The sequence below is a fragment of the Campylobacter sp. LMG 7929 genome, assembly GCF_024723595.1.
In the GTDB taxonomy this organism is placed as follows: Bacteria; Campylobacterota; Campylobacteria; order Campylobacterales; family Campylobacteraceae; genus Campylobacter_D.
The window spans coordinates 1-57,671 of record NZ_JANQCY010000010.1 but is presented as its reverse complement, the minus strand read 5'-3'; the positions used below and the strand labels follow the sequence as shown (position 1 = coordinate 57,671).

The window sequence follows — 57,671 nt, the reverse complement described above, 5'->3', positions numbered from 1 at the left end:
TAAGAACGCTCTATGCCACTACGCCCTACATAGCTAGTCAATCTTGCAATTTCATTTTCATTCATATCATTTAAATTTGCTTTTCCAACATAACCTATAACATGGCTAGCTAAAGCATCATAAGGATAAAATCTTTGAGTAGTAGATTTAACTTGCATGTTTTCGCGCAAATTAAGCTTAGTAAAATGCTTAATCATCGCATCATATTCTACAAATGGAACTACTTCTATATAATCTTGATTATAATAAGAATCTGCTTTTATATAATTTCGTTTTAATTTAGTTATGTTTAAATCAGGAAAAGCATCTACTATAACCTGCAATTCCTGCTCTAAAAGATTTCTGTTTTTCTTTTTTATATGCAAATATGGCTTTATAGAGATCGAAAAACCTAATTTATTTACCGCTAAGGGTCTACCCTTTATATCTAAAATTTGCCCTCTAACAGGTGCTAAAAATTGCGTTTTAATGGCATTTTGTTTAGCTATTTCTTCATAATAAACATTAGATTTAATACTTATATAATACACCCTAGCAAGCAAAAGCAAGAAAAAACAAGCTATAAATCCCATCACCAAACGCATACGCATATTAGATTTTCCCTTTAAAAATAACAAAAGAAATCAAAGCCTCAACAGCAAAAAACCATAGATATTCAATACCAAATTTTAAAATTTCATTATTATCTAAATATGCTAAAAACACATCAAAAAGATAGATAAAAATATAAGCACACAAAGTAAATATAACGAGTAAATAATGACCTAGTTTTAACTTGCTTTTAAACCAATCGACAAAAAGATGATAAAAAACAAAAAAAGCTATCCATGAGCTAAAAAGATAAAATCCATGGATAATATCAACTAGCAAAAGATAAAACAAAGAAAAATACCATCTAAAATCAAGCTTATTAAGAGTTCTTTCTTTTTCTTTTAAAAGCACTATCATATAACAAAAAAACACCCCAAATAAAGGAGGCATCCAATAATACACAGAGCTTAGCACTTGATAAAAAATCAAAGATAAATAAAAAAATAAATAAGAAAAATCAAATCTATTTTTTACTAAATTTCTACTCCTCATTCAAACCCAAGCTCTCTAAAATGATTTTTTGTTCTAATTTATCAATACCACTTTTTTTCAAATTTGACACTAAGATAGCATTTTTATTTGTATTTAAAATTTTTGCTTTTTGACTTTGATTGAGCTTGTCTGCTTTTGTAAAAACTGTTATTTTTTTTTGATCAGCTCTAATAAAAGAATCCAAATATAAATCCAAATTTGCATCAATATCTAAATTTTCATGTCTTGAATCTATTAGATGGATAAAAAGCTTGATAGAACTGCGCTCTTTTAAAAACTCATCTAAATTTTTATTCCAAATAGCCTTAGTTTTTTTGCTCACCTTAGCATAACCAAAACCAGGTAAATCAATAAATATTAGTTTAAATTTATCCTCATCTTTTTTGCAATCAACTTCAAAAAAATTAATAAGTTGTGTTTTACCTGGAGTTGAAGAACTTTTCGCTAAATTTTTATTTTTGCATAGTGTATTAATCAAAGAACTTTTACCCACATTAGAACGTCCCAAAAAGGCGATTTCAGTGTATATAGGTTGTGGTGCTTCGTCTATTTTGGAAGCAGAAATTAAAAATTTAGCATTTAATATCATTCTTTTACTTCAAATACAAATTTGGCAGGTTTTTTATCTTTACTCACTACTCTATAAGTCATATTTTTTCTATCTACTATGATTTTATCCCCTATGAGTTCTTTTTTTGTTTGCATTTCTGTAATTTTTGCATTACCATTAATCTCATATGTATCCTTAGCCACATTATAAATAAACTCATCACCGCTTCCATGATAAGTTTTATCTTTCATCATGATTTTAAATTTAGCATCTTTAGTAGCTATATACTTGGTGGGTTGTTTGTTTTTCATATAAATAACTAATTTTTGCGAATTTAAAACATCATTACCTTTTTTAACTTCTACATCACCGGTTAATACACTTGTTTCATTTTTTTCATCTAAGTAAAAATCCTTAGCGTAAACTTCTATTTTTTGTGCACTAAATGCGAACAAATTTAACAAACACAAAAAAATTACTGCTCTAAAAACCATGCTTTTATTCCTTGAATTTTTAATTCTTTTTGATTTACATCATATAAAAAATTATCCCCAAAAACTTCATTTAAACCTATATATGCTTTAAAATTATCATTAGAAAATAAAATTTTATTTTTCATATCATAAGTTGCTTTTTGGGTAAAAATAGAAGTTTGGTTATGATCAAAATAACTTACATTGCCTTCTAAAATGGATTTTTCTTCATTTCTTACTAATAAATCCGAACTTAAATTATAATCAAGCGCTTGAACTTTAAAATCATCAAAAATATCTTTGTCTTGATATTTTACCCAACGACTTGCCTGATATGTAGCCTTAATTACACTAGCATTTAACTCATAATCAAGTACATTAAAAGCTTGCATATTTGCCACATCTACCTTTTGTGGTTTTATGGCAAATAAATAAGGATCTTGGGTACTTAAAATCACCATAACAAAGGCAAATAAACTCATTAATATAGCAAAAATTTTTATCGCCAAAGTTTATCCCATTGAGCTTGCATATTATTATGTTCAATTAAAATTTCAATCATCTCACTCACTGCTCCATTGCCACCTTTTCTATTTAAAACTTTATCAGTTTTCAAAGCCTTATGTGCATCTTTTGGCTTGAAGCTATATCCAACTGCTTCAAGCAAGCTCATATCATTATAATAATCCCCAATAGCAGCACATTGAGAAAAATCTAAATTTAATTTTTCTAAAATTTCTTTAGCGCAAGCTAGTTTATCACTAATACCTTGATAGACTAAATCAATTTTTAAATCCCTAGCTCTAAAATACACACACTCGCTAGTCCTACCTGTAATGATAGCAACTTTTTTACCAAGCTTTTGCCAAGCTTCAATCGCCGCACCATCTTTTACATTAAATTCTTTAATCTCACCATAGTTTTGTGTATAGATGATTTTACCATCTGTTAGACAACCATCTACATCTAAAAAAATAAGTTCTATCATAATCTTACTCTCTTACTATAAACGCACCTGGGAAAGATCCACTATCAACAAAATCTCTTGCTTCTTGCTCACTTCTAAAACCTTTTAAAAATACTCTATGCAAGCCATCTTTAGCACTTGTTTGTATAGTTGAAGTATAAGAATTATAATTTTTGTATCTACCTGCTATTAGCTCTGCACCACTTTTATTTCTAAATGCTCCAATTTGCACCATAAAAGATCCACCTTGGAAAATATGACCACTATCAGCAATCTCTCCACTGCTGCCTAAATTAGAATTAGTATGAACTGAACCCGAACTTGCACTTGTTCCAAAGCCAATCACTTCAAGTCTTACAGGAGCTGTTCCAGATTGAATCATATCTATATCTCTTGCAGCCATATTAGATAAATCTATAATCCTACCTGCTACAAAAGGCCCTCTATCATTAATCCTAACAGTAGTTTGACGGTGATTTTTTAAATTAGTTACTTTTACTATGGTATTCATAGGTAAAGTTTTATGAGCTGCAGTATAAGCGTGTTGATCATAAGTTTCACCATTGGAGGTTTTTTTACCATGAAAACCTGGTCCATACCAACTAGCTATACCATCAGCAGTCTCACCTACTTCTACTACAGTTGGATAATAAGTTTTACCATTAATAGTGTAAGGCTTCATAGTACCTTTTAAACTAGTGTTATTGTGCTTTACACTTTTAAAATCTCTCTCTGGATAATACACAGTAGGTGTGCTAATAGGCACCATACTACAAGCACTAAACAAAACTCCCACACAACTAACGACTAACGACTTTTGTATGAGAGTTTTTTGATATTTTTTGAGTTGTTTTAATTTTTGCATTATTATTCTCCTTAATTTTTAACACAAGTTTTTGATTGATATTGATTAAATTTCCTTTTATTTTATTGTATTCTTTAATACTTTCAACGCTTATTTTATGTTTTCTTGCAATAGTATAAAGACTATCACCTTCTTTTACTACATAAATTTTTGTATGTGGAATGGTTGTATCCACCTTAGCTAATTTTACATTCTCCAATGCCTTTTCTACTGCCACACTTTTGCTTAAAGGAATGTACATATAATAATCTTTTTTATCAGGTGGAGTAAAGTCATAATTAAAATGCGGATTATAACGCTTAAATTCTTTATAAGACATTTTAGCTACTTTAGCAAGCTCTCTCAAAGAAACACTTGGTGGAACTGAGATTTTTTTAACTTCACTTGATAGGGCATAATTAAGCAAAGCGCTATCTTGAGAAATTAAAAAATCATTATTATTTGCTAAAAATGCCATAGTAAGAATTTTTCTAATAAAAATTCTAGTTTCTAATGGCAAGTATTTTTTATCAGGATCAAGCAAAACCCTTAAATCATCACTTTTTGCTTTTTTTATAGCTTGACGTAATTTACCATCACCGCAATTATAAGCTAAAATAGCCAAATACCATTTTCCAAACTGCTCTTTTAGTTGTTTTAAATAAGTAATAGCTGCATAAGTTGATTTTACTAAATCTTTTCTCTCATCTACATAAGGATCTATTCTTAAACCCAAAGTTTGTGCTGTTGATTTCATAAATTGCCAAACACCCACAGCTTTAGTTCTTGAAATAGAATGAATTTTTAAACCAGATTCTACAATTGCTAAGTATAAAAATTCTTGAGGGATATTTTCTTTTTCTAGGATTTTGCGGATAATCGGGGTGATTTTGTAAAATTCCCTCATCGTATCTACTAAAGTTTTAGAATGCATATCCATGGAAGATTCTTTAAATTCTAAAAAAATCATATCACTAAGATAGCTTGCTTCTATATCTAAATTTCTTAAAATTTGCGCTTGTTGAGTATAGTGCTCTGGAGTAAATTGCAAGGCTTTAGCATTTAAACATAATAATACTAAAATAAAAAATAAAAAGCTTTTTTTCATCATAAACCTTGGAAAAACAAACGATTAGCGTTAGAATTAGTAAGTTTTATTATTTCATTTTTAGATAAATTTAAAAGCTCAGCCATTTTTTGAGCTACAAAATGGGTCAAAATAGGATCATTTACCTTGCCACGATATGGCTCTGGAGTTAAATAAGGTCCATCTGTTTCTAAGACTAGTTTATCTTTTGGAATTTTAGGTAAAACTTCTACTAGTTTTTTTGCATTTTTAAAAGTTAAAACCCCACCTATACCAAAATAAAAACCATCATCTGCTAGCTGAAGTAAAAGCTCACTAGCATTAAAACAATGCAAAACACCACCTTGTAAATCTTTTGCATATGTTTTTAAAATATTAAAACTATCTTCATTAGCTTCACGCACATGAACAATCAAAGGCTTTTTATATTCAATAGCTAGCTGAATTTGAGCTATAAAAACTTCTTTTTGCTTTGCTTTTATTTCATCCTCATCAGCCCTTAAACGATAATAATCAAGCCCGCACTCACCCACTGCAATGCATTTTTTATCATTTATAAATTCTTTTAAAACATCCAAATCAAAATCATCTATATCATAAGGATGTACCCCACAAGAAAAATACACATTTTCATAATCATGTGCAATTTCTCTTGCTCTTGGCAAATCTTTTATATCTGCTCCAGGTATGATGATTTTATCTACTCCATTAGCAAAGGCATGATTTAACATCTCATCCAAATATCCAAAATAAGCTTGATTATCTAGATGACAATGTGTATCTATGATTTTTTCGCTAAAGTCACAATCTAAAAACATACCTCTACCCTATTTTTACCATTAGCCTTAGCTAAATCTAGTGCCTTTTGAGCATTATTAAGCAAATCTTGTATTTGGCTTGTTTTACCTCCAAAAGCAACTCCTACAGAAATACTATAATCAACCTCATCTAAAGCTATTAAAACACTTTCTTTAGCAATATTTACTCTTATATTTGAAAAAGCTTTCAATGCTTCTTTATTATCTGTATTTTTTAAAAGTACGTAAAATTTACCATCTTCAATTCTAGTTGCTAAATCCATGCCGCGAATTTGATCTTTGATTTTTTTAGCTGTGTGTTTAATCACTCCATCACCACAATCATAACTTAGTTCATAGTTAATTGTTGCAAGATTGTCTATATCAATTAATGCTAAAGCTAATTCTTCACTTTCTTGCATATCTTCTAAATAATCTAAAAATCTTTTTTCAAAATTTGCATAATCATCAAGTCCTGTTAGCAAATCTTTACCCAAACTATACTCATCAAGTAAAACACATTTTTGCATATAATCTAAGCAATTATTCACTCTACAATTAAGTGATTCTTTTTGGAAAGGTCTAATCACATAGTCATTTACGCCCTTTCTAAAAGCTCTTGCCTCTAGCGCATCATCTTTATCTCCAACCATGATCACACCAAGTTCTATCTTAGAGTATTTTGAGCGAATTTCTACAAGCAAATCTTCTCCATTAATTACAGGCATAGTTGCATCACAAATTACCAATTTTGTATCAGGATTATCACTAAGATAACTTAGCGCTTCTTCTCCATGTGCTGCTGCTAAAACATTAAAAAGTTGATTATTAAGATTTTTTTTCATTTCTGCGCGTAAAGTTACATTAGCGATTGCTAAAATTATCTTAGTTTTATTGTTTTTTTGAAGCATTCTAATGGAACTTAGCATTTCATCAATACAGCTTTCGCTTTCTTTTTGAATATAACCTATAATATCTTTTTCCATAAATTTCTTACGCGTTTGCCCATCACTACTTCCTGTAAGTACTATAGCAGGAATATTTTTTTCTAAAACCACATCCACCACTTCTCCATTGGGAGCATCTGGCAAACAAAGATCTACAAAAGCCATAAAATAATCATTTTTCACTAATTCTTTAGCACTATTCATATCAAAAGCAACATCTACTTTTAAACCCAAAGTGTTTTCTACTTTTTTTGCTAAAAGCTTTGTAAGCATTTTGTTATCATCAATAATTAAAATTTTTTCTTCCATAGCCAACTCTCTTTATAATTTAAAAGTATAATTATAACATATAGAAATTTACTTTTTGTTTTTAAAGTAAAGTTCTAGTAAATTCTAAAGCCTCTTGTGTGATATTTTCCCCACTTACCATTCTAGCAAGTTCTCTTACTCTTTCTTCTTTTTCTATTTTTCTTACCCTACTTTCATTTCCTATTTTTTCTACTAAAAAATGATTGCTTGCTTTTGATGAAAGCTGTGGTAAATGTGAAATTGCAAAAATTTGATAAAACTTAGCAAGCTCTTTTAATACTTCAGCTATACTCATAGCTTCTTTGCCACTTAAATTTGCATCAATTTCATCTAAAAATATTATCCCACTAGCTTTATTAGTAACATTGCATTCTGTTGCAATAAAAGAAAGTCTTAGACGGTTTATCTCGCCTGAACTTAAATTTTTTAAACTAGCCTCATTGATATTTAAACTCACTTCATCTTTACCTAAAATACTTAAAGCACAATCTTTAAGTTCTAATTTAACTTCTTTCATATAAAGTTTTTCAAGATAAAAATTAAGTAATTTTTCAAGCTCTTTTAATCTTTTTTTACGCAAAGTACTTAATCTTTGACTTTTCTCATCTAAAAGCATTTTGGCATTTTGTACTTTTTCTTCTAATTCCTTTTTTTCAAAACTTAAATTTTCATAATGAGCTAATTCTGCCTTTTTCTTCTCCAAAGCTTCTAAAGCTTCTTCTATGCTTCCATATTTTGAAATCAAAGAAGAAAGTTTTTCTATCCTATCAAGTACTTCTTCTATATCAAAATCAAAATCATCAAAACTTTGATTTTCCCACACTGCCCTTAGTTCATTTAAACACTCTGAAAAAAATGAACTATCAACATCACTAATTTGCAAAGCTTCAATCACTGCTGATTCTAACTCAAAAATTCTACTTGCTCTATTCCAAGCAGCGTCGATTTTATCTTTTTTCGAAAGTCTTTTTTTTAAACTCATCAACTCATCAAATTCACCTATTTTTGGGTTAATACTTTGAATTTTTTGTATTTCAAAACTCGTAAATTCTTTTAATTCTTCTACTTTTTTTTCTTCTTCTTGAATTTTTTCTAATTTAGTTTTATTTTCCATATATTCTTTATAAATATTTTTATATTCATTTAAAAAATCTTGAAATTTCTTATCCTCTTTTGATTGCATAAAATCAAGTAAGTCTAAAAACCTTTCATTTGAGAACTCATTATTTTCCTTAGCTGAAAGATATTTTACAAATTTCTTAGAAAGCAAGGCTAAATTCTTTTTTGAAATAAGTTGATTATTAATAAAATAACGCGAACTTTTATCTTTTAAAAGTTTAAATACATTTAATTCTTCATTTTCAATACCAAACTCATCTAATTCAAGCCCATCATTTAACAAAATTTCTACCATTTTAGCTTCACTCTCACTTAGAGCAAATGCTGCCAAAATAGCCTTAAAAAGTACAGACTTTCCAGCACCACTTAAACCAGTAAAGACAGTAAGTCCAGCTTCTAATTCTAATTTTGCCTGTTTAAAACCTAAATTTTCTTTGATTAAAATACTCTCTATCATCACTTACCCCAATTTAACTTTTCTTTTAAAACTTGGAAATAATCTCTATCTTTTTTATGTATAAAACTAAGTTCTTTTTTACTAAGTCCTATAAGAATTCTATCATATTCTTTAGGATCAATCACTTCTTGTCCATCTAAATACAACAAACAATGCTCAACTTTCAATTCAAGCTCAAAGCCATAAGGTAAAACTATGGGCCTTTGAGTTAAAGAATGAGAACAAACTGGAGTTAGAACAAAAATTTCACTCCAAGGATGCACTATAGGCCCACCTGCACTAATATTATAAGCAGTTGAGCCACTTGAACTAGCTATAATCAAACCATCTCCATAATAAGCATTAAAAAGTTTATTTTCAAAAAAAACTTCCACATTTGCCATTAAAGCATTATCACGAGAAAAAACCGCATCATTAAAAGCAAATTTTTTAATGATTTTGTTTTTTTTACAAAGCGTTATTTGAAGCATTTTGGCTTTTTCTATTTTAAAATCACTTTTAAAAAAATCTTTAAAAAAACTTTCTACCTCATTAAAAGAAAAAGCTGTTAAAAAACCTAAATTTCCTGCATTTATACCCAAAATAGGCTTTTTAGCTTGATAAACTTGTCTACATAAAGACAAAAGCGTACCATCTCCACCTAGAGAAATCAAAAAATCTAATTTTTTTAAATCTTTTAGATTAATTTTTTCTTGCTCTAGCAACACAAGCTCTATATTTTTTTGCAAAAAAATTGCTCTTAAAAAATCAATTTGCTTGTTTAAATTTGTATTTAACCTACAAAATAAGCCTATTTTTTGAATTTTTTCTATATTTATACATTTTTTCATAAAAAAATTATAACAAAACTTAGCTAAGCAAAAGAATAAAATACTATAATAACAAAATTGAACAAAATTAAGCTAAGGAAAAATTTTGAGAACTCATTATAATACAGAGCTTAACATACAAAATGTTGGCGAGGAAGTAACATTATGTGGTTGGGTAAATTCTTACCGTGATCATGGAGGTGTAATTTTTATCGATCTTAGAGATCGTAGCGGACTTATACAGTTAGTATGTGATCCTGCAGATAATCAAGAAGCACATAATATAGCTTCATCAGTAAGAAATGAATATGTTTTAATAGCACAAGGTAAAATTCGCCCACGCGGTGAAGGACTTGTAAATCCAAAATTAAAAACTGGAGAAATAGAAGTTGTTATAAGCAAACTTACTATTGAAAATGAAAGCGCTGTAGTGCCTTTTGCTATAGGTGATGAAAGCGTAAATGAAGAATTAAGATTAAAATATAGATTTTTAGATTTAAGAAGTAAAAAGCTTTATGATAATTTTGCCCTAAGATCAACTGCTTGTATAGCAGCAAGAAATTCTTTATCAAAAATGGGATTTTTAGAAGTTGAAACCCCTATTTTAACTAAAGCCACTCCAGAAGGTGCAAGGGATTATTTAGTACCATCACGCGTACATCAAGGCGAATTTTATGCCTTACCTCAAAGTCCTCAACTTTTCAAACAACTTTTAATGTGTTCAGGATTTGATAGATATTTTCAAATTGCAAAATGTTTTAGAGATGAGGATTTAAGAGCAGATCGCCAACCTGAATTTACTCAAATAGATATAGAAATGAGTTTTTGTGAGCAAAAAGATATCATAGCTATGGCAGAAAATTTACTTAAAGATATTTTCAAAGCTTGCGGAAAAGAAATTAGCATACCTTTTAGACAAATGAGTTATAAAGAAGCTATGGAAAATTATGGTTCTGATAAGCCTGATTTAAGATTTGATATGAAATTTATTGATGTGATTGATATTTTTGCAAAATCAAATAACGAAATTTTTGCAAATATTGCAAAAGATACAAAGAAAAATCGCATTAAAGCTTTAAGAGTTCCAAAAGGCGATACGATTTTTTCTAAACGCCAAATGCAAAGATTTGAAGAATTTGTACGCAAATTTGGAGCGGCAGGACTTGCGTTCATACAAATGAAAGAAGATGGTCCTAAGGGTCCACTTTGTAAATTCTTTAGCAAAGAGGATTTAAATGCTTTAATCCAAAGATGTGAATTAGAAGTTGGAGATGTAGTATTTTTTGGTGCAGGAGTTAAGAAAACCGTGCTTGATTATATGGGTAGATTTAGATTATTCCTCGCTGATGAAATGAAAATTATTGATGAGGATAAATTAGAATTCTTATGGGTTATTGATTTTCCTATGTTTGAACAAAATGATGATGGAAGCTATTCTGCAATGCACCATCCATTTACTATGCCAAAAAATATTGACGAGCAAGATTTAGAAGAAATTAATTCTATTGCACATGATGTGGTGTTAAATGGTGTAGAATTAGGTGGTGGTAGCATAAGAATTCATAAAAGCCCTATCCAACAAAAAGTCTTTAAGCTTTTAAATATTAATGAAGAAGAGCAAAGAAAGAAATTTGGTTTCTTACTTGATGCATTAAGCTTTGGAGCACCGCCACATGGTGGTATAGCAATAGGCCTTGATAGACTTATCATGCTTTTAACAAAATCTTCAAGCATTAGAGAAGTCATAGCTTTTCCTAAAACACAAAGAGCACAATGTCTTATGACTCAAGCTCCAAGCGAAGTAAGCAATGAACAAATGAGAGAATTAGGTATAAGATTAAGGGAGAATACTAAATGAAACAATTATTTTTAATTATAGGTGCACCAGGTAGTGGTAAAACAACCGATGCAAGCATCATAGCTAAAGATGATGCAAGCGTTACTCACTATTCTACAGGTGATTTACTAAGAGCAGAAGTGGCTAGTGGAAGCGAACTTGGAAAGACTATTGATAGCTTTATTTCTAAGGGAAATTTAGTTCCACTAGATGTAGTTGTAAATACTATCATCACTGCTTTAAAAAATGCACCAACTAATACTATATTAATAGATGGTTATCCAAGAAGTGTTGAACAAATGCTTGAGTTTGATAAGGTATTAAAAAACCAAAGTGAAGTAATTTTAAAAGGTGTTATAGAAGTTAAAGTTAGCGAAGAAGTTGCTAGAGAAAGAGTTTTAGGACGTGCTAGAGGTGCTGATGATAACGAAGAAGTTTTCAATAATAGAATGAAAGTTTATTTAGAACCTTTAGAAGAAATAACAAATTTTTATACTAAAGAAAATATCCACCATGTAATCAATGGTGAAAGAAGTATTGAAGCTATCGTAGCTGATATGAAAAATTTAATCAATGATTTATTAAAATAAAGGATAAAAAATGGATATTAGCAAAATCAAAGTTGGAGAAGTGCCAAACAAACTTAATGCAGTTATTGAAATTCCTTATGGATCAAACATTAAATACGAGCTTGATAAAGAAAGTGGAGCCATCATGGTTGATCGTGTGATGTATTCAGCTATGTTTTATCCGGCAAACTATGGGTTTATACCAAATACTCTTGCAGATGATGGCGATCCTATTGATGTTTTGGTTTTAAATGAATACCCTATCCAGGCAGGAGCTGTGATTCCTTGTCGTTTAATAGGAGTATTATTGATGGAAGATGAAAGTGGTATGGATGAAAAATTACTTGCTGTTCCTGTAAGTAAAATTGATCCAAGATATGATAATATTAAAAGTTTAGATGATTTACCAAAAGCAAGCTTAGATAAAATCAAAAATTTCTTTGAAACATATAAAATGCTTGAACCAAACAAATGGGTAAAAGTAAAAGAATTTGCAGGTATTGAAAAAGCAAGTGAAATTTTAGAAAATTCTATTAAAAATTATAAATAATCAAAGTCCTTTTAAGGACTTCACAAAGGATAAAAAATGAAAAGTATTATTGCTTTTAGTATAGCTTTTGTGGTGCTAATAGGCGCTAGTATTGGTTTTTATATGTGGTATTTTGAAGATGATTCAAATACTTATGTATATGATTATAAAAAAAGTAGTTCTTATCAAAGCTACACTCCACCAAGTACTCAATACAATCAAGAAAGAAATAATATAAGTAATAATACTTACTACCAACCACAGCAAACAAACCAAGAGCCTTTAAAAGAAGAAACTCCGGTACAAAATAATCCCATCATAGATGAAAATACAAGCGCTCAAGAAGTCGCACCAACAACCCAAACAAATATGGCTGAAGTTTCTAAAAATGAAACTACTACACCTAAAGTAGTCCAAAAAGAAGAAAAAACTCCAGTTGAAAACAACAAACAAACAAGCGTAAAAAAAGAAAAAACAACAAAATATAAAAATACCATGCAAGAATACATTGCAAAAGGCAAAACTAGCAGATATGAGCCAAGTTTGAGTGATGATTTTGTTAAAGTTTATGTATTAGATGGAAAAAGCTTAAGCGATTATAGAATTGATATGTTAAAAGAAATGATTAATCCTATTAAAGTTAATTCCCAAGATTATAATTTAACTATTTTTATCGATATGCTATCAAATGATAATATGAAATTAAGCATATATAACAAAGATATTGTTTTTGCTAAAAATAAGAAAAAATATAATTATGTAGATGTTAAAATTTCTGATTTAAAATTTTTATTTGAAAGAAATGGATATAGCGAATATAGCAATGAAAATTTACTTGAAAAAATCAATCAAAATCTAGCAAGAGAAGATATAATTAAAAAAATCAAAATTCAAGGTTATGCAGACGATAGAGGTAGTACTTTTGCAAACTACATGATAGGATTAAATAGAGCAATGAATGTGGCTAAACATTTCTTTAGCTTTACTGAGGTTATAGAAATAGAATCTTTAGGAAAAGACACCTATCCTACTAAAGATAAATCTGATTCTCAAAGACAAAATAATCGTAAAGTAGAAATTAGTTTTTTATAACTAATTTCTAAATTTCAAAACTTCTTTAACAATTTTAAGCTAACATAACAATTTATTTTCATTCTCAAGGTAGCAATTATGTATGATAAATCACTAGAAAAAGAATATTATAAAATTTGTGAAGAACGCGGATATTTTGAAATCAATGGTAATGAAAAAATTCAAGAAAAAGGTAAAAACTTTTGTATTATGATGCCTCCACCTAATGTAACAGGCGTTTTACACATAGGCCATGCCCTAACTTGTACTTTACAAGATATCACAACGCGTTATAAAAGAATGGATGGTTATAAGACTCTTTATCAACCAGGGCTTGATCATGCAGGCATTGCAACACAAAATGTTGTGGAAAAACAACTTTTAGCTCAAGGTATTAAAAAAGAAGAACTCGGTAGAGAAGAATTTATAAAAAAAGTATGGGAATGGAAAGAACAAAGCGGTGGCACTATAGTTAAGCAAATGCGAATTTTAGGTATCACTCCTGCTTGGAGTCGCTTGCGCTTTACCATGGATGAGGGTTTGGTAAATGCAGTAAAAAAAGCCTTTGTAGATCTTTATGATAAAAAGCTTATTGTGCGTGGAAATTACATGGTAAATTGGTGCACTCATGATGGAGCATTAAGCGATATAGAAGTAGAACATAAAGAAAATAAAGGAAAATTATATTATTTAAAATATTTCTTAGAAAATTCTCAAGAATTCATCGTAGTAGCCACTACAAGACCAGAAACTTATTTTGGCGATAGTGCTGTGATGGTTAATCCAAGCGATGAAAGATTTAAACACTTAATAGGCAAAAATGTCATTTTACCTTTAATAGATAGAAAAATTCCTATTATTGCTGATGAGCATGTAGATATGGAATTTGGCACAGGCTTTGTGAAAGTAACCCCAGCACATGATCATAATGACTATGAAGTAGGCTTAAGACATAAACTTGAATTTATTACTATCTTTGATGAAAAAGGTATTTTAAATGAACATTGCTTGCATTTTAAAGGCTTAGAAAGATTAGAAGCAAGAGATGTTATTATAAAAGAATTACAAGAAAAAGGTTTTGTTGAAAAAATAGAAGATTATACTAATCAAGTAGGATATTGTTATCGTTGTAAAAATGTAGTAGAACCTTACATTTCTAAACAATGGTTTGTAAAAAATGAAATCGCAAAAGAAAGCATAGAAAAAGTTAATCTTGGTGGAAGCAAATTCTACCCTGCACATTGGATTAATAGCTTTAATGCTTGGATGAGAGATTTAAAAGATTGGTGTATTTCAAGACAACTTTGGTGGGGTCATCAAATTCCTGTGTATTATTGTGAATGCTCTCATGAATGGGCAAGCGAAGAAACTCCAAGTCAATGTCCAAAATGCCAAAGCACTAATTTCAAACAAGACCCTGATGTTTTAGACACTTGGTTTTCTTCTGGTCTTTGGGCTATGAGTACTTTAGGTTGGGGTAATAAAGACTGGGGCAAAAACACACTTTGGCGTGAAGATGACTTAAAAGATTTTTATCCAAATTCTTTATTAATCACCGGCTTTGATATTTTATTTTTCTGGGTTGCAAGAATGATGTTTCAAAGTACTAATGCCTTAGGTGAGCTTCCTTTTAAAGATATATATTTACATGCTTTGGTTAAAGATGAGCAAGGTAGAAAAATGAGTAAGTCTTTAGGCAATGTCATTGATCCTGTGCAAAGTGTGGATGAATACAGTGCTGATATCTTGCGTTTTACTCTTGCTCTTTTAGCTATCCAAGGTAGAGATATAAAATTAAGCAATGACAAACTCATACAAGTTAGAAATTTTACCAACAAGCTTTATAATGCAAGCAAATTTTTACTTTTAAATGAAGAAAAATTTGAAGATTTAGATAAAAGCAAAATTCAAACTAACTTGGCAAAATACATGCTGTCTCGTTTTGAAGTATGCGTAAAAGAAACAAGAGAAAATTTAGATAATTACCGCTTTAATGATGCAGCAAATACTTTGTATAGATTTTTCTGGGATGAATTTTGTGATTGGGGGATCGAGCTTAGTAAGGCTGAAAAATCAAGTATAAAAGAACTTGGAAGCATTTTTAAAGAAGCATTAAAGCTTTTAAATCCTTTTATGCCATTTATTAGTGAGTATTTATACCATGAGTTAAGTAAAACTTCTATCCAAACTCATGAGTCTATAATGATTTCAAGATATCCTAAATTTAATTCTAGCAATGAAAAAATAGAAAAATTATTTAATATCATTATAGAAAGCATAGTGAGTTTACGCCGTGCAAAAACCCTAGTAGAGCTTGCAAATGCAAAAATTCAAAAAGCTTGCATAAAATTAAATGATGAGAGTTTAATAGCTGAGTTGAAAAATTACACTAATTTCATCTCGACACTTGCAAAATGTGAAAACATCGAGTTTATTAGTACAAATTTAGAAAAATCCATTAGAGATGTAAGTGAGAATTTAGAAGTATTTATACCAACTCAAGATCTTGATTTAAGCGGTGTTTTAAATAGGCTTAATAGTCAAAAGACAAAACTTGAAAAAGAATTTAACAAGCTAGATGCTATGATGAAAAATGAAAAATTTATCTCTAATGCACCGGCTGCGGTTGTTGAGCAAAATAAAACTCAACTTGAAAGCATTAAAACTCAACTTGAAAAAATCAATGATGAAATTTCTAATTTAGAAGGCTAATAAGTGATAAAAATACAAAATCTTAAAAAATATTATGGCAAAGAATTAGTTATAAATGATGTTTCTTTAGAAGTTAAAGAAGGAGAAATTTATGCTCTTGTTGGACACAGCGGGGCAGGAAAATCAACTTTGCTAAGATGTATTAATGGTTTGGAAAATTATCAAAGTGGTAGCGTAGAGGTTTTTGGTAAAGAAATAGCTACCTTAAAAGAAAAAGAGTTAAGAGTATTTAGAAAAGATATAGGGATGATTTTTCAACATTTTGCACTTATGAGTAGAAAAAATGTATTTGAAAATGTAGCTATGCCTTTAGAAATTCATAATTTTAACAAAAGCACAATTCAAAAAAGAGTTAATGAACTTTTAGATCTTGTGGGACTTTTAGCTAAAAGCAAAGCTTATCCAAATGAGCTGAGTGGTGGGCAAAAACAAAGAGTAGCCATAGCTAGAGCCCTTGCTTTAAATCCTAAAATTTTACTAAGCGATGAAGCTACTTCTGCACTTGATCCAAATACTACAAATAATATTTTAGAACTTATTGCTAAAATCAATCAAGAATTTAACATCAGCGTAGTATTAGTAACTCATGAAATGGAAGCAGTAAAACAAATAGCACAAAAGGCCGTATTGCTAGAGCATGGACAAATCATAGGTCAAGGAAAAATCGAAGATTTATTCTTAAAGCCAAGTGAAAAAATGCGTGAATTCCTAGGGGAAAGTGATTTTTTACCACAAAATGGAGTCAATGTGCGCTTATATTTTTGTAAAGAAAAAGCAAACCAAAGCATAATCACTCACATGGCTAGAAGTTTAAATATTGATTTTAATATAGTTTGGGGTAAGATAGAAAAACTAAACAACAATGCTTTAGGAAATTTGGTAATCAATATAGAAGCTAAAGATCAAGAAAGAGTTTTAAATTATTTACAAGAAAATGGCATTATTTGGGAGCTTGTATAATGAACTTAGAAACAATTTTAAGAAATTTTGAAAATATACTTTATCCAGCATTATTGGAAACTCTTTATATGAGTTTTACAGCCACTTTTTTAGCCTTTTTAATTGCACTTATCCCTGCAATTGTACTTACTGTTACTGATAAAGGCGGCTTATGGGAAAATAAAAGTATTTACAGTGTGCTTGATTTTATTATCAATATTTTAAGATCTTTTCCATTTTTAGTGCTCATTGTAGTTTTAAGTCCTTTTACAAAATATCTTATTGGTATTAGTATAGGTACAACTGCTACGATAGTGCCACTTACCATAGGAATTGCACCTTATTTAGCTAAAATGATTGAAAGTGCTTTTAAAGAAATTGATCCTGCTATCATTGAAGCAGCAAGATCTTATGGAGCTAGCAAAGCACAAATCATCTTTAAAGTTATGTTTAGTGAGGCTTTGCCAAGTATTATTAATGGTATTACTTTAATTTTAATTATTGTTATTGGATTTTCCGCTATGGCAGGAACTGTTGGTGGTGGTGGCTTGGGTGATGTGGCTATTCGCTATGGATATGAACGTTTTAGAACTGATATTATGATTCAAACTGTTGTGATTTTAATTATACTAGTGCAAATTATACAATTTATAGGAAATATTCTTTATAAAATCACCAAAAGATAAACAATGAAACATAAACTTGGTATTTTGCTAGCAGCAACTAAAAATTCAAGCTTTACCATAGGAACCTTGCTCATTAATATCATGGATGTTATGGATGAAAAGGTAGATGTATTTTACATTTTACATGATGGCTTTAGCTTGAATGATCAAAATATCATGCAAAAAATTGTTAAAAACAAAACAATTAAATTTATTCCTTTTACTCAAGAAGATTTTTTAACTACTCTTGGTAAAAATCAAAATGATATTAATCATTTATTTTTCTTAAAAAGATGGACGCATATGGCTTTTGCAAGATTTGAAGCTTTTAAGTTTTTAGATGAATGCGAAAGTATTATTTATCTTGATTTTGATGTTTTACTTTTAAAAAGTATAGATGAACTTAGTAAATTAAGAGCTAGAAAATATCATTTTGGTGCAAGATTAGGTAAAACTTTGCTTCAAACAGCTCTGCCTTTAGAAAAAAATCATAACAATAAACGAGTATATCAAACAGGGATTTTAGTATTTAACGATCTTATATCAAATCCTTTACAGTGTTATCAATTTATCTATAACTATCTTTCACAAAATACTAAAAACTGGCAGGATCAAGGAATTTTTTCCTTAATGGTTTATGAAAATCACTTTAAAGTCAAAGATTTAAAAGACAAATACACAGGAAGTACTCATTATCTTACAAATCTTACACAAAATGCCTCTATAGTTCATGCTTGTGGAACTAATAGTCGTTTTTGGAATAGTAAATTTTGCAATCAAACATGGCCTAAATGGCAAGAATATTATGAAAAATGGCTAGAGCTTGGAGGAAGTAAATATACAGGATCTTTTTATAAAGATAATAAACAATCTATTCAACGTACAAGATATCATTTATCATACAAACTAGGTTATGCTTTTATAGAATGTACTAAAAATAAGAAAAAATTCCTTTTTTACCTTTTACTCTACTAAAGATTTACTATAAACACACAAAACTTGCCAAGCAATATCAAAAAGATTTAAAAACAAAACCTTATCTTAAACTTCCACCTTTATCAAGCTATGATGATTATAAAAGCGAAGGTATTAAAAATCAAAATACTTATTCTTATAAAATCGGACAAGCTCTCATTAAGGCTCAAAAAAATTGGCACAAAGGTGGTTATATAAAATTTATAAAAGAACTTAAACATTTTGCCAAAGAATATAAAAACAAGCGAAAATAAAACTTTTCTTATCTTATTAATATTTTTATAATATAATCAAGCATTTTAAACTATAAAAAGGAGTTAAAATGAAATTGTTAAAATTGCTCACTGCAAGCACAATTTTAGGTGCAAGTTTATTTGCTAATGAAGTTATCACTGTAGGTGCAACACCTGTTCCTCATGCTGAAATTTTAGAACAAACTAAAGATTTGCTAAAAAAAGAAGGTTACACATTGGAAATTAAAGAATTTAATGACTATGTTTTGCCAAATCTTAGTACAGATAGTAAAGAACTTGATGCAAATTTTTTCCAACATCAGCCTTATTTAGATGAGTTTAATGCTAATAAAGGTACAAAATTAATTAGCGTTGCAAAAATTCACATCGAACCAATGGCAGTTTATTCTAAAAAATATAAAAACATCCAAGATCTTCCACAAAATGCTACCATAGCTGTACCAAATGATCCGACAAATGAAAGTAGAGCTTTGGATATTATCGCTAGCACCAAGCTCGTTAGTTTTGAAAATGCTGCATTAAAAACTCCACTTGATATTAAAGATAATCCAAAAAATATCAAATTTAAAGAGTTAAAAGCAGCACAACTTCCAAGAGCTTTAGATGATGTTGATTTTGCAGTGATTAATTCAAACTATGCCTTATCAGCAAACTTAAATCCTGTGAAAGATTCTATTTTAATAGAAAGCAAAGAAAGTCCTTACGCAAATATCTTAGTAACCACTCAAGATAATAAAGACAATCCTAAAATCAAGGCTTTAGTAAAGGCTTTGCAAAGTCAAAAAGTAAAAGATTTTATCAATGAAAAATACCAAGGTGCAGTAGTCCCTGCATTTTAAAACAAACCTTGAGTTTTAAAACTCAAGGTTATTTATTTTTAATAAGCTCTGTGGTAATTTTAGCTATTTCTAATTCTTCTTCTGTTGGAACAATTAAAATTTTAATTCTAGAGTCTTTTTTACTAATCTCACCATTTCTAAGCTGTGCATTTTTATCTAAATCTATATCAAATCCTAAATGCGCTAGTCTTTGACAAACTTTTGCTCTAACAATATCATCATTTTCACCTATACCAGCTGTAAAAATCAATGCATCAACTCTAGGCAAAATCGCAAAATAAGAACCGATATATTTACTCAAACGATAACAAAACATATCAAGAGCAAGTCTTGCTTTTTCGTTATTTTGTTCAATTTGAGCTTCAATATCTCTAAAGTCATTAAACCCACAAATTCCATAAACCCCACTTTTTTTATTCATTATAGTGTCTAAATCAGACGGGTTTAAATTTAATTCTTTTGCCAAAAATGGCAATACAGCAGGATCAATATCTCCACATCTAGTTCCCATGATCAAACCTTCTAGTGGTGTAAAGCCCATAGAAGTATCTACACATTTTCCATTTTCTATAGCACAAACACTCGCACCATTTCCAAGATGAGCGCTAATTGCATTAAATTCATTAATATCTTTACCAAGTATATGTGCAGCTTGCTTGCTTACATAAGAATGCGATGTACCGTGAAAGCCGTATTTTCTTACTTGGTGTTTTTCATAAAACTCATAAGGCAAAGCATACATATAAGCATAATCAGGCATACTTTGATGAAAAGCTGTGTCAAAAACTGTCACATTAGGAACTTTTGGAGCAGCTTTTATCATAGTTTTAATACCTATTAAATGCGCAGGGTTATGTAAAGGTGCTATGTGAGCAACTCTATCAATTTCTTTTAAAATTTCATCATCTACTAAACAATGCTTGGTTAAATTTGGACCTCCATGAACTATTCTATGTCCACATCCATCAAGCTCATTTAAATCATGCAAAATTCCACTTTGAGCAAATAATTCATTTACTAATTCAATACCTTGTTCATGATCTTTAATCGCTAATTCTTTTTTGTATTTTTGACCACTTTTTAGATCTTTTAACTCTATTTTAGAGCTTTGCTCGCCTATTTTTTCCACCAAACCAGATGCTAAAGCCTCATCTTTTTCAAAAAGCTTAAATTTAATTGAAGATGAACCTGAATTTAAAACTAATATTTTCATTTTTCTCCTTATTCTTGTGCTTGAATAGCACTTAAAATCACAGTATTAACAATATCTTCTACCAAACATCCTCTACTTAAATCATTAATAGGCTTTTTAAGACCTTGTAAAATCGGACCAATCGCTAAAGAATTTGCCGTTCTTTGAACTGCTTTATAGCAAATATTTGCCGCATTTAAATCAGGAAACACATATACATTTACTCTTCCTGCTACTTTAGAATTTGGCATTTTACTTTTTGCTGTTAGCATATCATATGCTGCATCAAATTGTATAGGACCTTCTAGCTCAAGTTGAGGATATTTTTCTTTAGCTATTTTAGTAGCTTCTTTAATTGCATCCACGCTAGCCCCGCTTCCACTATCTCCACTAGAATACGAAAGCAAAGCCACTTTAGGTTCAAGCCCAAAAGCTTTAGCGCTATTTGCGCTCACATAAGCAATTTCAGCAAGTTGCTCAGGAGTTGGATTTGGCATAACAGCACAATCAGCAAAAACCAAAACCTTATCTTCTAAAGACATAAAAAACATACCAGAAACTAAACTCACATCAGGTTTTGTTTTGATAATTTGCAAGGCAGGACGAATAGTTTCAGCAGTAGTTGTACTCGCACCACTTACCATAGCATGCGCTTTTTGAGTATGTACAAGCAAGGTCGCAAAATATGTTTTATCTTGCACTAATTTTTTAGCTTCTTCTTTACCCATACCTTTACTTTTTCTAGCTTCATACAAAAGCTCTTCAAATTCTTCATTATATTGAGAATTTTTAGGATTTATAATACGTACACCATCGATGTTAATATTTAAACTATTAGCTTTAGCACAAATTTCATTGCTATCGCCTAGCAAAATCAAATCAACAATCTCATTTTGCATTAAAAACTCACTAGCTTTTAATACTCTTTCATCAAAACTTTCAGGTAAAACCACTATTTTTTTATCTGCTTTTGCTTTTTCAAAAAGCTCATAAGAAAATCTTGCCTGAGTTTTATAGGTATATTCTTGTAATAAATCTTGAGTAAAATCTTCATTTTCTTTTAATAAAACAAAGTCGCTAAGCTTTTGGCTTAGTAAGAAATTTAACATAGTATGATTTTCATCTTGACTTTTTGCATATAATGGAGTGTTTAACTCTTTAGCTAAGGCTATATTTAAACTCAAATCACCCATCAAACCAAAATCATCTACTCCAACCACTATAACAAAATCATTTTCTTTTTTTAATTTTTCATAATCTTGAATTATTTTTTTAAAAAAATCATTTGAATTTTGAGTAAATTTGCTTTGATAATTATTTTTTTCAAAACTGCTAAAAAAATCTAGCTTGAAGTTGGTTTTTGAGCATATTAAAGCAATTTTTTCTTTATTTTTTTCACAAAAAACAGGAAAATAAAAAGCTATTTTACCTTGAACTTTTCCTAAAGACTGTGTTAAAAATTTCTCATCAACACAATTTAATAAAAACATGGATTTCATTTTTTCCTCTTTTTTAACAAAATAATTGTTTTTTTGTAATATAATAATTTTAAAATTCATCACAATAATATAAGGTTATAAAGCTATGAAATTTAAAAATGTTAATTTTTACTTGTTACCTTTTGTAATGTTTGGTTGTAGCGCCACAGTCGATCCACATATTAACATGAAACCTCCAACTTATGTAGAAGAATTAGCTCCAAAGCAAAATCATAACACCCAAAGCAATCCTGGATCGCTATTTGGCAAAGGAGATAATCCTTTATTTTCTGATAAAAAAGCAATGAATGTAAATGATTTAGTTACCGTAGTCATTAGAGAAAATGCTACACAAAACTCACAAGGCTCTAAAGCTACAAGTAAAAACAATAATGTTAATTTAGGCGGAGGACAAGTAACCACTGGTGCTGGACTTAGCAAAGCTAGAGATTTTATCAATGATTATACAAACATAGGTTATACTACAGCAAGTACTTCACAATATCAAGGCACAGGAAGCCAAACTAGAAGTGAAAATTTCCAAACCACCATTTCTGCTAGAGTGATTAAAGTTTTATCTAATGGAAATTATTTTATAGAAGGAAGTCGTGAGCTTTTAATTAACGGTGAAAAACAAATCATTCAGCTAAGTGGGGTTATAAGACCTTATGATATTTCTCAAGATAATATGATAGATAGTAAATATATAGCTGATGCAAAAATTCTTTATAAAACAGAAGGTGATATAGATAAATCTACACGCAAGCCTTGGGGGACAAAATTCATGGAAACCATTTGGCCTTTTTAAGCTAAATGGTTTTACATAAAACTTGGTGCATCATTAGAAAATAAAATCAAATCTCCATTTTGGGTTAATTTTGATAAAGCTTGCACAAGTTGAGATTTTTCTTTTAATACATAAAAATCTAATGTAATATGTTTTTGCAAAATTGCGCTATTAGCCTCTGAAGTAATAATTACAAAATCAAAACATTCATTGATTATCTTGCATAATTTTATATTTTCTTCTTCATTAACTTCAACTATACCAGGAGTTACCAAAACTTTTCTTCCTTGATAGCTTTTACAAAGCTCATAGCTTTGACTCATACCTTTAAAATTTCCATTAAAACCATCATCTATGATAAATTTAGGCTCTTTAGAAATCACTTGCAAACGATGTTCTACTGCTTTTAAATTTAATACACTTTTTATAATATTTTCTATTTTTATTCCTAAATAATGAGCAAGTAAAATACACACACTAATATTATAAGCATTAAAAGCGCCTAGTAAATTTGCATGAAAATCATAAATATTATTATCTAATCTTATTTTAAAATCTAAACCTTCTAAACTTGCCCTAACATCACTTAAACAATCATCATAAAATTCATTTTTATATAAGGTGCTTGAGTGTAAAAAGTATTTTTCTAAACGCTTGGATTTTAAAGCTTGCAACTTAGCACTGCGGATATTATCTTGAGTTTTAAAATACTCTAAATGCGCCAAACCAATCTCACCTACTATACAAATTTGAGGATTTAAAAACTCTGTAATTTCTAAAATATCATTTTGCTCTCTTGCGCCAGCTTCTACGATATAAATTTCAGTATTATTTTCTAAATTTTCATTGATATCTTTTACTATACCCATGAAAGTATTAACACTTCTTGGAGTTTTATAGCACTTAAACTCATCTTTTAAAAGTTCGTATAAAAAATTTTTTATACTTGTTTTTCCAAAACTTGCAGTAATTAGAATAATTTTTAAATTTGAATTATCACAAATCTTTTTATTTGCCTTTTTTATAAATGTATTTTGGTTTATTTTTTCTACTAAAAAGCTTAATAAAAATGCAGCTACTAAAGCTTCTAAACCTATCCAAAAAAATGGCATAAATACTAAAGTAAAAAGCGACAAAAATAAAAAATAACGCTTAATTCTAGCAGTAAAAACTAGCTTTTTATCTAAATTTTTATATAAGTATCCACCATATAACAAAGATAAAGCAAAAACTATAAAATATAAATAAAAATTTCCACTATACAAAGAAAACACAAAAGCAAAATAAGGAATTATTAAAAAATATAAATGCCACAAAGGCTTAGCAAAATGTAAAATTATGCGTGAGAATTTATAAGAGTACCATTGCAAAGCTAAAATCAGGTAAAATCCAAGTAAAAAATTCAAACTTAAAAAAGCTATCATACTAATCATTTTTTAAAAATTCCTCATGTATTTTTTCACTTATAAAATCAGCATGTTTTAAAAAGAAAAAATGATCCCCATCTAATGCAAAAAAATTTCCTTTTTGTGCCAAAGAGTGGATAATCGCTCCACTTTTTAAAGGCGTAGCTTTATCTTCATTACCCCAAAAAATCAAAATAGGGTTTTTAAGCTTTTGAAATTCATTTTCTAAATTTTCATTAACAACTTTCTTAAAGGTTTCATACATCACTTCACTCATACCTTGAGCGTCTTTGCTAATAAAAAATTTCCTCCAAAAATCCCCATAAGGAAGATTTTTTAAAATTTTAAACAAGGCTATTTTAAACCTCACTTTAAAGCTTTTTGGCAAAACCACACCTGCACTAGAAAGTAAAATCAAACCCTGAAAATTAGCATTATGACACATAATAGTCGCAACTTTTCCACCAAAAGAATGCCCCATTAAATAATCTGCCTTTTGCTCAATTGTAATTAAAAAGTCTTCTACAACCTTAGCATAAGCATAAGAATCCATAGGTGCATCTATGCTTGAATTTCCAAAACCAGGCAAATCTAAATAAATTTGTTTAAAATCATTCAAAGGCTTTTCAAAAGCTTGTTTCATAAGCTCTTTATTAGCACCCCAACCGTGTAAAATAAGAATTGTTTTTTCACATTTTGGATTGATGATTTCATAACTTAAATTATAAAAATATCCATTAGAATATACTCTAGTTTTTGCCATTTCTAGCCTTTTTTATCTTTATAAATCTTTTCTAAAAGCATTACAGCTTCATTTAAACGCTCATATTCTTCAAAACTTAAAAGCACGGCTTCAAATTTATTATTTTTTACTATCACCACTCTACTGTTTTCGCTCTTTTTTGTTTTTTCAAGCATAGTACTGAAATTTCTTACTACTTCAGTTGCAGTATAAATTTCATCTTTGCTAAAAGTAGCCATGATTATAACTTACCTTTTTGTCCATTAATGCTGTGAATAAAAGCATAATCGATCTTAATTTGCTTTTCTAGCTCTATATTTTTTGCTAAATTATCAACTATGTTAGTAAAATCTTCAAATAAATAATTTGCCAATGATCCTGGATTTGGATTGATCTCATTTAAATAAACCTCATCACCTATCACAAAAAAATCACAGCGAATCAAAGCTCCTTTAAATAAAGGATTATAAATTCTCGTAAAATTATCTCTTAGTTTTTGCTTTAATTCTTCACTAATACTTGCTTCACTAACTTTAGAACTTTCTGAAAAACCTAAATATTTTTGTTCAAAATCTAAAATTTCATTTTTTCTAGGCTCTTCAATGATAGAAAATTCCATTTTTTCACCTATCATACAACCTGCTAAGTTATATTCTTTAATATTGCTTACAAATTTTTCAACCACAACATCCTCATCAAATTCAAAAGCAACATCTTTAGCATATTTAAGCTCGCTTTCATCTTTAACTATACTTATACCTATGCTACTACCTAATCTTGCAGGCTTTAAAATACAAGGAAAGTCTAAAGAAACATTTTGCTCTTTATGCAAATTTAAAACTTTATAATCAAGTGTTTTTACCCCTACACTTTGTGCATAAAGTTTAGTTAAAACCTTATTAAAAGATAAAACACTAGCTTCTATGCGCGGTCCTATGTATTTTATACCATAAAAATCAAGCAAAGCAGCTATTTTGCCATCTTCGCCATCTTTTCCATGTACGATATTTACCGCTACATCAATGTCAAGTTTTTTCTCGCCTAACATAGTTTTTATAAAAAACCCACCCTGCTTTAGCACCAAGACTTTTTCTTTTTTATAAGCACCACTACTAAAAGTTTTTGCATTCATTTTTTCTTCATCTATAAGAAAAAATTCTTTATTTTTATCACAAAATATAAATTTTTTTTGCGCTTTGAGTACTTTTTTTAATACCACAGCACTCACAATGCTAATTTCATGCTCATAAGAATTTGCACCAAAAATTACACCATATATCATTATATTTTTCCTTTTATTATGCTAATTTTTTCAAAGCCTCTTTAATAAGCTCACTAGTATTTTTACTCTCACAAGTTCTTAAAACCTTTAAAATATTTTCTTGTTTAAAACCAAGTGAAAGTAAAGCTGCCAAAGCTTGCGCTTGGTCTTGATTGGAATTTTCTATATTGATTTTTGCATCACTTAACTCAGCTATAATTCTTTTTGCACTCTTTGGACCAATACCAGGAACCTTTTTAAATACACTCTCATCACCACTTTGCAAAGCTGCATAAAAAGTATTAGTATCTAAGCTTGAGCAAAGCGCCATAGCAGTAGTTGCTCCTATACCACTAATTTTAATTAATAATTCAAACATTCTTTGCTCATTAATATCTAAAAATCCATATAATTTATGAGAGTCTTCTTTGATAATTTGCGTGATTAAAAACTCAACCTTTTGATCTTTTTCAAAATTACTTGAGCAAAAAAGCGACACATAAACACCATAACTTACCCCACTTGAAGTTTTTAAAACAACAAAAGTAGGTTCTTTTTTACTCACTATTCCTTCAATTGCCACTATCATTTAGCTTATTCCTTGTAATTACTAATAGAGCGAATTTCATAAACACTCATCCCATTTTCAGTATCTATTTTTTCAAGCTCAAAACATTGAATTTTTTCTTCACTATGAGGATGATAGCTTAATTCTTTCCTAGGATTTAATAAAACAAATTTAACCTCGTTTAAATCCATCCATTTTCCACTTTTATTAATAATTTTTGATTTTAAAAGTTCATCTTGAATTTTTTTAAGTTTTTCTATATTTGCTTTTTCTTCTTCTTTTAAGGTTTCTATTTTATTAGCTAAAATATTTAAATTTTCAATCTTTTGATTAAAATCTTTAATAGTAATCTTATAAGCCTGTGGCACAGCTCTTTTTGCACTCATTAATTCTTTTGCCTTTTGCTGTAAAATTCTCACAGAATCTTTACTCACATGGATAGTATGCTTGGTTTCTTCAATTTCTTTGACTAAATTTTCTTGTTCTTTTTTTAACTCTTCAATATGCAAAAGTATCTCTTCTCCACTTTTTTCTTTATCAAAAGCTTTGAGATCTTGAATTGCAAGTTTATTGCCACTTCCTTGAACTTTTTCAACATGAATCAAGCTTTTTGCAATACACAAACAATTACCACCAAGCTCTTGTATGTAAATTTCATCCGCAATAATCTCTCCACCCACAGCCTTTTTAATATTTACTTTTTTAGCCTTGATAGAACCATTTTCTAAAGTTTCAGCAAAAACTTCCTCGGCCTCACAATATCCTCTTAAGATATTAACCTCAACCTTTTGCCCTATAATAGTGCTTTTATGATGCATATTACCTTTAAGAATTACTTTTTTACCTCTTAAAACAGAATCTTGAGCCATATTACCAGTAACTTCTAATTCTTGAGCCTCAACAGTAATCCTAGGACCTATTGCATCTTCTAAACTATTTGTATTTTTAATCACAATGATAACTTGTTTATCAAAACCCGCCCAAATAGAACCCGTACTTTTAAAATCAACCTTATTAAATTCTAAATAATTTTCTATCTCATAAATAGATTTTTTTTGGATAATAAAGCCATCTTTTTTGGCAATATATTTTATGCTTTCATCATCTTCTTTAACTTCAAAATTATCCGAACAAACAACTTTTTCTTTATTTGTTTTTGGCGGAAGTGCTTTTAAAATTTTAAATCTTAAATCCTTGCCATCGCTACCCTCTTTTGGTTTAATCCTCTCAATAGCCACCTCATCTTTTCCTATGGGTGCTACATAGTTTCTATTCATCACATCATTGTGCTTTTTTAGATTTTCTAGGTAGTGATATTGAATTTCTTCATTTGTAGGCTCTTGAGGATTAACTCCCTTGCATACTTCAAATTCAACTTCAAAATCAAATTTTTGCTTTTCTTTGACTTTGGTATTAAAATCAATAATTTGCTTTTTGAAATCAAAAATTCTAAATCCGAGCAAATATTTTTCTTTTATCATCGCTTTGTAAATAGCTTCTAAAAGTTCTAGTGCCAATTTATCATGAAAAGCAATAATTTCACTGGCTTTAACACTAGCTTTTAATAAAGTACAAATTTCGTTGGTATATAAACTAATCTCAAAAGCTGGTGAGTGTGCAAATTTTTTAAAATAAATTTCTATTTTATACTCTTGCTCTATACTTAAATCATGAATTAAAAATTTTTCATCTTCTTCAAAAATTTTTAATTCTTTTTCATTAACTTTTATCCATTCTTGATTATCATAAGTATAAGAAGTACTAAAACTTAATAATCTAAAATCAAGTTCATCAACTTCGCATTTATTTTCAGAAGCAAATATCAAAAGCTCTTTATAAGGGTCTTTAGTATATAAAATTTTCTTCTCTTCCATAGCTTAAGCTTCCTTATTGTGTATAAAATTTTGATTTTAGCAAAAATAAAATCAAAATTTAGTTAAAATTATTGCTACTAAAAAATTTTATAATACTCAAACTAATATTTGAAGAATGAAAATTAATGAGAAAAAATATTATTTTTAAAAATTTTATCATCAATGCCTTAGGAATTTTATTTTCTAGGATTATGGGTGTTTTAAGAGATATTGTTTTAGCCTTGTACTTAGGGGCTGGAATTTATAGTGATATTTTCTTTGTAGCTTTAAAAATGCCTGCTTTTTTTAGAAGAATTTTCGCTGAAGGAGCCTTTGGACAAGCCTTTTTACCAAGTTTTTTAAAAGCAAGTAAAAAAGGTGCTTTTTGTATAAATGTCTTATTACAATTTAGTATTATTGTTTTTTTAACCTGTGTTTTAGTGAGTTTTTTTGCTGAATTTTTTACAAAGATTTTTGCCTTTGGTTTTAACAAAGAAACGATCATTCTAGCCGCACCTTTAGTTTCTATTAATTTTTGGTATTTGTTTTTTATTTTTTTAGTAACTTTTTTAGGCTCTTTGTTAAATTATAAACAAAATTTTTTCATCACTTCTTTTTCTGCTTCATTTTTTAATCTTTTTGTTGTGATTGCTGGATTTTTTGTCACTCAAGATAAACCTTTAGAAGCTTTGTATTATTTTTCATATGCGACTGTTTTAAGTGGTCTAGCTCAACTTATATGGCATATTTTTGCTTTAAAAAACACTAGAATTTTAAAAAGTATGTATTTAAGTATAAAACTTAAAAAAACAAAGACTAGTTTAGATAAATTCCACTCTACATTTACTCATGGACTTTTAGGCTCTTCGGCAAATCAAATTAGTTCATTATTAGATACTACTATAGCTAGTTTTTTAATGACTGGAAGCATTTCGTATTTGTATTATTCTAATAGGGTTTTTCAGCTTCCTTTAGCTCTTTTTGCAATCGCTCTAAGTCAAGTAAGTTTTCCAAAAATACTAAGGCATTTAAAAGCAAATGAAGAACAAAAAGCCTTGGCTTTTATGCAAAAAGCTTTTGAGTATTTAAGTGTGCTTTTGATTTTAGCTAGTATAGTTGGGATTATTTTAGCTAAAGAAATTGTGGAATTTTTGTTTCAAAGAGGAAATTTTAATCAAGAAGATACAAAAATCACTGCATTTTTATTACAAGCTTATCTTTTGGGGCTTTTGCCTTTTGGCTTACAAAAACTTTTTTCTTTATGGCTTTATGCTAAATTTAAACAAAAAATAGCCGCTATAATAGCCTTTAAAACACTTTTTATATCAGCATTTTTTAGCATAGTGATTATTTTACTCATCAAAGAAGAAGCTTATAAGAGCTTAGGTATTGCACTAGCTTCATCTATTAGTGCTTTTTATTTATTATATGCTAATATAAAAGAATTTGGCTTTAAAAATCTTTGGGGTATTTTTAGGGTTAAATTTTGGCTTATTAGCATAGTATTTTTAAGTTTATTTGCTCTAGGCTTATTTGAAATTAAAGATATTTTAATACAATTTTTAATTGGAATTTATCGTTTTTTTAAAGGTTTGTTTTAATGGTTTTTTTTGATAGTGTTTTAAAGAAAAAATGCGAATTTATCCCACATGAGGCAAAAAAAGCAAATATTTATTTATGTGGGCCTACTGTATATGATGATGCGCATTTAGGACATGCAAGAAGTAGTGTGTGTTTTGATTTTTTAAGAAGAGTTTTACTAGCAAATGATTATGAAGTAGTTTTTGCTAGAAATTACACTGATATTGATGATAAAATCTTAAAAAAAATGCAAGAAAGTGGTAAAAGTTTAGAAGAAATTACAAATTTTTATATTAAAAGATATGAAGAGGATATGCAAGCACTTAATATCTTAGAACCTGATTTTAAACCAAAGGCTACAGCTTATATTGAGCAAATGATTACTTATATAGAAAAACTTTTAGAATTAAACCTAGCTTATAAACTTGAAGATGGGATTTATTTTGATACTAGTAAAGATGATAAATACTTTTATATCTCTAAAAGAAATTTAGAAGATAATCAATCACGCCTAGAAGAAAGCGTGGCTAAAAAAAATGATAGCGATTTTGTTTTATGGAAATTTGATGAAAAATTTTATCCTGCAAGTTTTGGCAAAGGAAGACCAGGTTGGCACACAGAATGCGTTGTGATGATAGAAAGTATTTTTAAAGATAAACTTGATATTCATGCAGGGGGTATAGACTTACTTTTTCCTCATCATGAAAATGAAGCTTGCCAGTGTCGTTGTAAAAACAATCATGAATTAGCTAATTTTTGGCTACACAATGGCTTTGTACAAATTAATGGTGAAAAAATGAGTAAAAGCTTAGGAAATAGCTTTTTTCTAAAAGATTCTTTAAAACTTTTTAGTGGAGAGGTTTTGAGATTTTATCTTTTAAGCGTGCATTATAGAGCGCATTTTAACTATGCTTTAGAAGACTTACAAGCTGCTAAAAAAAGACTTGATAAATTTTATCGCTTAAAAAAACGCTTAAATTTAAATGCTTTTATAGATGAAAGAACTACCATAGAAAGTGAAGTAGCTAAAAATATCTTAGAAGTTTTAAATGATGATTTAAATGCCTCTAAAGCCTTAGCTTTACTTGATGAGTTTATCAATGAAAGTAATATTTACTTAGATCAAAACCCAAAAGATAAAACTTATAAAATACAAGTAGAAAAAACCTTAAAAGAACTTGCTTTTATTTTTGGTATAGGCTTCATAGATACCATAAAATATTTTCAATTTGGTATTAGTGAAGAAAAATGTCAAGAAATAGAAGAAAAAATTGCTCTACGCAACAAAGCAAAACAAGAAAAAAACTATGCCTTAGCAGATCAAATTCGTGATGATTTAGCTAAAGAGAATATTCTTTTAATGGATACACCAAATGGTGTAATATGGGAGAAAAATGGATAAAAATTACAAAGAAATGAAGCTTAAAGAGGTTTTTACTCGCTTTAAGCCTTATTATAAAGATTATTGGTTTTATTTTGTTTTAGCTATTATTGGTATGCTTTTAACTAGTGGTGGAACAGCTGCTAGTGCATACATCATAGAGCCTATTTTAAATAAAATTTTTATAGAAAAAAATGCTCAATTGCTTTATTATATGCCTTTATTGGTGATTTTAATTTATGCTTTAAAAAATCTTGGTGCTTATATGCAAGTTTATTATATATCTTATGTTGGAACAGATATTTTAAGAAGATTAAGAGAATTAGTTCTTGACAATCTTTTGCGCTTAGATATGAGCTTTTTTTATAAATACAGAAGTGGGGAATTAATCAGCAGGTGTACTTCTGATATTGGAGCTTTGCAAAATATAGTTTCTACTATCATACCTGAAATTTTAAGAGAAAGTTTAACCGCGATTGGACTTTTAAGTGTGGTGATTTATCAAAGTCCAAAACTTGCTTTTTTTGCTTTAGTAATTTTACCTTTAGCAATTTACCCTCTTGTTATTTTTGCTAAAAAAATCAAAAAAATAGGACGCAATACCCAAGAAAAAAATTCTGATCTTACTTCAAGATTAAGTGAAATCTTTTCTAATATAGAACTTATTAAAGCTTCTAATGCAGGTAAAAATGAAATGCAAAAATTCAGCCAAACAAATAGCGAAGTTTGCAAACTTTCTTTAAAAGGCATTAGAATCGAAGCTTTGAGTAGCCCTTTAATGGAATCTATGGGTTCAATTGGCTTTGCAATAGTAATTATAATAGGTGGTAAAGAAGTAATCGATGGAAGTTTAAGCATAGGTTCTTTTTTTAGTTTTACTACAGCTTTATTTATGGCTTATACTCCTATTAAAAGACTTTCTTCACTTTATACAAGATTACAAAATGCTGTGGCAGCTAGTGAGAGAACTTTTTATCTAACTGATTTAGAACCACAAATTAAAGGTGGTGAAGAAAAACTTACAGAAAATATCCAAAATATCCATTTTAAAAATGTCTCTTTAAGCTATCAAAAAGATAAAATGGTATTAAAAGATGTAAATTTTTCTTTTAACAAAGGAGAAATTCTAGCCTTAGTTGGATCAAGCGGTGGAGGAAAATCTTCTATTATCAATCTTTTGATGTATTTTTTTGAAAAAGATAGCGGTGAAATTTTAATCAATCAAAAAGATATTAGTTCTTTTGATATTGTTAATTTAAGAGAAAATATCTCTTTGGTAACTCAAAATATTTATATATTTAATGACACTATAGCTCAAAATATAGCTTATGCTAAAGAATATAATGAAGCACGTGTAGTAGAGGTTTTAAAACAAGCTAATGCTTATGATTTTGTTCAAGAACTTGGTGGTATACATACTGAATTAAAAGAACATGGAAAAAATCTCTCAGGTGGACAAAAACAACGCATTGCTATAGCAAGGGCTTTATATAAAAATCCTCAAATTTTAATTTTTGATGAAGCAACCTCAGCACTTGATAATGAAAGCGAAAAAGCCATAGTAAGAACTATAGAAAGCTTAAAAAAAGATCGTTTGATACTCATCATCGCTCATAGACTTAGCACCATAGAAAATGCCGATAAAATCGCTGTGCTTGATAAAGGAAAAATAGCTTCTATAGGAAATGATGCTTATTTAATGCAACATTGTGAAATTTATCAAAAATTAAAACAAAAAGCACAAAAAACTGATAAAGTCAAAGAAAATGAAAACTAAAAATTATCATTTTTTTAGTACAATATGCTATTTTGCAAATAAAGGAAAAATATGACTTATGAAAGCTTAAAACCTTTAATATATAAATTAGATCCAGAAAATGCTCATGCTCTGGCTGAATTTAGTATGCGGACGCTAGATTGTATATTTCCTGGGGGGCTTAGTTTTTTTGCAAAAGACTGTGTAATAAATGATGAAATTTTAAATCAAGAAATTTTTAATCTGAATTTTTATAATCCTGTGGGCTTAGCAGGTGGTTTTGATAAAAATGCAACCATGATAAGACCGCTAAGTGCTTTAGGTTTTGGTTTTTTAGAGTATGGAACTTTTACTCCAAAACCTCAAAATGGTAATGAAAAACCTAGACTTTTTAGACTTGTTGAACAAGAAAGTATTCAAAATGCTATGGGTTTTAATAATAAAGGTAAAGACGCCATTGCAAAAGAAGTAAAAAAAGTCTATCCTTTTAGCATACCTTTAGTGGCAAATATAGGTAAAAACAAAATCACTCCAAATGAAGAAGCTATTAATGATTATATTATTTTATTAAAAGAATTTAAAGATTTATGTGATTTATTTGTAATTAATATATCCTCTCCAAATACCAAGAATTTAAGAGATTTACAAAGCGAGGAATTTGTAAGTACTTTATTTAACCAAGCAAAAGAAATCACAAATAAACCTGTGATTTTAAAAATTGCTCCAGATATGAATATAGACAGCGCAATTTCACTTTGTAAAAGCGCTATTAGTGCAAAAGCTGATGGCATTATCATGGCAAATACTAGTATAGATTATTCTTTGATTGACAATGTAAGAACTTTTGGCGGAATTAGTGGTAGATTAATCACCCAAAAAAGTGCGACATTTTTTAAAGAAGTAGCTAAAGAAATTTATCAAGATACTATTTTAATAGCAAGCGGTGGTATAGATAGTGCTGAACTTGCTTATGAACGCATTAAAAACGGGGCTAGTTTGGTTCAAATTTATACAGCTATGATTTTTAAAGGACCAAGCATTGTTAAAAATATCAATCAAGGTTTAATTGAGCTTTTAAAACAAGATGGTTTTAATCATATTAGTCAAGCTATAGGAGTTAATTTTAAATGATTAATTATAAAAAAATCACCCTCGAAAATGAACTTGAAGTCTATACTTTACCTGTAAATAAAAAAAGCGGGGTTATAAGTGTAGATATTTTTTATAAAGTTGGCTCAAGAAATGAAAAAATGGGAAAAAGTGGTATAGCCCATATGCTTGAACATTTAAATTTTAAAAGTACAAAAAATTTAAAAGCAGGTGAATTTGATGAAATAGTCAAGGGTTTTGGCGGAGTGGATAATGCAAGCACGGGCTTTGACTATACGCATTATTTTATAAAATGCTCTAGTGAAAATTTAGATAAGTCTTTATGGCTTTTTGCTGAATTAATGCGTAATTTAAATTTAAAAGATGATGAGTTTCAACCTGAAAGAAATGTAGTTTTAGAAGAAAGGCGTTGGAGAACTGATAATAATCCTTTGGGATATTTGTATTTTAGATTATACAATCATGCCTTTTTACACCATCCATATCACTGGACCCCGATAGGCTTTTTTAAAGATATACAAAATTGGAAAATAGAAGATATACAAGATTTTCATCAAACTTTTTATCAACCTAAAAATGCTATTTTGCTTGTAAGTGGCGATATTAACGAAGATGAAGTATTTACTTTAGCTAAAAAGCATTTTCAAGATATAAAAAATACCAAAGAAATCCCTATAGTTCATGAAAAAGAACCTGAGCAAGATGGTGCTAAACGTGTGATCTTGCATAAAGAAAGCGATACACAATTACTAGCACTTGCGTATAAAATTCCTGCATTTAATCATGAGGATATGCCAAAACTTTGTGCATTAAGCGAACTTTTGGGAAATGGAAAAAGTTCTTTAATAAGCGAAATTTTAATTGATAAATTAGAACTTATCAATGAATTTTATGCTTATGCAAGCGAAAATATAGATGAGAATTTATTTATATTTATTTGTGTTTGCAATGAAGGTATAAAAGCAGAAGATGTTGAAAAAGAGCTTTTAAAAATTCTTGAAGATGTAAAAAATGCTAAATTTGATGATACTATCATGGAAAAAATCAAAAATACTGTAAAAAGTGATTTTATTTTTTCACTAAGCAATGCAAGTAGCGTTGCAAATATTTATGGCTCTTATCTTGCCAAAGGTGATTTAAAACCTTTACTTGATTATGAAAAAAATATAGAAAATCTAAGCAAAGATGATTTAATTCATTGTGCTAGAAAATATTTCAATGAAAACAAATCTACTACAATAATCTTAAAAAGGGGTGAAAATGGACAATAAAATCATTATAGGAGCAATGACAGCTTTAATAACTCCATTTAAAAATGGAAAATTAGATGAACAAACTTACCACAAACTCATCAAAAGACAAATAGCAAATGGGATTGATGCAGTAGTGCCTGTTGGAACAACCGGAGAAAGTGCCACCTTAACCCATGAAGAACATAGAATTTGTATAGAAATAGCATTAGATGCTTGCAAGGGAAGTTCTTGTAAGGTTTTAGCAGGAGCAGGAAGCAATGCTACCCATGAAGCTGTAAGTTTGGCTAAATTTGCACAAGAGCATGGAGCTGATGGTATTTTAAGCGTTACTCCATACTATAACAAACCCACACAAGAAGGTTTGTATTTACATTATAAAGAAATAGCAAAAAGTATAGATATACCTGTACTTTTATACAACGTGCCAGGAAGAACAGGTTGTGAGCTTCAAACAGAAACCATTATAAGATTATTTAGAGATTGTGAAAATATTTATGGGGTAAAAGAAGCTAGCGGGAGCATTGATAAATGCGTTGATTTGCTAGCACATGAGCCTAGAATGATGCTTTTAAGCGGAGAAGATGCGATTAATTATCCTATACTTTCAAATGGTGGTAAAGGTGTGATTTCAGTTACTTCAAATTTACTTCCTGATATGATTTCAAAATTAACTCATCTAGCTTTAGAAGAAAAATACATCGAAGCTAAAAAAATTAATGATGAGTTGTATAATATCAATAAAATTTTATTTTGCGAAAGCAATCCTATACCTATTAAAGCAGCAATGTATATAGCAGGTTTAACTCCTACTTTAGAATATCGTTTGCCACTTTGTAAACCTAGTGATTGCAATTTAGCAAAAATAGAAGCGATTATGAAAAACTATAATATCAAAGGATTTTAATGGATACTTTTTTTCAAAATAAAACTTTAGTAATTAGCGGTGGAACAAGAGGGATTGGTAAAGCTATTGTATATGAGTTTGCAAAAGCAGGAGCCAATGTAGCTTTTACTTATAATTCTAACGCAGATTTAGCTCAAGAAATTGTAAAAGATTTAGAAAATAACTATAAAATCAAAGCAAAGGCTTACGAGTTTAACATACTTGAACCAGAAACTTATAAAGAATTATTTGAAAAAATCGATCAAGATTTTGACAGAATAGATTTTTTCATCTCTAATGCTATTATCTCAGGTCGTGCTGTTGTAGGTGGATATACTAAATTTATGAAATTAAAACCAAAAGGTATTAATAATATCTTTACAGCAACTGTAAATGCTTTTGTTGTTGGAGCACAAGAAGCAGCAAAAAGAATGGAAAAAGTCGGCGGGGGTAGTATATTATCTATTTCTTCAACAGGAAATTTAGTACATATTGAAAACTATGCAGGACACGGTACAGCTAAAGCAGCGGTAGAAGCTATGGCAAGATATGCTGCAACTGAACTTGGTTCTAAAAACATCCGTGTAAATGTAGTAAGTGGTGGACCAATTGACACTGACGCGCTTAAAGCATTCACAAATTATGAAGAAGTTAAAAATGCAACTATTAATCTTAGTCCATTAAACCGCATTGGACAGCCTCAAGATTTAGCAGGAGCATGTTTATTTTTATGTTCTGATAAAGCAAATTGGATCACAGGACACACCTTAATCGTAGATGGTGGTACAACTTTTAAATGATTCATTACCCCATTTTGGGGTATTTTCTTTAAACACAAGGATTAATAAACAATGAATTTACCTAATATCTTAGCATTTATAAGGATATTATTAGCTCCACTTTTGTTTTTTTTACTTATTAATGATTTTGAAAATATTCATCCTAGTTGGGTAAATTATTTTGCTTGTGTTGTTTTTGGTATAGCTGCCTTGACTGATTTTTTTGATGGTTATATTGCAAGAACTTGGAATCAAACTACAAAACTTGGAGCTATTATAGATCCACTAGCAGATAAAATGCTTGTTTTGGCTGCTTTTTTAGGATTATTACTCACCCAAAAAGCCGATCCTTGGATGATTTATATTATTCTAGTAAGAGAATTTTTTATAACCGGTTTTAGAGTGGTTATGGTGAGTGAAAAATTTGACGTAAGTGCTTCTTTTGCAGGAAAAATAAAAACAACCTTTCAAATGATAGCCATTATATTTTTAATCATGCAATGGCCTTTTGCTAATACATTGTTGTTTATTGCCTTAGTACTTACACTTTATTCAGCTTTTGAATACATACTAGCTTATACAAAACATTTAAAAAAGGTATAATTTGAAATCATATTTATTTTTATTTATCATCTTAGCCATTGGCTTTAAATTTTATTCTTTTAGCTTTTTAATAACGCTTTTGGTTATATCTTTTTTAATTTTTTTTCACGAGTTAGGACATTTTTTAGCCGCAAAACATATGAAAGTAGATGTAGAAATTTTTAGTATAGGCTTTGGAAGAGCTGTTTTTAAAAAAACTTACAAAAACACAGAATATCGCTTATCTGCTCTACCTTTTGGTGGTTATGTTAAACTCAAAGGACAAGATGATTTAAATCCTAGCGAAAAAAATTACGAACCAAATAGCTATAACACTCTAAGTCCTCTAGCTAGAATTTACATACTTTTCGCAGGACCATTTTTTAACTTTTTTCTAGCATTTTTACTTTATACAGCCATAGGTTTTTTAGGAGTTCAAAAACTTGCACCTGTTATTGGCAATATAACACCAAACTCAGCTGCGCAAAAAGCAAATTTACAAATTGGAGATAAAATCCTAGCTATAGATGGAGTTAAAATTCAAAGCTTTGAAGAAATCGGTAAACTTGTGCATATAAAACCAACCTTACTTAGTATAGAACGCGATGGTAAACTCATCAACATCACCCTAACTCCACAAATTGATCAAGGTTATAATGAGTTTTATCAAAAAGTTCAAAAACCACTAATTGGCATAGCACCTAAGGGTGAGTTTGTTACTATTTATCATCCAGGATTTAGTAGTTTAAAATATGCTTATGAAGAAAGCATAGAAGCTTCTTTACTTATTTTTAAAGGTCTTGCTAAAATCATCAGCGGGGAATTAGACGCTAAAAATATGGGTGGAATCATCACTATGGTGGATATAACTTCCAAAGCAGCAAATACTAGCATAGTGGTTTTATTTTTAATCACTGCTTTAATTTCTATCAATCTTGGAGTATTAAATTTACTTCCCATTCCAGCGCTAGATGGAGGGCATATACTTTTTAACCTTTATGAGTTAACTTTTAAAAAAGAGGTACCAAAAGTATGTTTTGAATATCTTAGTTATTTCGGTATGGCTTTGCTTTTAAGTTTAATGGTGTTTGTAACTTATAATGATATTGCTCGTTTTATGAGTAATTAATAAGTCCTAGTAGCAAAATCATAGCGATTAAATTCACCTATATTGTTTTTACGGTAAAAACTATTATAAAATTGCTTACTTAAACTTTGCTCATAATTTAGTCTAAATCTTACCCACATTGCTGTTTGATCTTTGGCACTAGTTTTTTCATCTTGATAATTAAGTGATAAATCTAAAATAGAAATTGGAGAATAAGTAATGTTATATTGATTTTGTAATTCTTTTATATTAGAATTTACATTTAAAACATTCAAATAAGGCAAATCAAACATCAAACCAAGCTCTGTGCTATCTTCACTATCATTTTCCTTTATATTATAGTGATTAGCATATGCTTTAAAATAATGACTAAATTGAAATTCAACACCAAAACTATTTTTTTCATAAGCTTCTTTATACTGATCATTAAAATAATTAAAACCTAAATTAAACTCATCAAATTCATAACGATTAATAAGTCCTAAAGAATAAGCTTGTTCTAATTGCCCTATTCTTGCTTGTTTTTCCAAAAGTAAAGTAGCATTTTCATAATCTAGTATTGAATTAATATTTTTTATATTTACATTTAAAGCATCATAGTCTAAATTAGCCTCCGTTTTATCCTTAGAGCTTAAATTTAAAACTTGACCTAAAGAATTACTAGCAAAAGAACTAAGATCTGTACTTTGAGCTTGGTATTCTTGTGGTTTTTGAAAAAATACTTGCTTAGAAACAGTGTTTGACTTTTGATATTTGCTAATATTAGCCTCACCCTCACCTAAGCTTTCTTCTAAATTTAAAGCAAATGCATTTATGCATATACAGCTTAAAAAAATGTATTTTTTCACTCAACCTCTAATGTATTATTTTATAAAGATACAAAATTTCACATTTATCATGAAATATTGCTAACTCTATATTTATAATAGCATTATATTTTTACAATATAGCTAATAGCATTTCAGACAAAAAAACTACTTATTATAAAATTTTTCCCTTTTTTAACATTCTGATTAAAAATCTTGCAGGATGAGTAGCATGTAAAAAATCTTTTTCTATTTTTGGCTCATCAAAGATTAATGCGCTAAGTATTCTAGCTCCAATAATAGCACTAGCAAAAGCTCTAGATCCATGAGCAATAGAAAAATACAAAGGAATAAAATCATTTGGTGCTACTTGACTTTTATTTTTATGCCATAAAAGCGCCTTATAACTTTGCATATAAAAATTTTCATCATAGGCTTGACCTATTATGGCAAATCTATCACTAGAATATGATCTAAATCCTACTTTTCCACCCATAATTTCTAAATTTTCAACATGCAAAAATTCTTTTATATTCTCAATATTTTGCAAATCATCTTTTTTAGAAAGCGTTGTATCTTGATTAAATCTATCATAACTTGCACCAATAAGTTGCAAATTTAATTCTTCATTGATAGGACAAATATAGCCTTTTGAAGATAAAGCATGAGAATTTTTTAAAAATGGTTTTAAATGAGTACATTGACCTCTAACACTGCTTAATTTCATGTATTTATATTCTAAGAAATTCTTAACATCAGCACCTTGAGCATAAATTAACACATCATAATCTTTTAATGTTTTTTGATTGCTAAATTGTAAAGAAAATTTCTCATTTTTATAAGAATAATCTTTAAATTCATGCTCAAAAAATACTCTAGCCTTGCTTTTTTGTAAAAGCATTTTCACAAGCTCTTGAGGTTTTATGCAAGCTCCATCTTTTAAAAAGGCTTGATTGTTGATAATTTCAAATAAAACATTATCTTTTTGACTATCAAAACGCTCTTGCATAAGTTCATTATGAGCAAATTCATAAACCCCTTGTGGAATTAAATCTAAAATTTGTCTATAAAATCTACTTGCTTCTAAAAAAGCATATTGTGAAAACTCACCCAATAAAACATCAGGTTTTAAAATCAAAGAGCTTAAAATTCCATTGATATTTCCAGAAGCACCTTTTCCTAATGAATTTTCTTTTTCAAAAACATCTACTTGAACATTTCTTAAAGAAAGCTCATAAGCTATACTAGCTCCGGCTATACCTGCTCCGATGATGGCTATTTTTTGTATCTCTTTTTTTAAACTTGGAGTGTTAAAATAAGCAAATTTATCTTCAAACTCAAGGCCATTAAAAACAGCCTGTATCATTTCTCTTTTTCTAAAACCTTTGATTTTTTGTACTTGAAAATTATTTTTAATTAAAGCTTTTTTTAAAATGCTTGCAGAGGAAAAGGTTAAAACCTTGGCATTTATTTTTGAATTTTTAGCAACTTTGTTTATAATATCCTCATCAAACATCTCTTGATTTTTAGCAGGGGTAAAACCATCTAAATACCAAACATCAGCTTTAAAGTCTAAATTTTGCAACTTTTCTTTAGCATCACCAAATACCAAATCTAAAAAACAATCTTGAAAATAAAATCTATAAACTCCATCTTTACATGGGGGATAAAATTTTAAAAACTGCTCTAAAAGCTCTTTAAATTCCCCATAAAAACCAAGATTTTTATAAATTTCTCTTAATGTTTCTTTTTCTATATAAAAATTTTCAAAACTAAGATAAAATAGTCTTTGATTTTCTTTTTTTTCTTTTATAAAACGCTTTAAAGTGAGGAAAAAATTTAAACCTATACCAAAACCAAGCTCTGCAATGATAGTTTGTTTTGTTTGAAATTCAAAAACATTAGTGTAGATAAATTCACTCTCGCTTAAACCATCGCTAGAATTAAAATAATAATCATCAAAATCTAAAGAAAAAGGCGCATTGTTTTTAATGATAATATTTGCTTTTTTCATTGATTTTTATAAAAATAACTCTCTATGCCATTAGCAATACCAATAGCTAATAATTCTTGGAAATTTTTATTTGTTAATCTATTTCTTTCACTAGGATGACTAATATAACCTGTCTCAATCAATATAGCAGGCATTTGCGCACCCACTAAAACCCAAAATGGAGCTTCTCTAACTCCACCATCCACAACTTTATATTTTTTTCTTACATTACTTAAAATCTTTTTTTGAACATCAATAGCTAATTTATTTGAAGCAACGATTTTTTCACGGTTTAAAAAATTTAAAAAGGTTTGTTTTGAAAAGAAATTCATCTCTTCAAAATCGGATTGATTTTCCAACTCAGCAGCTTTTTTACTTCTTTCGCTTCTTGCAGGCGATAAAAAGAAGGTTTCAATACCTTGTAAAGTTTTAGCTCTTTGTTTATTTGGAGCTGCATTTGCATGGATAGAAATAAATAAATCCGCCATTTTTTCATTAGCCATAGAGGTTCTATCTCTTAAGTTTATAAATTTATCTGTACTTCTAGTATAATAAATTCTATATCCGCGTTTTTTAAGCTCATTACCAAGTTTTAAAGCCACGCTTAAAACTACATCTTTTTCTCTAACACCCTTATCACCCAAAGTACCTGGATCTTTACCTCCATGACCTGGGTCAATTACTATGATTTTACCTGATTTTTTAACGGTAGCTTTTGCCGTTTTTGAAGTAGTTTTTGTCGGTGCTTTCTTGACCTTTTTTTCAAAGCCTATAAATAATTCCTCATCGTCTAAATCAAGATTAGTTTTAAAATCACTAGTAGAATTTAAAACAACTCTTACTGTAGTTTTATTAAACTGCACTATTGTGATGGATTGATTTTTATTGATATCGATTTTTTTTCTATCGCCTTCTAAAATAGCTTCAAAGCTTACAATAGAACGATATGTTTTACCATCTTTAAAAGAATTGATTTTAATATCTTCAATATCAATATCATTGTTTAATTTTAAATTAACACCATTTTTATCTTTACTTGATTTTAAAATGTATAAAGGCTCATTTTTAACAACTTCTTTTTTTACTCCTGTTTTTTTAGCTTCTTCTTGTTTTTTAACTATAGGTTTGGGTTCTTCTTTTTTTTCTACTTTTTCAAGCCCCATAAAAAGACTTTGATCTTTAAGCTCTATTTTGATCTTTAATTCTTTTTTTGAACTTAAGACCAAACGCATACTTGTTGGGTTAAATTGCGATACGATAATATCAAAATCTTTAAATTCAAAAGTTCTCTTAGGTCCTTTTAAAATCCCATCAAAATCTGCGACATAACGAAAATTTTTATCACCTTTGAGAGTAAAGTTTTTAATGTCTTTTTGGCTGATTTTTTCACTTAAATCAAGTAAGATACCATTGTCTGATTTCTTTACATCAAGTACAAAAAGCTCTTTTTGCACCGGAGTTTTTTTATCTTCTTTTTTATCTTCTTTTTTATCTTCTTTTTTATCTTCTTTTTTATCTTCTTTTTTATTAATAGGTAATGTGGTATTAGTTTCAATTTTTGTTTGTTCTTTTTTTATTTTTTGATCTTGTATAACTTTTAAAGCATTTTTTAAACGTGAAATTTCTTCTTCACTTACTCCGCTTTCTTTAAGCTCTTGCACATAAGCTTTATCATCAAAGCCTAAAGAATTTGAACTTATGATTAATCTTTTTAAAATCTCATTTTTTTCTTCATTATTATCATTAATCACACTTTGTATATACAAAGATTTTAATTGCTGGTGTAATTGTAGTTTTTCTTCTGAATTAGAAGTTAAAAAATTTTGATCAAATTTCTTAACTTCTGCATTAGCAAAAACACTAAAACAAAATAATAAAAAAATAAAAAATATTCTAAGCATCTTCGCCATTAACTAATTTTTTCATTAGCTCTTCTACACTAATAAGCTTATCTAGTCTATATCCATTAGCTCCTGTAAAAAATAAGCCTGTTTCTTTTTTACCGCTCCAAGCATCATATAATCTATCTGCTATACAATAACCCACCTTAGTAGCTTCCTTGCCTCTACCGCATGGTGCAACACAATTGCTCACACAAGAAATTTTTGGCCCCATTCTTTTATCTACTAAATTTAAAAGATTAGTTCTTACCCCTCTTGCAGGATAGCCAACTGGAGATTTTAAAAGCTCAATATCTTCTTTTTTACAATCTAGCAATACTTGCTTAAAATCATCACTAGCATCGCATTCAAAAGTTCCTATAAATCGAGTTCCCATTTGAACGCCACTTGCTCCTAAAGACATCATTTTTTCTATATCTTGCTTATCCCAAATTCCACCCGCGGCGATTAATGGTATATCTCCCCAGTTTTTAATTTCTTGCGCAACTTGTGGTACTACATTTTCTAACTGATATTCATCCATTAAACATTGCTCATAAGTAAAACCCTGATGTCCACCGCTTTTTGGTCCTTCAACTATAACCGCATCAGGCAAGCGATTGTATCTGCTTTGCCATCTTTTGCAGATAATTTTTAAAGCCTTAGCCGATGATACAATAGGCACCAAAGCAACATCAGGATAATCTTGTGTAAATTCAGGCAAATTTGTAGGAAGCCCTGCTCCTGAAACTATCACATTAAAACCAACCTCACAAGCATTACGAGCAATTTGCGCATAATTATTACTTGCATATAAAATATTACAGCCTAAAGGTGCATCTTTACAAACCTTTCTAGCATTATCTATCAAAGCTTTTAAGCCTGCTTTTGAGTAAAAATTATCACTACCATAAGGCTTTGCATTGAACTCTTTATCTATATGCGTTCTATTTTCATAATATCCAGTTCCTACCGAAGAAATAATCCCTAATCCACCATTTAAAGAAACTGCAGAAGCAAGTTTGTCCCAACTTATACCAAGTCCCATGCCACCTTGAAAAATAGGATATTTTATCTCATGCTTTCCAATTTTTAAAGCTTTAAAACTCATCATATTACCTTTAATTTTGCAAATTTTCTTTTTCCAACTTGTAAAATATATTCACCGCTTTCTAGTTGGAATTGTTCATCTTGAACTTTTTCTCCATTAACACTTACTGCATTTGAATTAATCAATCTTCTAGCAGCTGAAGTAGAACTTTCCATTTTACACTCTACTATAGCTTTTGCAAGCCAAATACTACCTTCTAAAGTAAAACTTGGCATATCACTAGGAAGTTCTTTTGCGCTATGGACTTTGTCAAATTCTTCCTTAGCTTTTAAAGCACACTCGCTTGAGTGAAAACGCGCAGTAATTTCTAAAGCTAAATTTTCTTTAGCTTTTTTAGGATGCAATGAGCCATTTTTAATATCATCTTTTATTTGTGAAATTTCATTTAGGCTTTTTTCACTTAAAAGTTCATAATATCTAAACATCAATTCATCACTTATACTCAAAACTTTAGCATACATATCTTTGGCATTTTCAGTTACACCAATATAATTTCCCAAGCTTTTACTCATTTTATTTACACCATCAAGGCCTTCAAGCAATGGCATCATCATTACCGCTTGTTCTTTTTGACAATTATATACTCTTTGAAGCTGTCTACCCATTAAAAGATTAAATTTTTGATCCGTTCCACCCATTTCTATATCACTTTTTAATGCAACACTGTCATAACCTTGCAAAAGCGGATATAAAAACTCACAAATTGATATAGGACTTTGCTCTTTAAAACGCTTAGTAAAATCATCTCTTTCAAGCATTCTAGCAACACTAAAAGTCGAAGTAAGCTCTACTATACCAGCAGTACCAAGCTCATTTAGCCATTTAGAATTAAAATGAATTTGAGTTTTATTTGGATCTAAAATCTTAAAAACTTGTTCTTCATAAGTTTTAGCATTTTTAAGTACTTCTTCTTTGTCAAGTTTTTTTCTTGTAGCACTTTTTCCTGTTGGATCACCTATTTGAGCAGTAAAATCACCTATTAAAAACTGCACTATAGCCCCATGCTTTTGAAGCAAAGCCATTTTGCTCAAAACCACAGTATGACCCAAATGCAAATCAGCAGCCGTAGGATCAAAACCAGCCTTTACAAAAAAATTTTCACCTTTTTCATAGTAATTTTTTACTAAAGAAACTAATCTTTCTTCATCAATAATTTCTGCTATTCCTCGTTTAATTTCTTTAATAATTTCATTAATATCCATAAAAAACCTTTTTTAGTGATTATTATATGCATCATTTAAAGATGTAAAATCTAAAATTTTATATCTAGATTTTAATCTTTCTTTTGCATTCTCAAGATCTATATTATTAGGTAACTCAACTTGTACTTCAAAATAGTTTGCAACGACTGGCTCTGAATCAGCTGAGTTAATACTTAAAACATTAATCTGCATTTTAGCTAAAGTAGTTAGAAAATCTGCTAAAGAACCTTTTTTATTTTCTATAGAAACGATGATTTTGTAACTTTTTATCGAACTATCATTCCAAAAAACAAAAACCATTTCTTTGTTATCTTCTATCATTTTCATTGCTTGTTCACAAAGCTTATGGTGTATCGTTGCTCCAGTTGAATGCCTAAAAGCAATAATTTCATCTCCTCTTTTAGGCCTACAACAATAATCAAAATTAATCGTGGTTATTTTATAATTAGAACCAATCACTATGCTTTCAAATTTTTGCTCATTTTGTTCAAATTTAGCTGCTTGATTTTGCCCCATATATTTTCTTAGAGCAATAATTACATCTTTAAAATAATTAAAATCCAAAGCAATTTGTCTTAGCTTTTTATTAAAATTTTCTTTTTCAAGCCATTCTTCTATAAGTTTAGAATCTTTATTAAAAACAGTAGATAAAAGATTAACAGCAATTTTGTTATTTAATTCTTTTTTCTTTTGCTTGCAAAAATCTCTTATACTAGCTCTAGCCTTTCCTGTTTTAACGCTATCTATCCATGAACATCTAAAAAATTCTTCTTCGGAAGTTTCAATGCTAACTATATCTCCATTTTTAAGCACGGTTAAAAGTGGTACTCTCATGCGGTTAACAAACGCAGTTTTTGCATGAAGTCCTACTTTGGTGTGAACTTCATAAGCAAAGTCCAAAGCCGTAGCCCCGCGCGGCAAAGTAAAAATTTCACCCTTTGGAGAATATACTGCTATATCTTCTATATATAAACTATCTTTTGCATATTCATAAAGTTCGATAGCATCACAATCTTGCACAGCATTGCCATCTTCTTTACCATGCATAGAAATATCTGCAAGCCAATCTAAATTTGGTGTTGTTATATTTCCTTCTTTATATTTCCAATGCGCTGCCACACCAAATTCAGCAGTCTTATGCATATCAAAGGTGCGAATTTGAGCTTCTATGATATTTTTTGCATCAAAAAGCGTTGTATGTAAGGTTTGATAACCATTTTGTTTTGGCAAAGCTATATAATCTTTAAATCTTGAAATTAAAGGATTAAAATGTGTATGTAAAATTCCTAAAGCCAAATAACAATCATAAACTTTTTCAACCAAAATTCTTACACCCAAAAGGTCTAAAACTTCATCAAGTCCTACACCTTTTCTTTGCATTTTTAAATAAATAGAATAATTATGTTTAATTCTTTTGTGTATAACAAAACTACCTTGTCTAAACCCATTTTCCAAAAATAACATTTCTATTTTTGAGATAAATTCATTAAATCCAAGTTGAATTTGTTGATCTTTTGCATTTATATAATTATCAATTTGTGCATATTCATCAGGCAATAAAAACTTAAAACTTAAATCCTCGAGCAAATTTTTTATACTTGAAATTCCAAGTCTATGAGCTATAGGCGCATATACCACCAAGGTTTCTTCGCTGATTCTTTTTTGTTTATCTTCTCTTAAAAAATTTAAAGTAAGCATATTGTGCAATCTATCACAAAGCTTTATTACAAGCACGCTCACATCTTCAACACCAGCTAAAAGCATATTTCTAAAAGTCAAAGCAGATTTTGCAAGTTTTTCATTAGAATTAGAGCGTGTAAGATGATCTTCTCTAATACTGACTATTTTGGTTAAGCCTTGAACCAATTTGGTGACTTCTTCACCAAAATTTAAACTCAATTCTTCTTCATTGCAATTTGTATCTTCTAACACATCATGTAATAATGCAGCTATGATCATAGACTGCACTGGACTTAAAAAAGCCACAAAAGAAGCCACTAATATAGGATGAACTGCATATGGTTCTCCGCTTTTTCTAAATTGTCCTTCGTGTTTTTGGATACAAAAATCTACTGCTTTTTCTAAAACAGCAGATTGTGGAAAGACCATAAAAAGGATTTCTTTTGCTCTTTGTAAATCCTTACAATTTTTAACATCATCAACAAGTTTATCTAACAATAACTCATCATTTACTAGCTTCAATAAATCCCTCTAAAACGATTTTATCTTCTGCTATTTCATGTAAAGCAATGTCGGTATATTTGTATTTATTCTTATCTAAATTTACTAAAGGTTCTGCACCATTTGCAAGCTCTTCAGCTCTTTTAGCTACTACAAGAGCTAGTTTATATCTATCATCTTTTAGTTTTTTTAATGCTTTTGCAGCTATTTGTTCTACTCTCATTTTTATCCTTAATCTTGATTTTTAACAATAGAGCATAAACTCATATCGCCTTGGATGATTTTTAATAAATTTCCTTCTTTAAACATATTACATACCACAATAGGTAAAGCATTATCTTTAGCTAAGGCTATTGCAGTATCATCCATAACTTTAATATTATCATGCAAAGCTCTTTCATAGCTTAACTCATTAAGCATAATTGCATCATCATATTTTTTAGGATCTTTATCATAAATTCCATCTACCTTAGTTGCTTTAATGATCATATCTGCTTGAATTTCTACCGCTCTTAAAGTCGCAGCAGTATCTGTAGTAAAATAAGGATTACCCGTACCACAAGCAAAAATAACTATACGTCCTTTTTCTAAGTGTCTATGTGCTCTTCTCATGATATAAGTTTCACAGAATGCTTCCATTTGAATAGCACTTTGAACCCTTACATCAAGTCCAGCGCTTTCTAATGCTTCTTGCATAGCTATAGAATTAATCACAGTAGCAAGCATACCCATATGATCACCACTTGTTCTTTTTATAAGTCCATCTCTTGCAGCAGATACCCCTCTAATGATATTTCCACCGCCTATTACTATACCTACTTCAACATTTTCATTAATCAAGCTTTTTATTTCAGAAGCTATGTATTTTAAAATAGAATTTTCTATACCAAACCCATTTTCTCCAGCCAAAGCTTCTCCAGAAAATTTAACCAATACTCTTTTTCTTTTATTGTTCATTAAATTTCTCCTTTGATTTGAAACTATATCAAAATTCGCATTAAAAAAAACTAATTTATTTAATCATCTCTAAAGGATTGATATGAAAATTCTTTTGCGTTACTTCAAAAGTTAAATCACTTTCAACCCTACCTATAATATAACCTTTTTTGATATTTCTACCCACTTTAACACCAGGTGCAATTTTATCTAAATGCGCATAAATAGTATGTATACCATCTTTATTTTCAACAATCACAACTTGTTTTAAAGTTGGAGTTGCTTTTGCAAAAACTACTTTACCATCTAAGACATTTCTTACTGCAGCATTAGCACTGTCGCTTTTTAAAACCACATTTTCATTATAAATTTTAATATTATAAATAGGATCAACATAATTTCCAAATTTTTGCTTTACCGTGTAAGATTCTAAAGGAGCGATTGTCTTAGGACCGCTATAGCGTTTAACACTGCTTGTTTGATAACTTGAGCCTACTTGTTTAACATTTGAGCTTGGTTTTTTATCTTCTTTTTTTTGTGCTAATTTTTCTTCTTCTTTTTCTTTAATAATTTTTAATTTATTAAGTGTTTTTCTCAATTCTTGTTGTTGGGCTTGTAAATTAGAAAGTTTTCTAGTATAAATTTCTTTATCTGTTTTTTGCTTAGCTATTTCTTGTTCTTGCTTTTTTCTAAGATTTTTAAGCTCATCGATTTGATCTTTATAGGCTTTTAAATTATTATTGATTGTGGTAATTTGAGTTTGTTTTTCTTCTATTTTTTTACTTATATTTTCATAATCTTTTGAAATTTGATAAAATTCTTCTTTGAAAATTTTATCCAAAACCCCAACTAATTCTAAAGCTATGATACTATCTTCACTTTCAATATAATTTTTAGGAATTGCCAAATCATAAGCAAAATCTTTAGCAATTAAATCAATAATCTTCCCTTCTATTTTGTTTTTATTTTGCAAAAGATCTTTATTTTGCGCATTGAGTTGCTCTAGCGCTTTTATTTGAGTTTTTACTGAGCTTTCAAGTTTAGAAGTTTTCGAAGTTAAAGTGCTAATTTCTGAAGCAATTTTTTTTAGATTTTTTTCATTATCTAAAATTTCACCTGCTAAATCCTCTAACTTTTTAGAAAGTTGCTTTACTATGCGCTCATTTTCTTTAATATCTTTTTGTTTTTGTGCAATTTCATTTGCAAATAAAACAGAAAAAGAAAACAAAAAAAGCAAAAAGCATTTTTTCATTTTCTAACCTTAAACATTACAAAATTCACACAAGCAAAACAAACACAAAGCATTGCTAAAAAAATCAAAAACAAATGTGTGAAAATACTTATTTTAGGTAAGCTAATGTCCACACTTTGTAAGGCTAGTTTAATGGATTCAAGATCATAAACTTGGGTAAAAAATAATACAAGCAATAAAAATGCTATAAAACAATCAGTAAAAACAATCTTATAAAGCATAAAAGATCTAAACCAAAACGGTGCTCCAAGTAAACACATGATTTCTACTCTTTGAGTATGCTCAAAAAGCCAAATTTTCATTTGCTTAAGCAATAATACAAAGCTAAGCAATATTATAATAAACAAGAAAAACCATAATAAAAATTTCACTAAAACCAAAAGTTTATAAATTTTTGTATGCGTTTTAGCAAAAGTCTCTACTCTAGTAATATTAGGATTTTTTAAAAGCTTATCTTTTAAAGTATTTAGTTCATCTTCTGATAAAAGTTTATTGAGTTTTAAAGTATAAAATTTTGGCAATGTAGCCTTTAAAACTTCTATATTTTTAGCTGATATATCATTTTTAAGTCTATCTATCATTTCATTTGGATTTAAAATTTCTAAAGACTGAAAATGATTTACTTGATCCTCTATGCTTTTTTTATCCAAATGAGTTTTACCTACTAAAATAATATTATAATCTTTATTTAAAAGTTTTTCATAATGCTCTATAGTTTTGTTTGTAATGATTAAAAACTCAAAAGCAAACATCATTACCATTAAAGCAAATATCAAAGAAAGATGATTTTTAAAAGATTTCATTCATTCTCCCATTTTCTATATTAAAACGACGATAATCAAGTCTTAAATTAGTAGGAATTCTATGCGTAACAACCACCACACAAGTTCCAAGTATTTCTCTAGCTGATTTTAATAAAGTCCATATAATATCTGAAGAATACTCATCCAAATTTCCAGTTGGTTCATCACATAAGAGTAAATTTGGATTATGTGCTAAAGCTCTTGCCATAGCCACGCGTTGTTGCTCTCCACCTGAAAGCTGAGCTGGCTTCTTATCAGCTTTGAAAGTTAAATTTACATGCTTTAAAAGCTTTGCGGCTTGTTCTTTGCATACATTCTTACTATAACCTTTAATCATCAAAGGTAGCATTACATTTTTTTCTACACTAAATTCTTGAACTAAACGATAATCTTGAAAAATAATTCCTATTTTTTGCCTAAGCTGTAAAAGCTCAGCATTAGAAATATCCACTAAATCATTATTGCAAACCTTTAAATTTCCACTTATTGGCTCCAAATCCCCATAAAAAGATTTCAACAAAGTTGATTTTCCACTACCACTTTTTCCTGTGATAAAAACAAAATCATTATCTTTTAGCGAAAAACTAGCATTTTCTATAACAAGCTCATCATAACCAAGACAAAGCTTTTTGGCTTCTATCATCACTGCTTTTTCCTTATCATTTGTTTGATAATTATTTAAATCATTATTATTTAATATAAGAATACAATATTTCTCTTAATTTTTCTATAGCTTTTAAATTTTCTTTAGTTTTAAAAGGCTGCTCAAAAATAAATTCTATCTTTTGTGCGTTTAAAGCTATATAAACATGCTCGGGCTTATAAAAAGCACCAAAAGCTATTTTAATGATAAGCTCGTCATCTTTAATGTACATTTTTTCAAAATGCAAGAAAAAATCCTCACCTTTAAAAACTTCATTTTTAAAATTCTTTTTTATACAAGCTAATTCTTCTGCGTTTAATCTTAAATCTTCAATGACAAATTTTTGATCCTTGCTTAAGCTTTCACTCTTGCTAAAACCACTAATGATTAAATCATATATATCTTTATTTTGTCTTTTCCAGCGATCTTCGTATTTGCTTGAAATTTCTAAATTTTCATTTTTTTTGATTAAAGCTTTTAAATGTGAAAAAGTTAAAAAAGTTTCCAAAGTAAAATCAAAATACAAAAAGCTATCCGTTCTTAGTTCAAATTGTCCATTTTCTTTTAAAACTCTAGCACATTCATTTGCAAAATTTAACCCCACTACCCTACGGTGAGGCTTTTTATCCCAAGGGACAGGAAAATGCAAAAAGATTTTATCTACTAGATTAGATTCAAGTACGCTTAATAATAATCTTGCATCAGTTTCTATTAATAAAACATTATTTAAGTTTTCACTTAAGGCAAGTTTAGCTACTTGCTCTAACGCAGGGGTGTAAATTTCTATACCAATTATTAACACGTCAGGATTTAATCTTGCTTGATAAAGCAAATGCCTACCACTTCCAAAGCCTATTTCAATAAAAATTTGCTTTTTGTTTTTTATTTGCTCTAGTAATTCTTTTAAATCATTGGCAATTAAAGGTGTTTTTTGGATTAACCTTGTATGTTTTAACGCCACAGCTTCACAAACTACATCTTGAGTGAAATTTTCTTTAAACACAAGTAAAGCTTTTTGCAAATATCCAATTTGCGAAGGCTTAGTGTGTTTTTCACCTTTAATAAGCCATTCTTGTTTTTTTTCATCTTTTTTAATCTGCAAAAAAAAGTTTTCTTGCTTTATACGCGTAAAAAGCAAGTCTACATTTTCACCTTTAGCAAGCCATAAGAATTCAACCCCATCTTTTTCAAAAGGAAGTTGAATTTCTTTTAGAATTTTACACTTAAAATTTGGCATTACTTCACCGCTGTAAATTTATCAGAAGCTTTTGATTCTATACCATTTGCATCAATAGCTATAACTTCATAACTATATACTTTTCCAGGAACAGCTGTGATGTCTTTTAATTGTTTAGATTTAATCTCTTTAAACACAGCATTACTTCCACCTCCACTTCGTTTAACTATGTATTCTTTAGCTCTATCATCATTATCAACCCATTCAACTCTAATACCATCATCTTCAACAGCACATAAAATAATACTTGGTGCTAATGGTGCCCCTAAGGTAATACCTTCTACAGGCTCACTTGCTATAGGACTTTCCAAGCCATCTTTATCGACCATACTCACTTTATAATATCTTTTTTCAGCCACGCCTTTAACTACATCTTCATAAGTATTTTCAGAAGTTTTAGCTACCACGCTAAAAGGTAAAAAGGTGGTTGAACTAGAATAAATTTTATAATAAGCAAAATCAGCATAGTCAATTTTATTCCAAGTTAAAATGATTTTTCTTGGCGCGTCTTTACTTGCTTGTAAATTACTTACCATAGGAGGAAGTGCTTTGGTGGTTGATTCTACTATTTTACTTGGAGTACTTTTAATACCATCATAAGTTAAAGCTATGATTCTATATTGAAAACTCTCATCAGGCTTTAGTGAATCATCTATATATTCAGCACTTAAGCGATTTTTAACCCTAGTTAATTCTTTAAATTTCATATCTTTCATATTTGCACGCTCAATGATGTATGAATTTACTCTTACATCAGGGTGTGGTCTCCAAACTATTTTTACACGATTTGGCAAACCCACAATAGCTTGCACAAAAGGCACTGGATCAATCACTCTATTGGTAAAAGCTTCTATGCTTACACCATCTTGAGAAACTTGCCCAAGCTCATTAAAAGTTTTCATAGAATAATAATATCTTGTATTTGGCTCTAAATTTGTATCAGTATAATGAGTCTGAAATTTATTTTTAATTTTTGCTATAAGCTCCATAGGTGCACCAGCTGCATTTGCTCTATAAATGTAATAGCCTGCTATATTTTGATCATACAAAGGTTCCCATTCAAAAGCTATGCTTGTAATATCACTTATACTTTTAATATTTGAAATTTTTGGTAAAGTATCGCTTACTTGAGCAATTTGAGGCGAACTCATAGTTGTACTACAAGCACTAAAAGCCAAAGCAGAACTTAAGATAATCCAGTGAAGTTTTTTCATCTATCTCTCCTTGTGTAAAATTTTCTTTTAAAATTTGATAAAAATCATCAAACATAGGAGCTTTTATAAACATTAACTCTTTAGTCCTAGGATGAATAAAATAAATCAAATACGCATGAAGCATTACTCTATTATACTTTATTTTTCCTTTATATCCGTATAATTCATCTCCTAAAATATAGCGATTAAAATCTGCCAAATGCACCCTGATTTGATGGGTTCTTCCTGTATATAATTTAGCAGCTATTAAAGAGCAGTTTTTAGCACTTAATAAATTTATAAAATCTGTTTTTGCATTTTTTGCTAAAGGATTTTTGGTATTTGTAGTAATTTTTTTAAGCCTATTATTAGGACAACGCATAATGGCTTTTTCATTACTCATTTTATCATTTTTCAAAGGCAAGTCACTCAAAGCAAGATAAAATCTTCCCATACTTTTATCTAAAAGCTGATTTGCTAAAAATTGATGTGCTTGATTGTTTTTAGCTATGATGATAGCTCCACTTGTGCCTTTATCAAGTCTATGCACAAGCCCTGCTCTATGCTCTCCATTTAAATTTGATAAAGCATAGCCCTTATGCAAAAGCCAATCCACCAAAGTCGCTTCTTTAACACTACTTGCACCATGTACGACAACATTAGGAGCTTTGTTTAAAACTAAAACATCATCATCTTCATATAAAATTTCTATATCAAACTCAGGCGTGTAGCTTTCTTTAGCTTCTTTTACTAAAGGTAAAAAAATACTTATTTCATCTTTTTGTTTTATTTTTTTAGAACTTTTATTTTCTAATTTTTCATTAATATATATGCAATTTTCTTTGATTAGTTTAGCAACTTGCGAACGACTTTGTTTAAGTATATCTGATAAAAAAATATCCAATCTTTCTTCACAAAGTGATGAAATTTTTAGCATATTATATTTCCTTGTGATAAAATTTGCAATTTTAGCATATAATTACACAATATTTTGTAAAAAAGGTTAGCTTTGATAAAACTTGATAGAAGAATTCTAACGCATTTTGATTTTGTTCAACCTCTTTTAGTGTTACCTATCATAGCTATATCTTTTCTTTTAATTTATGAAGCAAATACACGCTTAGCCGAAAAGCAATTTATCTATACTTTAGTAGGTTTTGCAGGATTTGCATTTTTTTTCTTTTTACCTTTAAGAAGATTGATGTGGCTTATACCTGTACTATATTGGATTAATATAGCTTTGCTTTTGAGTGTGGATATTTTTGGTGTTGAAAAACTTGGAGCTAGAAGATGGCTTGAGATACCTTTTACACATTTTACCATACAGCCTTCTGAAATTTTCAAACCCTCTTTTATTTTAATGCTAGCTTATTTGATTTATCAAAATCCACCACCGCATAATGGCTATGGTTTAAAACAATTTTTAAAGCTAAGTTTTTATATTTTACTCCCATTTTTACTTATAGCAGGAGAACCTGATTTAGGAACAGCTTTAGTGCTTTTAATAGTAGGCTTTGGAACGCTTTTTATCATAGGAGTAAATTATAAAATTTGGCTTAGTATTTTTTTAGCTATAGCTATAGCTTCGCCTATTATTTATAGTGATTTTTTAAAACCTTATCAAAAACAAAGAATTCATGATTTCTTAGCTGAAGAGCCAAGTTACCATGTAAAACAATCCATCATTGCAATAGGAAGTGGTGGTTTGAGTGGAAAAAAAGCAGATGAAGCCACACAAACACATTTTAAATTTTTACCTATTTCTACGAGTGATTTTATCTTTGCATATTTATCTGAAAGATTTGGTTTTATCGGTGCGGTTGTAATCATACTGCTTTACACCTTACTCATTTTTCACTTATTGAGTTTAAATTATAAGCTCAAAGATGATTATTTTACAAGAGTGGTGACAAATTGCATTGCTTTGTTTATTTTTATATACGTAGCGGTAAATATATCAATGACCATAGGTTTTGCTCCTGTTGTTGGTATACCTATGCCATTTTTTAGTCATGGGGGGAGTTCTTTTGCTACTTTTATGATTTTCTTTGGAATTTTACAAAATTTAATAACCTTTAGATATTTAGCAATAGAAAAAGCGGTAAAAATAAAATTCTAAATTTAAATTAAGGAAATAAAGATATAATAACATTTTTATTTTAACTTCTGGCGGATTTATAGCTCAGTTGGTTAGAGCAACCGGCTCATAACCGGTTGGTCGCAGGTTCGAGTCCTGCTAAATCCACCATTTATTTTTTACTCCCGAGTGTTTTTTTGGCAAATTATATTCAAAATATTAAAAAAGAGTTTTTATATTTTCAAAAATAGCTTTTTGTATATTATATAAACAACCATAATAATAATTTATTTTACACCTAAATTATATATTAGGTATAAATCTTTTTCATAGATAAAACTAATTATACTATGTGAGCTATTATCATACTTTATAATATTTTCTAAAGCTTTGAAAAATCACTAGGAATTTTGATAATCAAATTTTCATTTTTTAAGTTTAATTTCTTAAATGATAGGTTTTATTATCATAGTAAAAACTTTGGTTTAAAAATACTTTTTTAAAAAATATATAGTCTTTATAAAAAAGCTTCTTGGTAAATTTTATTTAAAATTTATATCCAGATTGATATAAACCTTTATATCAATCTATGTTATTGATTTAATATCATCATATAAAACTTCATCTTGTGAATTTGGATTTGTAAAACCTTGTTTTAAAAGCATATATCTATTAAACCTAGTTACATTACCCAAATTCTTTAAAACATCTCTCTTGTATTGCTTTTAAAATCTTGCTATTTTTTAAATCAATTACAAAGTTTTTATTTTAATTAACAAATCACACCTGCTAAATCTATCATTTA

Annotated in this window: 53 protein-coding genes, 1 tRNA gene and 1 pseudogene (1 of these 55 running past the window's edge); 21 read left to right on the top strand and 34 right to left on the bottom strand. The window is 29.1% G+C overall.

Annotation, left to right across the window (positions count from 1 at the left end):
* From mrdA to CAMP5118_RS06020, 12 genes are all read right to left on the bottom strand, one after another.
* Positions 1-590 carry the start of a penicillin-binding protein 2 gene (mrdA, locus tag CAMP5118_RS06075; RefSeq protein WP_337216863.1) on the bottom strand. Its footprint begins 1,237 nt before the window's first position, so 590 of the gene's 1,827 nt are visible here — the first part of the coding sequence; its start codon is at positions 588-590; the stop codon falls past the left edge of the window.
* A 1-nt stretch (position 591) separates the two neighbouring features.
* Complete coding sequence (locus CAMP5118_RS06070; RefSeq protein ID WP_263664127.1) at positions 592-1,083, bottom strand: hypothetical protein; 492 nt, start codon at positions 1,081-1,083, stop codon at positions 592-594.
* On the bottom strand, positions 1,073-1,672 hold the full coding sequence (gene yihA, locus CAMP5118_RS06065; protein WP_263664125.1) for a ribosome biogenesis GTP-binding protein YihA/YsxC: 600 nt from the start codon (positions 1,670-1,672) through the stop codon (positions 1,073-1,075). The genes CAMP5118_RS06070 and yihA overlap by 11 nt, the downstream gene beginning before the upstream one ends.
* Positions 1,669-2,127, bottom strand: coding sequence for a lipopolysaccharide transport periplasmic protein LptA (lptA, locus tag CAMP5118_RS06060; protein WP_263683157.1), 459 nt, complete (start codon positions 2,125-2,127; stop codon positions 1,669-1,671). The genes yihA and lptA overlap by 4 nt, the downstream gene beginning before the upstream one ends.
* Positions 2,109-2,615, bottom strand: coding sequence for a hypothetical protein (locus CAMP5118_RS06055; protein ID WP_337216862.1), 507 nt, complete (start codon positions 2,613-2,615; stop codon positions 2,109-2,111). Before CAMP5118_RS06055 ends, lptA begins: the two co-directional genes overlap by 19 nt.
* Positions 2,606-3,094 (bottom strand): 3-deoxy-D-manno-octulosonate 8-phosphate phosphatase, YrbI family, encoded by a 489-nt coding sequence (locus CAMP5118_RS06050; protein WP_039618077.1) that lies wholly within the window; start codon positions 3,092-3,094, stop codon positions 2,606-2,608. The genes CAMP5118_RS06055 and CAMP5118_RS06050 overlap by 10 nt, the downstream gene beginning before the upstream one ends.
* A 4-nt stretch (positions 3,095-3,098) precedes the next feature.
* Positions 3,099-3,938, bottom strand: coding sequence for a septal ring lytic transglycosylase RlpA family protein (locus CAMP5118_RS06045; protein ID WP_337216861.1), 840 nt, complete (start codon positions 3,936-3,938; stop codon positions 3,099-3,101).
* Positions 3,874-5,025: a lytic transglycosylase domain-containing protein gene (locus tag CAMP5118_RS06040; protein ID WP_337216860.1), complete on the bottom strand. Its 1,152-nt coding sequence runs from the start codon at positions 5,023-5,025 to the stop codon at positions 3,874-3,876. The genes CAMP5118_RS06045 and CAMP5118_RS06040 overlap by 65 nt, the downstream gene beginning before the upstream one ends.
* Positions 5,025-5,822 (bottom strand): TatD family hydrolase, encoded by a 798-nt coding sequence (locus CAMP5118_RS06035; protein ID WP_337214586.1) that lies wholly within the window; start codon positions 5,820-5,822, stop codon positions 5,025-5,027. The genes CAMP5118_RS06040 and CAMP5118_RS06035 overlap by 1 nt, the downstream gene beginning before the upstream one ends.
* The gene (gene cbrR / locus CAMP5118_RS06030; protein WP_263679015.1) at positions 5,813-7,057 is read right to left on the bottom strand and encodes a bile resistance response regulator CbrR; all 1,245 of its coding nucleotides are present in this window, start codon (positions 7,055-7,057) and stop codon (positions 5,813-5,815) included. Before cbrR ends, CAMP5118_RS06035 begins: the two co-directional genes overlap by 10 nt.
* 61 nt (positions 7,058-7,118) lie before the next feature.
* A complete protein-coding gene (locus CAMP5118_RS06025; RefSeq protein ID WP_337216859.1) occupies positions 7,119-8,633 on the bottom strand; it encodes an AAA family ATPase in 1,515 nt (504 codons plus the stop codon).
* A complete protein-coding gene (locus CAMP5118_RS06020) occupies positions 8,633-9,463 on the bottom strand; it encodes an NAD(+)/NADH kinase (RefSeq protein WP_337216858.1) in 831 nt (276 codons plus the stop codon). The genes CAMP5118_RS06025 and CAMP5118_RS06020 overlap by 1 nt, the downstream gene beginning before the upstream one ends.
* A gap of 85 nt (positions 9,464-9,548) precedes the next feature.
* Here CAMP5118_RS06020 and aspS point away from each other — a divergent pair, with 85 nt between their 5' ends.
* The 9 genes and pseudogenes from aspS to CAMP5118_RS05980 all read left to right on the top strand — a co-directional run bounded on the left by aspS (position 9,549) and on the right by CAMP5118_RS05980 (position 19,832).
* Entirely contained in the window at positions 9,549-11,300 is a 1,752-nt protein-coding gene (gene aspS / locus CAMP5118_RS06015) for an aspartate--tRNA ligase (protein ID WP_337216857.1), read from the top strand.
* Positions 11,297-11,869: an adenylate kinase gene (locus tag CAMP5118_RS06010; protein WP_263679010.1), complete on the top strand. Its 573-nt coding sequence runs from the start codon at positions 11,297-11,299 to the stop codon at positions 11,867-11,869. Before aspS ends, CAMP5118_RS06010 begins: the two co-directional genes overlap by 4 nt.
* A gap of 10 nt (positions 11,870-11,879) precedes the next feature.
* On the top strand, positions 11,880-12,398 hold the full coding sequence (gene ppa / locus CAMP5118_RS06005; RefSeq protein WP_120759358.1) for an inorganic diphosphatase: 519 nt from the start codon (positions 11,880-11,882) through the stop codon (positions 12,396-12,398).
* A 36-nt stretch (positions 12,399-12,434) separates the two neighbouring features.
* Positions 12,435-13,469 (top strand): hypothetical protein, encoded by a 1,035-nt coding sequence (locus CAMP5118_RS06000; RefSeq protein WP_337216856.1) that lies wholly within the window; start codon positions 12,435-12,437, stop codon positions 13,467-13,469.
* A gap of 78 nt (positions 13,470-13,547) precedes the next feature.
* Positions 13,548-16,160, top strand: a complete 2,613-nt coding sequence (locus tag CAMP5118_RS05995; protein ID WP_337216855.1) for a valine--tRNA ligase — start codon at positions 13,548-13,550, stop codon at positions 16,158-16,160.
* Positions 16,161-16,163: 3 nt separating this feature from the next.
* Entirely contained in the window at positions 16,164-17,120 is a 957-nt protein-coding gene (locus tag CAMP5118_RS05990; protein ID WP_337216854.1) for a methionine ABC transporter ATP-binding protein, read from the top strand.
* Positions 17,117-17,779, top strand: a pseudogene (locus CAMP5118_RS08095) (methionine ABC transporter permease); the annotation flags it as partial. The gene CAMP5118_RS05990 and the pseudogene CAMP5118_RS08095, both read left to right, overlap by 4 nt.
* Positions 17,780-17,788: 9 nt before the next feature.
* Positions 17,789-18,739: a glycosyltransferase gene (locus CAMP5118_RS08090; RefSeq protein WP_442863234.1), complete on the top strand. Its 951-nt coding sequence runs from the start codon at positions 17,789-17,791 to the stop codon at positions 18,737-18,739.
* Positions 18,740-19,061: 322 nt separating this feature from the next.
* Positions 19,062-19,832, top strand: a complete 771-nt coding sequence (locus CAMP5118_RS05980; protein ID WP_337216853.1) for a MetQ/NlpA family ABC transporter substrate-binding protein — start codon at positions 19,062-19,064, stop codon at positions 19,830-19,832.
* A 28-nt stretch (positions 19,833-19,860) separates the two neighbouring features.
* On the opposite strand, the gene CAMP5118_RS05975 is transcribed toward CAMP5118_RS05980, so the two are convergent.
* Both CAMP5118_RS05975 and pta read right to left on the bottom strand, forming a co-directional pair.
* Positions 19,861-21,045, bottom strand: coding sequence for an acetate kinase (locus CAMP5118_RS05975; protein ID WP_337216852.1), 1,185 nt, complete (start codon positions 21,043-21,045; stop codon positions 19,861-19,863).
* Between the two features lie 8 nt (positions 21,046-21,053).
* Positions 21,054-22,523 (bottom strand): phosphate acetyltransferase, encoded by a 1,470-nt coding sequence (gene pta, locus CAMP5118_RS05970; protein WP_337216851.1) that lies wholly within the window; start codon positions 22,521-22,523, stop codon positions 21,054-21,056.
* An 85-nt stretch (positions 22,524-22,608) separates the two neighbouring features.
* Between pta and flgH the strand changes: the two genes are divergently transcribed.
* Positions 22,609-23,310 carry a flagellar basal body L-ring protein FlgH gene (gene flgH, locus CAMP5118_RS05965; RefSeq protein ID WP_263664106.1) on the top strand — a complete coding sequence of 234 codons (702 nt, stop codon included), beginning with the start codon at positions 22,609-22,611 and terminating at the stop codon, positions 23,308-23,310.
* A gap of 11 nt (positions 23,311-23,321) precedes the next feature.
* On the opposite strand, the gene CAMP5118_RS05960 is transcribed toward flgH, so the two are convergent.
* Genes CAMP5118_RS05960 through CAMP5118_RS05935 form a run of 6 tightly spaced genes read right to left on the bottom strand, consistent with a single transcriptional unit; the run spans position 23,322 to position 29,140 of the window.
* Positions 23,322-24,722 carry a Mur ligase family protein gene (locus CAMP5118_RS05960; protein WP_337216850.1) on the bottom strand — a complete coding sequence of 467 codons (1,401 nt, stop codon included), beginning with the start codon at positions 24,720-24,722 and terminating at the stop codon, positions 23,322-23,324.
* Entirely contained in the window at positions 24,715-25,458 is a 744-nt protein-coding gene (locus CAMP5118_RS05955) for an alpha/beta fold hydrolase (RefSeq protein WP_263707171.1), read from the bottom strand. Before CAMP5118_RS05955 ends, CAMP5118_RS05960 begins: the two co-directional genes overlap by 8 nt.
* Positions 25,459-25,460: 2 nt before the next feature.
* Positions 25,461-25,676, bottom strand: a complete 216-nt coding sequence (locus CAMP5118_RS05950; protein ID WP_039618043.1) for a type II toxin-antitoxin system Phd/YefM family antitoxin — start codon at positions 25,674-25,676, stop codon at positions 25,461-25,463.
* 2 nt (positions 25,677-25,678) lie between these two features.
* Complete coding sequence (locus tag CAMP5118_RS05945) at positions 25,679-26,719, bottom strand: D-alanine--D-alanine ligase (RefSeq protein WP_263664102.1); 1,041 nt, start codon at positions 26,717-26,719, stop codon at positions 25,679-25,681.
* A 16-nt stretch (positions 26,720-26,735) separates the two neighbouring features.
* Positions 26,736-27,287 (bottom strand): Holliday junction branch migration protein RuvA, encoded by a 552-nt coding sequence (gene ruvA / locus CAMP5118_RS05940; protein WP_263678993.1) that lies wholly within the window; start codon positions 27,285-27,287, stop codon positions 26,736-26,738.
* Positions 27,288-27,292: 5 nt separating this feature from the next.
* Positions 27,293-29,140, bottom strand: coding sequence for a flagellar assembly protein A (locus tag CAMP5118_RS05935; protein ID WP_337216849.1), 1,848 nt, complete (start codon positions 29,138-29,140; stop codon positions 27,293-27,295).
* A gap of 125 nt (positions 29,141-29,265) precedes the next feature.
* On the opposite strand from CAMP5118_RS05935, the gene murJ reads away from it, so the two are divergent.
* Genes murJ through rseP form a run of 9 tightly spaced genes read left to right on the top strand, consistent with a single transcriptional unit; the run spans position 29,266 to position 39,573 of the window.
* The gene (murJ, locus tag CAMP5118_RS05930) at positions 29,266-30,720 is read left to right on the top strand and encodes a murein biosynthesis integral membrane protein MurJ (RefSeq protein ID WP_337216848.1); all 1,455 of its coding nucleotides are present in this window, start codon (positions 29,266-29,268) and stop codon (positions 30,718-30,720) included.
* Positions 30,720-32,102 (top strand): cysteine--tRNA ligase, encoded by a 1,383-nt coding sequence (gene cysS, locus CAMP5118_RS05925; RefSeq protein WP_337216847.1) that lies wholly within the window; start codon positions 30,720-30,722, stop codon positions 32,100-32,102. Before murJ ends, cysS begins: the two co-directional genes overlap by 1 nt.
* Positions 32,095-33,858: an ABC transporter ATP-binding protein gene (locus CAMP5118_RS05920; RefSeq protein WP_337216846.1), complete on the top strand. Its 1,764-nt coding sequence runs from the start codon at positions 32,095-32,097 to the stop codon at positions 33,856-33,858. The genes cysS and CAMP5118_RS05920 overlap by 8 nt, the downstream gene beginning before the upstream one ends.
* A 51-nt stretch (positions 33,859-33,909) precedes the next feature.
* Entirely contained in the window at positions 33,910-34,968 is a 1,059-nt protein-coding gene (locus CAMP5118_RS05915) for a quinone-dependent dihydroorotate dehydrogenase (protein WP_263678987.1), read from the top strand.
* Positions 34,965-36,218, top strand: a complete 1,254-nt coding sequence (locus CAMP5118_RS05910; protein WP_263678986.1) for a M16 family metallopeptidase — start codon at positions 34,965-34,967, stop codon at positions 36,216-36,218. The genes CAMP5118_RS05915 and CAMP5118_RS05910 overlap by 4 nt, the downstream gene beginning before the upstream one ends.
* Positions 36,208-37,104: a 4-hydroxy-tetrahydrodipicolinate synthase gene (dapA, locus tag CAMP5118_RS05905; RefSeq protein ID WP_039666865.1), complete on the top strand. Its 897-nt coding sequence runs from the start codon at positions 36,208-36,210 to the stop codon at positions 37,102-37,104. The genes CAMP5118_RS05910 and dapA overlap by 11 nt, the downstream gene beginning before the upstream one ends.
* Positions 37,104-37,883, top strand: a complete 780-nt coding sequence (locus CAMP5118_RS05900; protein WP_087689753.1) for an enoyl-ACP reductase — start codon at positions 37,104-37,106, stop codon at positions 37,881-37,883. The genes dapA and CAMP5118_RS05900 overlap by 1 nt, the downstream gene beginning before the upstream one ends.
* A 51-nt stretch (positions 37,884-37,934) precedes the next feature.
* Positions 37,935-38,465 (top strand): CDP-diacylglycerol--glycerol-3-phosphate 3-phosphatidyltransferase, encoded by a 531-nt coding sequence (pgsA, locus tag CAMP5118_RS05895; RefSeq protein WP_257928099.1) that lies wholly within the window; start codon positions 37,935-37,937, stop codon positions 38,463-38,465.
* 1 nt (position 38,466) lies between these two features.
* Positions 38,467-39,573, top strand: coding sequence for an RIP metalloprotease RseP (gene rseP / locus CAMP5118_RS05890; protein WP_337216845.1), 1,107 nt, complete (start codon positions 38,467-38,469; stop codon positions 39,571-39,573).
* On the opposite strand, the gene CAMP5118_RS05885 is transcribed toward rseP, so the two are convergent.
* The 14 genes from CAMP5118_RS05885 to CAMP5118_RS05820 all read right to left on the bottom strand — a co-directional run bounded on the left by CAMP5118_RS05885 (position 39,570) and on the right by CAMP5118_RS05820 (position 55,726).
* On the bottom strand, positions 39,570-40,400 hold the full coding sequence (locus tag CAMP5118_RS05885; RefSeq protein ID WP_337216844.1) for a hypothetical protein: 831 nt from the start codon (positions 40,398-40,400) through the stop codon (positions 39,570-39,572). The genes rseP and CAMP5118_RS05885 overlap by 4 nt on opposite strands.
* Before the next feature lie 133 nt (positions 40,401-40,533).
* A complete protein-coding gene (mnmC, locus tag CAMP5118_RS05880; RefSeq protein WP_337216843.1) occupies positions 40,534-42,372 on the bottom strand; it encodes a bifunctional tRNA (5-methylaminomethyl-2-thiouridine)(34)-methyltransferase MnmD/FAD-dependent 5-carboxymethylaminomethyl-2-thiouridine(34) oxidoreductase MnmC in 1,839 nt (612 codons plus the stop codon).
* Positions 42,369-44,252 carry an N-acetylmuramoyl-L-alanine amidase gene (locus CAMP5118_RS05875; RefSeq protein WP_442863233.1) on the bottom strand — a complete coding sequence of 628 codons (1,884 nt, stop codon included), beginning with the start codon at positions 44,250-44,252 and terminating at the stop codon, positions 42,369-42,371. The genes mnmC and CAMP5118_RS05875 overlap by 4 nt, the downstream gene beginning before the upstream one ends.
* Entirely contained in the window at positions 44,245-45,342 is a 1,098-nt protein-coding gene (locus CAMP5118_RS05870; protein ID WP_039628221.1) for a nitronate monooxygenase, read from the bottom strand. Before CAMP5118_RS05870 ends, CAMP5118_RS05875 begins: the two co-directional genes overlap by 8 nt.
* Positions 45,342-46,544, bottom strand: coding sequence for a tyrosine--tRNA ligase (gene tyrS, locus CAMP5118_RS05865; RefSeq protein WP_337216841.1), 1,203 nt, complete (start codon positions 46,542-46,544; stop codon positions 45,342-45,344). Before tyrS ends, CAMP5118_RS05870 begins: the two co-directional genes overlap by 1 nt.
* Positions 46,545-46,556: 12 nt before the next feature.
* Positions 46,557-48,746 (bottom strand): RelA/SpoT family protein, encoded by a 2,190-nt coding sequence (locus tag CAMP5118_RS05860; RefSeq protein WP_263707356.1) that lies wholly within the window; start codon positions 48,744-48,746, stop codon positions 46,557-46,559.
* Positions 48,730-48,948: a DNA-directed RNA polymerase subunit omega gene (locus tag CAMP5118_RS05855; RefSeq protein ID WP_039618002.1), complete on the bottom strand. Its 219-nt coding sequence runs from the start codon at positions 48,946-48,948 to the stop codon at positions 48,730-48,732. Before CAMP5118_RS05855 ends, CAMP5118_RS05860 begins: the two co-directional genes overlap by 17 nt.
* An 8-nt stretch (positions 48,949-48,956) precedes the next feature.
* Entirely contained in the window at positions 48,957-49,682 is a 726-nt protein-coding gene (gene pyrH, locus CAMP5118_RS05850; protein ID WP_039628219.1) for a UMP kinase, read from the bottom strand.
* Positions 49,683-49,737: 55 nt separating this feature from the next.
* The gene (locus tag CAMP5118_RS05845) at positions 49,738-50,913 is read right to left on the bottom strand and encodes a murein hydrolase activator EnvC family protein (protein WP_337216840.1); all 1,176 of its coding nucleotides are present in this window, start codon (positions 50,911-50,913) and stop codon (positions 49,738-49,740) included.
* Positions 50,910-51,716, bottom strand: coding sequence for an ABC transporter permease (locus tag CAMP5118_RS05840; protein ID WP_337216839.1), 807 nt, complete (start codon positions 51,714-51,716; stop codon positions 50,910-50,912). The genes CAMP5118_RS05845 and CAMP5118_RS05840 overlap by 4 nt, the downstream gene beginning before the upstream one ends.
* Positions 51,703-52,359, bottom strand: coding sequence for a cell division ATP-binding protein FtsE (locus CAMP5118_RS05835; RefSeq protein WP_337216838.1), 657 nt, complete (start codon positions 52,357-52,359; stop codon positions 51,703-51,705). Before CAMP5118_RS05835 ends, CAMP5118_RS05840 begins: the two co-directional genes overlap by 14 nt.
* 46 nt (positions 52,360-52,405) lie before the next feature.
* Positions 52,406-53,596, bottom strand: coding sequence for a tRNA (guanosine(46)-N7)-methyltransferase TrmB (gene trmB, locus CAMP5118_RS05830; RefSeq protein ID WP_337216837.1), 1,191 nt, complete (start codon positions 53,594-53,596; stop codon positions 52,406-52,408).
* Complete coding sequence (locus CAMP5118_RS05825; RefSeq protein WP_337216836.1) at positions 53,596-54,810, bottom strand: fibronectin type III domain-containing protein; 1,215 nt, start codon at positions 54,808-54,810, stop codon at positions 53,596-53,598. Before CAMP5118_RS05825 ends, trmB begins: the two co-directional genes overlap by 1 nt.
* The gene (locus tag CAMP5118_RS05820) at positions 54,764-55,726 is read right to left on the bottom strand and encodes an RluA family pseudouridine synthase (protein ID WP_263691642.1); all 963 of its coding nucleotides are present in this window, start codon (positions 55,724-55,726) and stop codon (positions 54,764-54,766) included. The genes CAMP5118_RS05825 and CAMP5118_RS05820 overlap by 47 nt, the downstream gene beginning before the upstream one ends.
* A gap of 72 nt (positions 55,727-55,798) precedes the next feature.
* Here CAMP5118_RS05820 and CAMP5118_RS05815 point away from each other — a divergent pair, with 72 nt between their 5' ends.
* Both CAMP5118_RS05815 and CAMP5118_RS05810 read left to right on the top strand, forming a co-directional pair.
* Positions 55,799-56,908: an FtsW/RodA/SpoVE family cell cycle protein gene (locus CAMP5118_RS05815; protein WP_214118031.1), complete on the top strand. Its 1,110-nt coding sequence runs from the start codon at positions 55,799-55,801 to the stop codon at positions 56,906-56,908.
* A gap of 52 nt (positions 56,909-56,960) precedes the next feature.
* Positions 56,961-57,037: transfer RNA gene (locus tag CAMP5118_RS05810), tRNA-Ile, on the top strand.
* Positions 57,038-57,671 lie beyond the last annotated feature (634 nt).

Bases quoted from the DNA above. Each gene is read 5' to 3' on its own strand.
- CAMP5118_RS05840 (WP_337216839.1), bottom strand. From the start codon at position 51,716: ATGAAATCTTTTAAAAATCATCTTTCTTTGATATTTGCTTTAATGGTA.
- CAMP5118_RS05855 (WP_039618002.1), bottom strand. From the start codon at position 48,948: ATGAGAGTAGAACAAATAGCTGCAAAAGCATTAAAAAAACTAAAAGAT.
- CAMP5118_RS06035 (WP_337214586.1), bottom strand. From the start codon at position 5,822: ATGTTTTTAGATTGTGACTTTAGCGAAAAAATCATAGATACACATTGT.
- CAMP5118_RS05935 (WP_337216849.1), bottom strand. From the start codon at position 29,140: ATGGAAGAGAAGAAAATTTTATATACTAAAGACCCTTATAAAGAGCTT.
- cbrR (WP_263679015.1), bottom strand. From the start codon at position 7,057: ATGGAAGAAAAAATTTTAATTATTGATGATAACAAAATGCTTACAAAG.
- CAMP5118_RS05845 (WP_337216840.1), bottom strand. From the start codon at position 50,913: ATGAAAAAATGCTTTTTGCTTTTTTTGTTTTCTTTTTCTGTTTTATTT.
- CAMP5118_RS05920 (WP_337216846.1), top strand. From the start codon at position 32,095: ATGGATAAAAATTACAAAGAAATGAAGCTTAAAGAGGTTTTTACTCGC.
- pyrH (WP_039628219.1), bottom strand. From the start codon at position 49,682: ATGAACAATAAAAGAAAAAGAGTATTGGTTAAATTTTCTGGAGAAGCT.
- CAMP5118_RS06010 (WP_263679010.1), top strand. From the start codon at position 11,297: ATGAAACAATTATTTTTAATTATAGGTGCACCAGGTAGTGGTAAAACA.
- CAMP5118_RS05995 (WP_337216855.1), top strand. From the start codon at position 13,548: ATGTATGATAAATCACTAGAAAAAGAATATTATAAAATTTGTGAAGAA.
- ruvA (WP_263678993.1), bottom strand. From the start codon at position 27,287: ATGATAGTGGCAATTGAAGGAATAGTGAGTAAAAAAGAACCTACTTTT.
- CAMP5118_RS05915 (WP_263678987.1), top strand. From the start codon at position 33,910: ATGACTTATGAAAGCTTAAAACCTTTAATATATAAATTAGATCCAGAA.
- CAMP5118_RS05945 (WP_263664102.1), bottom strand. From the start codon at position 26,719: ATGATATATGGTGTAATTTTTGGTGCAAATTCTTATGAGCATGAAATT.
- pta (WP_337216851.1), bottom strand. From the start codon at position 22,523: ATGAAATCCATGTTTTTATTAAATTGTGTTGATGAGAAATTTTTAACA.
- CAMP5118_RS05960 (WP_337216850.1), bottom strand. From the start codon at position 24,722: ATGATTAGTATGATAGCTTTTTTAAGTTTGAATTTTTTACTTGGATTT.
- CAMP5118_RS05980 (WP_337216853.1), top strand. From the start codon at position 19,062: ATGAAATTGTTAAAATTGCTCACTGCAAGCACAATTTTAGGTGCAAGT.
- pgsA (WP_257928099.1), top strand. From the start codon at position 37,935: ATGAATTTACCTAATATCTTAGCATTTATAAGGATATTATTAGCTCCA.
- cysS (WP_337216847.1), top strand. From the start codon at position 30,720: ATGGTTTTTTTTGATAGTGTTTTAAAGAAAAAATGCGAATTTATCCCA.
- CAMP5118_RS06025 (WP_337216859.1), bottom strand. From the start codon at position 8,633: ATGATAGAGAGTATTTTAATCAAAGAAAATTTAGGTTTTAAACAGGCA.
- CAMP5118_RS08090 (WP_442863234.1), top strand. From the start codon at position 17,789: ATGAAACATAAACTTGGTATTTTGCTAGCAGCAACTAAAAATTCAAGC.
- CAMP5118_RS05875 (WP_442863233.1), bottom strand. From the start codon at position 44,252: ATGCTTAGAATATTTTTTATTTTTTTATTATTTTGTTTTAGTGTTTTT.
- CAMP5118_RS05835 (WP_337216838.1), bottom strand. From the start codon at position 52,359: ATGATAGAAGCCAAAAAGCTTTGTCTTGGTTATGATGAGCTTGTTATA.
- lptA (WP_263683157.1), bottom strand. From the start codon at position 2,127: ATGGTTTTTAGAGCAGTAATTTTTTTGTGTTTGTTAAATTTGTTCGCA.
- CAMP5118_RS05950 (WP_039618043.1), bottom strand. From the start codon at position 25,676: ATGGCTACTTTTAGCAAAGATGAAATTTATACTGCAACTGAAGTAGTA.
- flgH (WP_263664106.1), top strand. From the start codon at position 22,609: ATGAAATTTAAAAATGTTAATTTTTACTTGTTACCTTTTGTAATGTTT.
- CAMP5118_RS05870 (WP_039628221.1), bottom strand. From the start codon at position 45,342: ATGAGTTTTAAAGCTTTAAAAATTGGAAAGCATGAGATAAAATATCCT.
- mnmC (WP_337216843.1), bottom strand. From the start codon at position 42,372: ATGAAAAAAGCAAATATTATCATTAAAAACAATGCGCCTTTTTCTTTA.
- CAMP5118_RS05910 (WP_263678986.1), top strand. From the start codon at position 34,965: ATGATTAATTATAAAAAAATCACCCTCGAAAATGAACTTGAAGTCTAT.
- tyrS (WP_337216841.1), bottom strand. From the start codon at position 46,544: ATGGATATTAATGAAATTATTAAAGAAATTAAACGAGGAATAGCAGAA.
- CAMP5118_RS06070 (WP_263664127.1), bottom strand. From the start codon at position 1,083: ATGAGGAGTAGAAATTTAGTAAAAAATAGATTTGATTTTTCTTATTTA.
- CAMP5118_RS06020 (WP_337216858.1), bottom strand. From the start codon at position 9,463: ATGAAAAAATGTATAAATATAGAAAAAATTCAAAAAATAGGCTTATTT.
- ppa (WP_120759358.1), top strand. From the start codon at position 11,880: ATGGATATTAGCAAAATCAAAGTTGGAGAAGTGCCAAACAAACTTAAT.
- dapA (WP_039666865.1), top strand. From the start codon at position 36,208: ATGGACAATAAAATCATTATAGGAGCAATGACAGCTTTAATAACTCCA.
- trmB (WP_337216837.1), bottom strand. From the start codon at position 53,596: ATGCCAAATTTTAAGTGTAAAATTCTAAAAGAAATTCAACTTCCTTTT.
- CAMP5118_RS05975 (WP_337216852.1), bottom strand. From the start codon at position 21,045: ATGAAAATATTAGTTTTAAATTCAGGTTCATCTTCAATTAAATTTAAG.
- CAMP5118_RS06050 (WP_039618077.1), bottom strand. From the start codon at position 3,094: ATGATAGAACTTATTTTTTTAGATGTAGATGGTTGTCTAACAGATGGT.
- CAMP5118_RS05900 (WP_087689753.1), top strand. From the start codon at position 37,104: ATGGATACTTTTTTTCAAAATAAAACTTTAGTAATTAGCGGTGGAACA.
- CAMP5118_RS06040 (WP_337216860.1), bottom strand. From the start codon at position 5,025: ATGAAAAAAAGCTTTTTATTTTTTATTTTAGTATTATTATGTTTAAAT.
- yihA (WP_263664125.1), bottom strand. From the start codon at position 1,672: ATGATATTAAATGCTAAATTTTTAATTTCTGCTTCCAAAATAGACGAA.
- CAMP5118_RS06000 (WP_337216856.1), top strand. From the start codon at position 12,435: ATGAAAAGTATTATTGCTTTTAGTATAGCTTTTGTGGTGCTAATAGGC.
- CAMP5118_RS05825 (WP_337216836.1), bottom strand. From the start codon at position 54,810: ATGAAAAAACTTCACTGGATTATCTTAAGTTCTGCTTTGGCTTTTAGT.
- murJ (WP_337216848.1), top strand. From the start codon at position 29,266: ATGAGAAAAAATATTATTTTTAAAAATTTTATCATCAATGCCTTAGGA.
- CAMP5118_RS05955 (WP_263707171.1), bottom strand. From the start codon at position 25,458: ATGGCAAAAACTAGAGTATATTCTAATGGATATTTTTATAATTTAAGT.
- CAMP5118_RS06045 (WP_337216861.1), bottom strand. From the start codon at position 3,938: ATGCAAAAATTAAAACAACTCAAAAAATATCAAAAAACTCTCATACAA.
- CAMP5118_RS05820 (WP_263691642.1), bottom strand. From the start codon at position 55,726: ATGCTAAAAATTTCATCACTTTGTGAAGAAAGATTGGATATTTTTTTA.